The organism is Pseudomonas sp. BIGb0164 (assembly GCF_024810135.1).
In the GTDB taxonomy this organism is placed as follows: domain Bacteria; phylum Pseudomonadota; class Gammaproteobacteria; order Pseudomonadales; family Pseudomonadaceae; genus Aquipseudomonas.
Genome location: NZ_JANUEA010000004.1, coordinates 517,687 through 574,775 on the forward strand (window position 1 = coordinate 517,687; position 57,089 = coordinate 574,775).

51 protein-coding genes (2 of these 51 only partly in view) are annotated in these 57,089 nt (G+C 61.5%); 22 read left to right on the forward strand and 29 right to left on the reverse strand.

Annotation, left to right across the window (positions count from 1 at the left end):
* Together M2394_RS13665 and M2394_RS13670 are read left to right on the forward strand one after the other, a co-directional pair.
* Window positions 1-45: the 3' portion of an SDR family oxidoreductase gene (locus tag M2394_RS13665; protein ID WP_259172817.1), read on the forward strand. 858 nt of this gene lie to the left of the window's left edge; 45 of the gene's 903 nt are visible here — the last part of the coding sequence; its start codon lies off the left edge, out of view; its stop codon occupies window positions 43-45.
* A 117-nt stretch (window positions 46-162) separates the two neighbouring features.
* The gene (locus M2394_RS13670) at window positions 163-411 is read left to right on the forward strand and encodes a hypothetical protein (protein ID WP_259172818.1); all 249 of its coding nucleotides are present in this window, start codon (window positions 163-165) and stop codon (window positions 409-411) included.
* A 3-nt stretch (window positions 412-414) separates the two neighbouring features.
* Here M2394_RS13670 and betT read toward each other — a convergent pair whose 3' ends face one another.
* Together betT and epsC are read right to left on the reverse strand one after the other, a co-directional pair.
* A complete protein-coding gene (gene betT / locus M2394_RS13675; RefSeq protein ID WP_178918948.1) occupies window positions 415-2,376 on the reverse strand; it encodes a choline transporter BetT in 1,962 nt (653 codons plus the stop codon).
* A gap of 568 nt (window positions 2,377-2,944) precedes the next feature.
* Window positions 2,945-3,871 carry a serine O-acetyltransferase EpsC gene (gene epsC / locus M2394_RS13680; protein ID WP_178918938.1) on the reverse strand — a complete coding sequence of 309 codons (927 nt, stop codon included), beginning with the start codon at window positions 3,869-3,871 and terminating at the stop codon, window positions 2,945-2,947.
* Window positions 3,872-4,037: 166 nt separating this feature from the next.
* Between epsC and M2394_RS13685 the strand changes: the two genes are divergently transcribed.
* The 12 genes from M2394_RS13685 to M2394_RS13740 all read left to right on the forward strand — a co-directional run bounded on the left by M2394_RS13685 (window position 4,038) and on the right by M2394_RS13740 (window position 16,020).
* A complete protein-coding gene (locus tag M2394_RS13685; RefSeq protein WP_259172819.1) occupies window positions 4,038-5,033 on the forward strand; it encodes a D-cysteine desulfhydrase in 996 nt (331 codons plus the stop codon).
* A gap of 222 nt (window positions 5,034-5,255) precedes the next feature.
* Window positions 5,256-6,050, forward strand: coding sequence for a cystine ABC transporter substrate-binding protein (gene tcyJ / locus M2394_RS13690; protein WP_176997368.1), 795 nt, complete (start codon window positions 5,256-5,258; stop codon window positions 6,048-6,050).
* Entirely contained in the window at window positions 6,050-6,715 is a 666-nt protein-coding gene (tcyL, locus tag M2394_RS13695; protein ID WP_071482540.1) for a cystine ABC transporter permease, read from the forward strand. The genes tcyJ and tcyL overlap by 1 nt, the downstream gene beginning before the upstream one ends.
* Before the next feature lie 3 nt (window positions 6,716-6,718).
* Window positions 6,719-7,465, forward strand: coding sequence for an L-cystine ABC transporter ATP-binding protein TcyN (tcyN, locus tag M2394_RS13700; protein WP_259172821.1), 747 nt, complete (start codon window positions 6,719-6,721; stop codon window positions 7,463-7,465).
* 381 nt (window positions 7,466-7,846) lie between these two features.
* A complete protein-coding gene (locus M2394_RS13705; protein WP_259172823.1) occupies window positions 7,847-8,632 on the forward strand; it encodes a hypothetical protein in 786 nt (261 codons plus the stop codon).
* A 187-nt stretch (window positions 8,633-8,819) separates the two neighbouring features.
* Entirely contained in the window at window positions 8,820-10,061 is a 1,242-nt protein-coding gene (locus tag M2394_RS13710; protein WP_259172824.1) for an SfnB family sulfur acquisition oxidoreductase, read from the forward strand.
* Between the two features lie 26 nt (window positions 10,062-10,087).
* Window positions 10,088-11,281, forward strand: a complete 1,194-nt coding sequence (locus M2394_RS13715; protein WP_259172825.1) for an SfnB family sulfur acquisition oxidoreductase — start codon at window positions 10,088-10,090, stop codon at window positions 11,279-11,281.
* The gene (locus tag M2394_RS13720; protein WP_259172826.1) at window positions 11,281-12,633 is read left to right on the forward strand and encodes an LLM class flavin-dependent oxidoreductase; all 1,353 of its coding nucleotides are present in this window, start codon (window positions 11,281-11,283) and stop codon (window positions 12,631-12,633) included. The genes M2394_RS13715 and M2394_RS13720 overlap by 1 nt, the downstream gene beginning before the upstream one ends.
* Window positions 12,634-12,792: 159 nt before the next feature.
* A complete protein-coding gene (locus tag M2394_RS13725; RefSeq protein ID WP_259172827.1) occupies window positions 12,793-13,608 on the forward strand; it encodes a MetQ/NlpA family ABC transporter substrate-binding protein in 816 nt (271 codons plus the stop codon).
* Window positions 13,605-14,720 carry a methionine ABC transporter ATP-binding protein gene (locus tag M2394_RS13730; RefSeq protein ID WP_259172828.1) on the forward strand — a complete coding sequence of 372 codons (1,116 nt, stop codon included), beginning with the start codon at window positions 13,605-13,607 and terminating at the stop codon, window positions 14,718-14,720. Before M2394_RS13725 ends, M2394_RS13730 begins: the two co-directional genes overlap by 4 nt.
* Window positions 14,710-15,354, forward strand: coding sequence for a methionine ABC transporter permease (locus tag M2394_RS13735; protein WP_027607841.1), 645 nt, complete (start codon window positions 14,710-14,712; stop codon window positions 15,352-15,354). Before M2394_RS13730 ends, M2394_RS13735 begins: the two co-directional genes overlap by 11 nt.
* Window positions 15,355-15,393: 39 nt before the next feature.
* Entirely contained in the window at window positions 15,394-16,020 is a 627-nt protein-coding gene (locus tag M2394_RS13740) for a bifunctional 2-polyprenyl-6-hydroxyphenol methylase/3-demethylubiquinol 3-O-methyltransferase UbiG (RefSeq protein ID WP_259172829.1), read from the forward strand.
* Window positions 16,021-16,111: 91 nt separating this feature from the next.
* Here the strand turns inward: M2394_RS13740 and M2394_RS13745 are convergent, their stop codons facing one another.
* The 4 genes from M2394_RS13745 to M2394_RS13760 form a co-directional block, all read right to left on the reverse strand.
* Complete coding sequence (locus tag M2394_RS13745; RefSeq protein WP_259172830.1) at window positions 16,112-18,268, reverse strand: glycoside hydrolase; 2,157 nt, start codon at window positions 18,266-18,268, stop codon at window positions 16,112-16,114.
* Window positions 18,269-18,464: 196 nt separating this feature from the next.
* Window positions 18,465-21,530 (reverse strand): efflux RND transporter permease subunit, encoded by a 3,066-nt coding sequence (locus M2394_RS13750; RefSeq protein WP_178924372.1) that lies wholly within the window; start codon window positions 21,528-21,530, stop codon window positions 18,465-18,467.
* Window positions 21,527-22,597, reverse strand: coding sequence for an efflux RND transporter periplasmic adaptor subunit (locus M2394_RS13755; RefSeq protein WP_259172831.1), 1,071 nt, complete (start codon window positions 22,595-22,597; stop codon window positions 21,527-21,529). The genes M2394_RS13750 and M2394_RS13755 overlap by 4 nt, the downstream gene beginning before the upstream one ends.
* On the reverse strand, window positions 22,594-23,676 hold the full coding sequence (locus M2394_RS13760) for an efflux RND transporter periplasmic adaptor subunit (RefSeq protein WP_259172833.1): 1,083 nt from the start codon (window positions 23,674-23,676) through the stop codon (window positions 22,594-22,596). The genes M2394_RS13755 and M2394_RS13760 overlap by 4 nt, the downstream gene beginning before the upstream one ends.
* Window positions 23,677-23,846: 170 nt before the next feature.
* Between M2394_RS13760 and M2394_RS13765 the strand changes: the two genes are divergently transcribed.
* Complete coding sequence (locus tag M2394_RS13765) at window positions 23,847-25,007, forward strand: AAA family ATPase (RefSeq protein ID WP_259172834.1); 1,161 nt, start codon at window positions 23,847-23,849, stop codon at window positions 25,005-25,007.
* Window positions 25,008-25,171: 164 nt separating this feature from the next.
* Here the strand turns inward: M2394_RS13765 and M2394_RS13770 are convergent, their stop codons facing one another.
* The 12 genes from M2394_RS13770 to M2394_RS13825 form a co-directional block, all read right to left on the reverse strand.
* Window positions 25,172-26,026 (reverse strand): transporter substrate-binding domain-containing protein, encoded by an 855-nt coding sequence (locus M2394_RS13770; RefSeq protein ID WP_259172835.1) that lies wholly within the window; start codon window positions 26,024-26,026, stop codon window positions 25,172-25,174.
* On the reverse strand, window positions 26,023-26,799 hold the full coding sequence (locus M2394_RS13775) for an amino acid ABC transporter ATP-binding protein (protein WP_259172836.1): 777 nt from the start codon (window positions 26,797-26,799) through the stop codon (window positions 26,023-26,025). The genes M2394_RS13770 and M2394_RS13775 overlap by 4 nt, the downstream gene beginning before the upstream one ends.
* Complete coding sequence (locus tag M2394_RS13780) at window positions 26,796-27,455, reverse strand: amino acid ABC transporter permease (RefSeq protein WP_259172837.1); 660 nt, start codon at window positions 27,453-27,455, stop codon at window positions 26,796-26,798. The genes M2394_RS13775 and M2394_RS13780 overlap by 4 nt, the downstream gene beginning before the upstream one ends.
* Entirely contained in the window at window positions 27,436-28,101 is a 666-nt protein-coding gene (locus tag M2394_RS13785) for an amino acid ABC transporter permease (RefSeq protein ID WP_176997385.1), read from the reverse strand. The genes M2394_RS13780 and M2394_RS13785 overlap by 20 nt, the downstream gene beginning before the upstream one ends.
* Before the next feature lie 495 nt (window positions 28,102-28,596).
* Window positions 28,597-29,379: a MetQ/NlpA family ABC transporter substrate-binding protein gene (locus M2394_RS13790; protein ID WP_124384617.1), complete on the reverse strand. Its 783-nt coding sequence runs from the start codon at window positions 29,377-29,379 to the stop codon at window positions 28,597-28,599.
* Window positions 29,380-29,631: 252 nt separating this feature from the next.
* Entirely contained in the window at window positions 29,632-30,543 is a 912-nt protein-coding gene (locus M2394_RS13795; protein WP_259172839.1) for a sigma 54-interacting transcriptional regulator, read from the reverse strand.
* A 50-nt stretch (window positions 30,544-30,593) separates the two neighbouring features.
* Window positions 30,594-31,175, reverse strand: coding sequence for an alpha/beta hydrolase (locus M2394_RS13800; protein WP_178924357.1), 582 nt, complete (start codon window positions 31,173-31,175; stop codon window positions 30,594-30,596).
* Between the two features lie 187 nt (window positions 31,176-31,362).
* Complete coding sequence (locus tag M2394_RS13805) at window positions 31,363-34,197, reverse strand: glycosyltransferase family 32 protein (protein WP_259172841.1); 2,835 nt, start codon at window positions 34,195-34,197, stop codon at window positions 31,363-31,365.
* 210 nt (window positions 34,198-34,407) lie between these two features.
* A complete protein-coding gene (locus M2394_RS13810; protein ID WP_060755558.1) occupies window positions 34,408-34,809 on the reverse strand; it encodes a biopolymer transporter ExbD in 402 nt (133 codons plus the stop codon).
* Window position 34,810: 1 nt separating this feature from the next.
* Window positions 34,811-35,533, reverse strand: coding sequence for a MotA/TolQ/ExbB proton channel family protein (locus M2394_RS13815; RefSeq protein WP_178924397.1), 723 nt, complete (start codon window positions 35,531-35,533; stop codon window positions 34,811-34,813).
* A 51-nt stretch (window positions 35,534-35,584) separates the two neighbouring features.
* Window positions 35,585-36,406, reverse strand: coding sequence for an energy transducer TonB (locus tag M2394_RS13820; RefSeq protein WP_178924354.1), 822 nt, complete (start codon window positions 36,404-36,406; stop codon window positions 35,585-35,587).
* Window positions 36,407-36,646: 240 nt separating this feature from the next.
* Entirely contained in the window at window positions 36,647-37,498 is an 852-nt protein-coding gene (locus M2394_RS13825; RefSeq protein WP_259172842.1) for a LysR family transcriptional regulator, read from the reverse strand.
* 106 nt (window positions 37,499-37,604) lie between these two features.
* Here M2394_RS13825 and M2394_RS13830 point away from each other — a divergent pair, with 106 nt between their 5' ends.
* From M2394_RS13830 to M2394_RS13840, 3 genes are all read left to right on the forward strand, one after another.
* Window positions 37,605-38,066: a nucleoside deaminase gene (locus M2394_RS13830; protein WP_259172843.1), complete on the forward strand. Its 462-nt coding sequence runs from the start codon at window positions 37,605-37,607 to the stop codon at window positions 38,064-38,066.
* On the forward strand, window positions 38,053-39,222 hold the full coding sequence (locus M2394_RS13835) for a CynX/NimT family MFS transporter (protein ID WP_178924348.1): 1,170 nt from the start codon (window positions 38,053-38,055) through the stop codon (window positions 39,220-39,222). The genes M2394_RS13830 and M2394_RS13835 overlap by 14 nt, the downstream gene beginning before the upstream one ends.
* 97 nt (window positions 39,223-39,319) lie before the next feature.
* Window positions 39,320-40,255: a LysR family transcriptional regulator gene (locus M2394_RS13840; protein ID WP_259172844.1), complete on the forward strand. Its 936-nt coding sequence runs from the start codon at window positions 39,320-39,322 to the stop codon at window positions 40,253-40,255.
* On the opposite strand, the gene M2394_RS13845 is transcribed toward M2394_RS13840, so the two are convergent.
* A complete protein-coding gene (locus M2394_RS13845) occupies window positions 40,146-41,240 on the reverse strand; it encodes a fatty acid desaturase (RefSeq protein WP_178924344.1) in 1,095 nt (364 codons plus the stop codon). The genes M2394_RS13840 and M2394_RS13845 overlap by 110 nt on opposite strands.
* A gap of 101 nt (window positions 41,241-41,341) precedes the next feature.
* Between M2394_RS13845 and M2394_RS13850 the strand changes: the two genes are divergently transcribed.
* On the forward strand, window positions 41,342-42,346 hold the full coding sequence (locus M2394_RS13850) for an AraC family transcriptional regulator (RefSeq protein ID WP_178924342.1): 1,005 nt from the start codon (window positions 41,342-41,344) through the stop codon (window positions 42,344-42,346).
* 102 nt (window positions 42,347-42,448) lie between these two features.
* Here M2394_RS13850 and M2394_RS13855 read toward each other — a convergent pair whose 3' ends face one another.
* Entirely contained in the window at window positions 42,449-43,135 is a 687-nt protein-coding gene (locus tag M2394_RS13855) for a Crp/Fnr family transcriptional regulator (protein WP_178924340.1), read from the reverse strand.
* Between the two features lie 83 nt (window positions 43,136-43,218).
* On the opposite strand from M2394_RS13855, the gene M2394_RS13860 reads away from it, so the two are divergent.
* Window positions 43,219-43,746, forward strand: a complete 528-nt coding sequence (locus M2394_RS13860; protein WP_259172845.1) for a DUF962 domain-containing protein — start codon at window positions 43,219-43,221, stop codon at window positions 43,744-43,746.
* 123 nt (window positions 43,747-43,869) lie between these two features.
* Here the strand turns inward: M2394_RS13860 and M2394_RS13865 are convergent, their stop codons facing one another.
* From M2394_RS13865 to dibA, 6 genes are all read right to left on the reverse strand, one after another.
* Window positions 43,870-44,850, reverse strand: coding sequence for a sulfate/molybdate ABC transporter ATP-binding protein (locus M2394_RS13865; RefSeq protein WP_178924336.1), 981 nt, complete (start codon window positions 44,848-44,850; stop codon window positions 43,870-43,872).
* A gap of 3 nt (window positions 44,851-44,853) precedes the next feature.
* Window positions 44,854-45,726 carry a sulfate ABC transporter permease subunit CysW gene (gene cysW, locus M2394_RS13870; RefSeq protein ID WP_176997399.1) on the reverse strand — a complete coding sequence of 291 codons (873 nt, stop codon included), beginning with the start codon at window positions 45,724-45,726 and terminating at the stop codon, window positions 44,854-44,856.
* A 13-nt stretch (window positions 45,727-45,739) separates the two neighbouring features.
* Window positions 45,740-46,558 carry a sulfate ABC transporter permease subunit CysT gene (gene cysT, locus M2394_RS13875; protein WP_178924334.1) on the reverse strand — a complete coding sequence of 273 codons (819 nt, stop codon included), beginning with the start codon at window positions 46,556-46,558 and terminating at the stop codon, window positions 45,740-45,742.
* A 134-nt stretch (window positions 46,559-46,692) separates the two neighbouring features.
* Window positions 46,693-47,703 (reverse strand): sulfate ABC transporter substrate-binding protein, encoded by a 1,011-nt coding sequence (locus M2394_RS13880; protein ID WP_016975030.1) that lies wholly within the window; start codon window positions 47,701-47,703, stop codon window positions 46,693-46,695.
* A 74-nt stretch (window positions 47,704-47,777) separates the two neighbouring features.
* Window positions 47,778-47,960, reverse strand: coding sequence for a sulfur starvation response protein OscA (gene oscA, locus M2394_RS13885; protein ID WP_010565387.1), 183 nt, complete (start codon window positions 47,958-47,960; stop codon window positions 47,778-47,780).
* Between the two features lie 297 nt (window positions 47,961-48,257).
* Window positions 48,258-50,174: a phosphodiesterase DibA gene (gene dibA, locus M2394_RS13890; protein ID WP_259172849.1), complete on the reverse strand. Its 1,917-nt coding sequence runs from the start codon at window positions 50,172-50,174 to the stop codon at window positions 48,258-48,260.
* Between the two features lie 164 nt (window positions 50,175-50,338).
* On the opposite strand from dibA, the gene desA reads away from it, so the two are divergent.
* Window positions 50,339-51,523: a delta-9 fatty acid desaturase DesA gene (gene desA, locus M2394_RS13895; RefSeq protein WP_178924332.1), complete on the forward strand. Its 1,185-nt coding sequence runs from the start codon at window positions 50,339-50,341 to the stop codon at window positions 51,521-51,523.
* A 188-nt stretch (window positions 51,524-51,711) separates the two neighbouring features.
* Window positions 51,712-52,713, forward strand: a complete 1,002-nt coding sequence (locus M2394_RS13900) for a sensor domain-containing diguanylate cyclase (RefSeq protein WP_178924330.1) — start codon at window positions 51,712-51,714, stop codon at window positions 52,711-52,713.
* Window positions 52,714-52,977: 264 nt separating this feature from the next.
* Here M2394_RS13900 and M2394_RS13905 read toward each other — a convergent pair whose 3' ends face one another.
* The 3 genes from M2394_RS13905 to gabD all read right to left on the reverse strand — a co-directional run.
* Window positions 52,978-54,186, reverse strand: coding sequence for a response regulator (locus M2394_RS13905; protein WP_259172850.1), 1,209 nt, complete (start codon window positions 54,184-54,186; stop codon window positions 52,978-52,980).
* A gap of 138 nt (window positions 54,187-54,324) precedes the next feature.
* Complete coding sequence (gabT, locus tag M2394_RS13910; protein WP_259172851.1) at window positions 54,325-55,602, reverse strand: 4-aminobutyrate--2-oxoglutarate transaminase; 1,278 nt, start codon at window positions 55,600-55,602, stop codon at window positions 54,325-54,327.
* Between the two features lie 185 nt (window positions 55,603-55,787).
* Window positions 55,788-57,089: the 3' portion of an NADP-dependent succinate-semialdehyde dehydrogenase gene (gene gabD / locus M2394_RS13915; RefSeq protein WP_176997405.1), read on the reverse strand. 141 nt of this gene lie beyond the right edge of the window; only the last 1,302 of its 1,443 coding nucleotides appear in the window; its start codon lies beyond the right edge, outside the window — the gene reads right to left on this strand; the stop codon is at window positions 55,788-55,790.

Below are 57,089 nucleotides of genomic sequence, written 5' to 3' on the forward strand. Positions count from 1 at the left end.
GTGGGTTTGCAAGACTTGCTTAAACCCACTACACCTCTTCAGTAGGAATGCAGTGCCTCATGTGGGAGCGGGCTTGCTCGCGAAAGCGGTTCATCAGAAACATATTCAGTGGCTGACACTCCGCTTTCGCGAGCAAGCCCGCTCCCACAGGAGATCACCGTCATGCACACCCTCATCGTCATCAGTTGCGGCTTGATTCTGCTAGCGCTGACGCTGTTCATCGGTCAAAAACTCGGCATCAGCCGCACGGTGCTGGCCTACAGTTTTGTCGCCATCTGGTTGATCGCCGCAGTGGCCAACGGCGCCGTCGGCGTGCTCACTGCCGGCCAGCCCCTGGTATCGGAGCTGGTGATCGGCAGTGGCGTATTCGGCGCGCCGTTGGTGGCCCTGGCCCTCTACCTCAGGGCCTGAGGTTCAACGCACCAGGTGCAGGAACTGCAGGTGACGCTCGTACTGGTCAAGGATGTCGTTGATGATCTGCTCCTTGGTGTAGCCCACCAAGTCGTAGTCCTGGCTGCCTTCGGCCAGGTGCACTTCCGCCCGATAGTAGCGGCGGTTGTTGATCTCTTTCTTGCCCATGCCACCCCGGGCAAACGACGGCGTGAAGTAGCCGCGCATCTGCACCTGATACACGAATGGGCGCTCCTCGCCGTGACCGATTTCCAGACTGACGCTGTCGTTGGCCGGGTCCGGTTGGGTGACCACGTTCAGGCCCTTCTCGACAAACACCGCCGTCACTTCTTCGATCGCCGGGCGCACGGTGGTGTCGAGGAAGCGGTACACCTCATCCCGTGAAGGGAAGTGCACGGCCTGGCTCAGACGCTGGCGCCAGCCGCCCCTGCCCTTGCGTGCGGCCGAGATGGGGGCCAGCGAATGCAACTGGGCAATCTGCTTCTGCGACTCGAGGTAGAAGGCCTTGTGCAGCCCCCACATCATCAGCAGCAGGATCATCGAGAACGGCAGTGAGGTCAGCACCACCGCCGATTTGAGCGAATCGATACTGCCGGCAAACAGCAACGCACTGGTGACCAGCGCGGTCATGGCGCCCCAGAACACCCGCAGCCATTTCGGCCCGTCTTCATCCGCGTTGCCGCCCTTGGACGACAGGGTGGACAGCACCACGGTGCCCGAGTCGGCCGAGGTGACAAAGAACACGAAGCTGATGAACACCGTGACCGCGATGACGGTTTTGCTCCACGGATAGGTTTCCAGCAACAGGTAGAGGCTCATCGACGGGTTGTCGATGGCCGACTGACCGAGTGCGGTCAGCCCGTGATTGAGCACTTGGTCGATGGCGCTGTTGCCGAAGATCGACATCCACGCCAGGGTGAAACCCAGCGGGATCAGCAGCACGCCGAACACGAACTCGCGGATGGTACGGCCACGGGAAATCCGTGCGATGAACAGGCCTACGAACGGCGACCATGCGATCCACCAGGCCCAGTAGAACACCGTCCAACCGCCCAGCCAGTCGCTGGGTTTGTCGTAGGCGTATACGTCGAAGCTCTTGGTCGGCAAGGCGCCCAGGTAGTCGCCCAGGTTCTGGATCAGGGTGTTGAGCAGGTGCTGGGTGGGGCCGGCGAACAACACAAACAGCAGCAGCGCGCAGGCCAGCAGCATGTTGATGTCGGACATCACCCGCACGCCCTTGTCGACGCCGGAGACAGCCACCAGGATCGCGGCGCCCATCATCAGGGTGATCAGGCCAACCTGGACCCACTGGGTGTGAGCCACGCCGAACAGGTAATCGAGACCAGAATTGAGGTGCAACACCCCAAAGCCCATGTCGGCACCCAGGCCGAACACCGTGGCGATGATACCGAAACCATCCACGGCATAGCCGATGGGGCCATTGATGCGCTTGCCGATCAGCGGGTAAAGCGCCGAGCGCAGCGCCAGCGGCAGGTTATGCCGGTAGGCGAAGTACGCCAGGGCCATGCCGACAAAGGCGAACACACCCCAGCCATGCAGGCCCCAGTGCAGAAACAGGATCTGCATGGCCTGGCGCGCCGCGTCGGCGTTCATCGCTTCGCCCTGGGGCGGTTGCACCAGGTGCGTCAGCGGCTCAGAGACGCAGAAGAAGAACAGCGTGATGCTGATCCCGGCGGCGAACAGCATGCCAGCCCAGGACAGATAACTGAATTCGGGCTCGTCGTGGTCGGCACCGAGTTTTATCTTGCCGTAGCCCGATAACGCGGTGACCACCACGAAGACCAGATACAGGGTCATCGCCAGCATGTAGTACCAGCCGACCGTATTGGCCGCCCAGTTTTGCGCGGCCAGCAGCCAGGCACCGGCCTGTTGCGGGATCGCGATGACCGTGACGCCGAAGAGCAGGATGAACGTAGCGGCAAAGTAGAAAACTGGCGCGTTCATGCGCACCAGGCCGCTGGATGGGGTGGACGATGCACTCATGAACGATGCACCCCGAGGGAGTGGAATGTGGCTGTAAATAACGGACTCAGCAAAGGTAAGCCTCCTGTTGTGAGCGGGCAGCGAACCACCGGGTTTAACTTGAACGAGCATTCAAGTTAAACATGAATAGGCGGTCCGGGACTAATCGCAGGGCTGAGCGGTAGACAATTCCTACACTAGCTCAAGGACAGGTATGACGGGCGGGAATGACAAATCGTTCAGCGATTACGCGGGAAATCTGGAATACGGGTAACCCTGTGAGAGCTGGCTTGCCTGCGATGGCGGTGGGTCAGCTGTCCATTCGCGGCTGGCACACCGCCATCGCCGGCAAGCCGGCTCCTACAGGGGGTTCGTGTGCCAGGTTGGCCTGAGCGAAGGACGACAAATCGTTCAGCGATTACGCGGGAAATCTGGAATGGGGTTAACCCTGTGGGAGCTGGCTTGCCTGCGATGACGGCCTCAAAATCAGCGCAAGGTTAATGGCCTCATCACCGGCAAGCCGGCTCCTACAGAGGTTTGCGTAAGCTTCCTATTTTTGCGTGCCGTCATCGTGTTGCAGGTTGGCCTGGGTGATATTCGCCCCGGCCGGCACGCTGCGGGTGAGCCACACGTTGCCGCCGATGGTCGAGCCCTTGCCGATGGTGATGCGCCCCAGGATCGTCGCGCCGGCGTAGATCACCACGTCGTCCTCGACAATCGGGTGGCGTGGGTGGCCCTTCTGCAACTGCCCATCCTCATCGGCAGGGAAGCGCTTGGCGCCCAATGTCACGGCCTGGTAGATGCGCACGCGCTCACCAATGATCGCCGTCTCGCCAATCACCACGCCGGTCCCGTGGTCGATGAAGAAACTGGGGCCGATCTGCGCGCCGGGGTGGATATCGATGCCGGTGGCCGAGTGGGCAATCTCCGCGCTGATCCGCGCCAGCAGCGGCAGGCCGGCGCGGTACAAATGGTGGGCCAACCGATGGTGGATCACCGCCAGGATCCCCGGGTAGCACAGCAGCACTTCATCCACGCTGCGCGCGGCCGGATCGCCGTGGTAGGCGGCCAGCACGTCGGTGTCCAGCAGGCTGCGCAAGGACGGCAAGGCCAGGGCGAAATCCTGGATCAGGCGAATGGCGTGGGCATCGACCTCCCGGTCGTCCTTGCCGCCTTGGCGGGCGGCATAGCGCAATTCCAGGCGGGCCTGGGCGAGCAGCGCGTTCAGCGCGACATCGAGGGTGTGGCCAACGTAGAAATCTTCGCTCTCTTCACGCAAGTCCACCGGCCCCAGGCGCATCGGGAACAGCGCACCGCACAGCGATTCGAGAATCTGCGCCACCGCCTCGCGTGACGGCAGCTCACGTCCACCGTGTTCGCCGCTCAGGCGGCCATTGCGCGTTCGCCACTGGTCCCGGGCGCCGCGCAGTTGGCTAACGATGGTCTGCAATTGCCAATGACTGGAACGCTCACTCACGGTATTCACTCCTGACGAAATGGCCCTCACTTTACGGTATGCACCCGGGCGGCCCTTAAGAACCAATGGTGTGATACTAAGAACCATACGGCATAAGCGATTGGCGGTTGCCCGATGAAAAGTGCCTGCCTATAGTCGCCTCATCTCTTAGCCACCGTGCGTAGCCATGATCAAACAACAGCTCGACCGTTTTAACCGCCTGGAACTGCTGGGCGGCGCCACTGCCCTGGAAAAACTCGAGCGGCTGTCGGCCTGGCTGGGCAGGGACATCTACGTCAAACGCGATGACACCACGCCCCTGGCCATGGGCGGAAACAAGCTGCGCAAACTCGAATACCTGGCCGCCGATGCCCTCGCCCAGGGCGCTGACACGCTGGTGACCGCCGGGGCCCTGCAATCCAACCACGTGCGCCAGACCGCCGCACTCGCCGGCAAATTGGGCCTGGGCTGCGTGGCGCTGCTGGAGAACCCCACCGGCACCGAAGACCCCAACTACCTGGGCAACGGCAACCGCCTGCTGCTGGACCTGTTCGACGCCAAAGTCGAGCTGGTCGAGAACCTCGATAACGCCGACGAACAACTCAACGCCCTGGCCGACCGCTTGCGCAGCAACGGCAAGAAACCATACCTGGTGCCCATCGGTGGCTCCAACGCCCTGGGCGCGCTGGGCTACGTGCGCGCCGGGCTGGAACTGGCCGCACAGATCGAAGACAGCGGCATCGAGTTTGCCGCCGTGGTGCTGGCATCGGGCAGCGCGGGCACCCACAGTGGGTTGGCGCTGGCCTTGAGTGAAGTGCTGCCGGACCTGCCGGTCATTGGTGTGACCGTGTCACGTACCGACGAAGCCCAGCGCCCGAAGGTGCAGGGCCTGGCCGAGCGCACCGCCGAATTGTTGGGCGTGGCGATTCCCGAGGCGTTCAAAGTGATCCTGTGGGACGAATATTTCGGCCCGCGCTACGGCGAGCCGAACGCCGGCACCCTGGCGGCGGTCAAGTTGCTGGCGAGCCAGGAAGGGCTGCTGCTGGACCCGGTCTACACTGGCAAGGCCATGGCCGGTTTGCTGGACGGCATCGGACGTCAGCGATTCGAAGACGGGCCGATTATTTTCCTGCACACCGGCGGGGCGCCAGCGCTGTTTGCTTATGACTCGGCGTTCAACTGAATAAACGCAGGTTGCAAATGTGGGAGCTGGCTTGCCTGCTCCCACATTTAGACAGGCTTTATATTCTAAAATAGAATAACAGATTGAATTTATATTATTTTCAAGTCTTAAGAAGCGGCTTTATCATCACGCCGTAGGCGAAGACGCGCACCGCGCTTTAAGGCAGGATACGACTACTGCGTCACCTGCTTCGCTCAACATAAAAAAACACAGGGGCTCTTCATGACTATTTCTGCATTGCGTCGTACGTTGCTGGTTGGCACTTTGGGCCTGGCCCTCGGGGCTGGGTGGATGGGCCAGGCGGTTGCTGGCGAGCAGTTGAACACCATCAAGAAAGCAGGCGAGATCAAGATCGGCCTGGAAGGCACCTACCCACCGTTCAGCTTTGTCGACGAAAGCGGCAAGCTCAGCGGCTTTGAAGTGGAACTGTCCGAAGCGCTGGCCAAAGAGCTGGGCGTGAAGGTCAAGCTGCAGGCCACCCCTTGGGATGGCATCCTCGCCGCCCTGGAATCCAAGCGCCTGGACGCCGTGGTCAACCAGGTCACCATTTCTGAAGAGCGCAAGAAGAAGTACGACTTCTCCAAGCCTTACACCGTGTCCGGTATCCAGGCACTGGTCCTGAAAAAGAACGTCGACAGCATCAAGACCGCCGACGACCTGGCCGGCAAGAAAGTCGGTGTAGGCCTGGGCACCAACTACGAACAATGGCTCAAGGACAACCAGCCTAAAGCCATCATCAAGACCTATAACGATGACCCGACCAAGTTCCAGGACCTGCGTATCGGCCGTATCGACGCCATCCTGATCGACCGTCTGGCCGCCCTGGAATACGCCAAGAAAGCCCCGGACACCGCCACTGCCGGCGACGCCTTCTCCCGTCAGGAAGCCGGTATTGCCCTGCGCAAAGGCGAGCCTGAACTGCTCGACGCGGTGAACAAGGCCCTCGACAAACTGCGCGCCGACGGCACCTTGAAGAAGCTGTCCGAGAAATACTTCAACGCTGACGTCACTGAATAATGGAAGCAGGTTTCCAACTCGCGCTGGACTCCGCGCCCTTTCTGCTCAAGGGCGCGTACTACACGGTGATTCTTAGCCTCGGCGGAATGTTTTTCGGCTTGCTGCTGGGCTTCGGCCTGGCCTTGATGCGCCTGTCGCGCTTCAAGCTGGCAAGCTGGATCGCCCGGGTCTATGTGTCGTTCTTTCGCGGCACGCCCTTGCTGGTGCAGCTGTTCCTGATCTACTACGGCTTACCGCAAGTGGGCATCGAGCTGGATCCGATCCCGGCGGCCCTGATCGGCTTCTCGCTGAACATGGCCGCCTATGCCTGTGAAATCCTGCGGGCCGCCATTGCTTCCATCGAGCGTGGCCAGTGGGAAGCTGCGGCGAGTATCGGCATGACCCGCGCGCAGACCCTGCGCCGGGCCATCCTGCCGCAAGCCATGCGCACGGCGTTGCCGCCGTTGGGTAACAGCTTTATTTCGCTGGTCAAGGACACGGCGCTGGCCGCTACCATCCAGGTGCCCGAGCTGTTCCGCCAGGCCCAATTGGTGTCTGCGCGAACCTTCGAAATCTTCACCATGTACCTGTCCGCCGCCCTGATCTACTGGATTCTGGCGAGCATCCTGGCGCACTTCCAAAACCGCCTGGAAGACCGGGTCAACCGGCATGACCTGGAGTCTTGAAGCATGATCGTGGTTGAAAAACTGACCAAACAATTCAAGGGCCAGGTGGTGCTCAACGGCATCGACCTCGAGGTCAAGGAAGGCGAAGTCGTCGCCATCATCGGCCCCAGCGGTTCCGGCAAGACCACCTTGTTGCGCTGCCTGAATTTCCTCGAAGAACCCACCAGTGGTCGCATCAAGGTGGGAGACATCGAGGTCGACACAGGCAAGCCGCTCAACCAGCAACAAGGCCTGGTGCGACGCTTGCGCCAGCACGTGGGCTTTGTGTTCCAGAACTTCAACCTGTTCCCCCACCGCACCGCGCTGGAAAATGTCATCGAAGGCCCGATCGTGGTCAAGAAGATGCCCCGCGACGCAGCGGTCGCCCTCGGTCGCAAGCTGCTGGCCAGGGTTGGCCTGGCGGGCAAGGAAGCGTCATACCCACGGCGCCTTTCCGGCGGCCAGCAACAGCGCGTGGCGATTGCCCGTGCATTGGCCATGGAGCCGGAGGTGATCCTGTTCGACGAACCCACCTCGGCACTGGACCCGGAACTGGTGGGTGAAGTGCTGGCGACCATCCGCAGCCTCGCCGAAGAAAACCGCACCATGGTCATCGTCACCCACGAAATGAGTTTTGCCCGCGATGTCGCCAACCGGGTGATCTTCTTCGACAAGGGCGTGATCGTGGAGCAAGGCGAAGCCAAGGCGCTGTTCGCCAACCCCAAGGAAGAACGCACCAAGCAGTTTTTGAGCAAGTTCCTCGCCCACTGACTCCGCCCTGTAGTGAGCGGTCTCGCCCCGCGCCGGCTGCGCAGCTTTCCCAAAAATCTTGGGGCTGCTACGCAGCCCAGCGCGGGGCAAGCCCGCTCACTACAGGTCAGCTGGTCCCACAGGGAATGCTCCTTCCAGCCTGTAAAACACCCCGCCATCACCCTCCGAATATCCCCGCGCCAGTCAGACCTTTCTGAATCTCCCCCAACCTGCCGTTTAGCCCCGTGCCGCCATTGACGCTCCTCGATCAACCCTCTTATCTAGCGCCCAGAGGATTGGATCCTATCCCGGCTACTCACTGAATCGTTCCTTTCGGCCCCCTTGCGCACCCGCGCCAACGGTCCGGAACGGTTGCTGCTGGCTGCATCAAGGAGATTACTTATGACGCGCACCCCAACCCCGCCCCTGCTCACCGCCCCGACCCTGCCCCAGGCGCATCGGGAAGGCATCAACGCCCTGGCGGCCACCCAATTGCAAGTGGACATTGCGCCCTACCCCGGCATGGAGGAAGGCGACTTGATCGAACTGTTCTGGAACGACTGCTTTGCCGCCTCACGGCGGATCACGGCCTGCAAGGTCGGCATGTCGACCCACCTGCGCGTCCCGCAGAGTTTTGTGCAGGATGGCCGCGCTTGTGTGCACTATCAGGTGATGCAAGTGGGTTACGGCCCCGCGCGCTCGGCCCCGGCTCGGGTAAAGGTCAAGACCAATTACCCGGGCGGCGAACCTTCACCGCTGCTGGGTGACGAAAACCAGAACCTCGCCCCGGTGGACCTGCCCGAAACGATCCGCCGCCATGGGGTCAACGGCCGCCAGGTGCGACGTGGCATCCCCCTGGCCATCGAACCCTACCTGAACATGAGCTGCGGTGACGCCATCACCTTGCGCTGGGGAGACGTGCGCCTGGACCTGCCGAAAATAGCCGCCCGGGACGTCGGCCTGGCGGTACAGGTGTGGGTGCCCTCGGCGGTGATTGTCGAGGCGGGGGACGACTGTCGGCTGGACGTGACGTACTGCATCCTCGACCGGGTCGGCAATAATTCACGCTGGGCACCGGCCCGCATGCTGAGCATCGCCGCCTGTTCCCCACAGGTGCCAGCCCGGCCGGCCAGGGCCGCGTCGACCTACCAACCGCGTCACCCCGGCTCACCCTGCGAACCGGGGTGACAGCCCTTCTATGCATATTCCTAGAAGTTAGTTTATTTAAAGATTTAACACGCTTAGGGTATATGCACCGGACCACCGGACATCTCTGATTTTTCTGTTTTTATTTCATTGAATGCGAGGTCGGTATGGTCAGAATTACCCCGGTGCATAACGCCAGGGCATTACGTGCAGCCAAGGAGCGGCGCTGATGTCTAACTTAGCTCAAACACCCCCCCAGAGCGATCTGGATGTAGCCCCCCTGCTGTTGCCGGCCGCCGTGCTGCGCAACGACGCCGAGGCACTGGACGCTGCCCACGAGCTTGCCAAGGCTGCACGCCTGCAAGCCGCCAAGCGCGACAGCCAACGCAAGCTGCCGTGGGCACAGATCGAACAGTTCACCCGCAGCGGGTTGGGCAGTATTTCCATTCCCCGCGAATACGGCGGCCCGCAGGTGTCCTTCGTGACCCTGGCCGAGGTGTTCGCGATCATCAGTGCGGCCGACCCGGCCCTCGGGCAGATCCCGCAGAACCATTTCGGCATCCTGCACCTGCTGCAGGGCGCGGCCACCGAGCGCCAGAAAAAGCAGCTGTTCCAGAGCGTCCTCGACGGCTGGCGCATCGGCAATGGCGGTCCGGAACGCGGCACCAAGAACACCCTGGAACTCAAGGCACGTATCACCGCCAAGGGTGACGGGCATGTGATCAGCGGCCAGAAGTTCTACTCCACCGGCGCGCTGTTTGCCCATTGGGTCGCGGTCAAGGCGCTGAACGATGACGGCAAGCAGATCATGGCGTTCGTGCGCCGTGGCACCGAAGGGCTGCGCATCGTGGATGACTGGTCGGGCTTCGGCCAACGCACCACTGCCAGCGGCACGGTGCTGCTGGACCAGGTACCGGTGGACGCAGAGCTGGTGGTCGAAAACTGGCGCATCGGCGAATCCCCGAATATCCAGGGCGCTGTCTCGCAGTTGATCCAGGCTGCCATTGACGCGGGCATCGCACGCGGTGCGCTGGATGACACCATCGCCTTCGTGCGTGAACGTTCGCGCCCGTGGGTCGACGCCAACGTCGAACGCGCCAGCGATGACCTGTATGTGATCGCTGACATCGGCAAGCTCAAGATCGAGCTGCACGCCGCCGAAGCGCTGCTGCGCAAGGCCGGCCACGTGCTGGACCAGGTCAGCGCCGCGCCGATCACCGCACAGTCTGCCGCCCGCGCCTCGATTGCCGTGGCCGAGGCAAAGGTGCTGACCACCGAAGTGTCGCTGCTGGTCAGCGAAAAGCTCTTCGAACTGGCCGGCAGCCGCGCGACCCTCGCCGAGTTCAACCTAGACCGGCACTGGCGCAACGCCCGGGTGCACACCCTGCACGACCCGGTGCGCTGGAAGTATCACGCCATCGGCGCCTTTCGACTCAATGGCACCCTTCCGGCCCGCCATTCCTGGATTTGACCGACCAGACCTCTGGAGAAATACGCATGACCCTTTCTCATCACGTCGCGGTCATAACCAGCGACGAACAAGCCCTTATTGTCGCCAGCGACCTGGCCGAAGACTTCCGTCGCGACAGCGCCCAGCGTGACCGTGAGCGCCGCCTGCCACTGCCCGAACTGGACGTGTTCTCCCGCTCCGGCCTGTGGGGCATCAGCGTGCCCAAGGAATACGGCGGCGCCGGAGTGTCCAACGTCACCCTGGCCAAGGTCATTGCGCTGATCGCCCAGGCGGATGCCTCGCTGGGCCAGATCCCGCAGAACCATTTCTACGCCCTGGAAGTGCTGCGCGTGAACGGCGCCCCGGCACAGCAACAACGCCTGTATGCCGAAGTGCTCGCGGGCCAGCGCTTTGGTAACGCCCTGGCGGAACTGGGCACCAAGACGGCCCACGACCGCGTTACATCGATCACCCGCGACGGTGATGGCTTTCGCATCAGCGGCCGCAAGTTCTACGCCACCGGCGCGATCTACGCCCAGCGCATCCCCACCTCCGTGGTGGATGAGCACGGCGTGCAGCAACTGGCATTTGTCCCACGTGACAGCGAAGGGCTGACGGTAATCGACGACTGGAGCGGCTTTGGCCAGCGCACCACCGGCAGCGGTTCGGTGGTGTTCGACAACGTGTGGGTGGCGGCGCAGGACGTGATTGCATTCCAGAGCGCGTTCGAACGCCCGACCACCGTCGGCCCGCTGGCGCAGATTCTTCACGCGGCCATCGACACCGGCATCGCCCGTGCAGCCTTTGAAGACGCGTTGCATTTTGTGCGCACCAAGACCCGCCCGTGGATCGACTCAGGCAACGACAAAGCCACCGAAGACCCGCTGACACTAAAAAGTTTCGGCCATCTGAGCGTACGCCTGCATGCCGCAGAAGCATTGCTGGAACGCTCGGGCGAAATTCTTGACCGCGCCCAGGCCGACAGCAACGCCGAGACCGTCGCCGCCGCCTCGATTGCCGTCGCCGAAGTGCGCGCCCTGAGCACCGAGATTTCCCTGGCAGCCGGTAGCACGCTGTTCGAACTGGCCGGCAGCCAGGCGACCCTCGCCGAGCACGGTCTGGACCGTCACTGGCGCAACGCCCGCGTGCATACGCTGCACGACCCGGTGCGCTGGAAGTACCACGCGGTGGGCAATTACTACCTCAACGATGCAAACCCGCCACTGCGGGGGACCATTTGATGACCAAGAAAAAGATCCTGCTCAATGCCTTCAACATGAACTGCATCGGGCATATCAACCACGGCCTGTGGACGCACCCACGGGACACGTCCACCCAGTATAAAACCATCGAATACTGGACCGACCTGGCCAAGACCCTGGAGCGCGGACTGTTCGACGGGTTGTTCATCGCCGATATCGTCGGGGTGTATGACGTCTATCAGAACTCCATCGACGTGCCGCTCAAAGAGTCGATCCAGTTGCCGGTGAATGACCCGTTGCTGTTGGTCTCGGCCATGGCCGCCGTGACCCAGAACCTTGGCTTCGGCCTCACCGCCAACCTCACCTACGAACCGCCGTATCTGTTCGCCCGGCGCATGTCCACGCTCGACCACCTGAGCCGTGGCCGCGTGGGCTGGAATATCGTCACCGGCTACCTCGACAGCGCGGCCAAGGCCATGGGCCTGACCGAGCAGGTCGAGCACGACCGCCGTTATGACCAGGCCGATGAGTACCTGGAGGTGCTCTACAAACTCTGGGAAGGCAGCTGGGAAGACGACGCGGTGCTCAACGATCCGCAGGCGCGGGTGTATGCCCAGCCCGGCAAGGTGCACAAGGTCGAGCACCACGGCGAGTTCTACCAGGTGGAGGGTTATCACCTGTGCGAACCCTCGCCGCAGCGCACCCCGGTGCTGTTCCAGGCCGGCAGTTCGGATCGCGGTTTGCTGTTCGCCGGGCGTCATGCCGAGTGCGTGTTCATCAGCGGGCAGAACAAGGCCTCGACCAAAGTACAGGTGGACAAGGTACGCGCCAGCGCCGTCGAGGCGGGGCGTAACCCGGACGACATCAAGGTGTTCATGGGCCTCAATGTGATCGTGGGCGCCACCGAAGCGCTGGCCTGGGCCAAGCACGCCGAGTACCTGAGCTATGCCAGCGCGGAAGCCGGCGTGGCGCACTTCTCGGCCTCCACGGCCATCGACTTTTCTCAATACGAACTGGACGAACCGATCCAGTACGTGAAGAGCAACGCGATCCAGTCGGCCACCAAAAACCTGCAGAACAACGACTGGACCCGACGCAAGTTGCTCGAGCAGCACGCCCTGGGCGGCCGCTACATCACCCTGGTCGGCTCGCCCGAGCAGGTGGCGGATGAGCTGGAGTCGTGGATCGCCGAGACTGGGCTGGATGGTTTCAACCTGACGCGCATCGTCACGCCGGAAAGCTATGTGGACTTCATCGACCTGGTGGTGCCGGAGCTGCAGAAGCGCGGGTCGTACAAGACCGCCTACGAGGCCGGCACGCTGCGGGAAAAAGTCTTTCACAACGGCGCGCGCCTGCCCGAACAACACACCGGTTCTACCTACCGCCACTGAACCAAAACTGTGAACCACAAAAAATGTGGGAGCTGGCTTGCCTGCGATAGCGGTGTGTCAGCAAAAGCACCTGCAACTGATAGACCGCTATCGCAGGCAAGCCAGCTCCCACAGTGGACCGCATTGTTAATACCGACACCTTATGACTGGAAAATGATGATGAAAAAAACACTGCTCACCCACCCAGTCAAAGCACTGGCCCTGGCGTTTGGTTTGTTCAGCTCGGCCGTCTTCGCCGCCGATGCACCCCTGAAAATCGGCACCACCGCCGCCTTCGCAATCCCCCTGGAAGCCGCTGTGGCCGAGGCCGGCAAGCAGGGTTTGAAAGTCGAGCTGGTGGAGTTCACCGACTGGATCGCCCCCAACGTCAGCCTGGCGGCCGGCGATATCGATGTGAACTACTTCCAGCACATCCCATTCCTGGAAAACGCCAAGGCTGCCGCAGGCTTTGACCTGGTGCCCTACGCCCCGGGCATCATCAACAACGTCGGCCTGTATTCGAAGCAGTACAAAAGCATCAACGACCTGCCCCAGGGCGCCAGCGTGGCCATCGCCAACGACCCGATCAACAGCGGGCGTGGCTTGCAACTGCTGGCCAAGGCCGGGCTGATCACCCTCAAGCCGGGCGTGGGCTACAAGGCCACCGAAGAAGACATCGTTTCCAACCCGAAAAAGATCAAGATCCTGCAAGTCGAGGCCGTGCAACTGGTGCGTGCCTATGACGACGCCGACCTGGTGCAGGGCTACCCGGCGTACATCCGCCTGTCCAAGACCTTCGACGCGGAGTCGGCGCTGCTGTTCGACGGCCTCGACCACCCGGAATACGTGATCCAGTTCGTGATCCAGCCGAAAAGCAAAACCGACCCGCGCGTGATCAAGTTCGTCGACATCTACCAGCACTCGCCGGTGGTGCGTGCTGCGCTGGATAAATCCCTGGGCAAGCTCTACCAGGTCGGCTGGGAAGATAAAAAATGACCGCCGCCCATGCCCAACTGCGCGACCTGGGCTTGCCGCCCAGGGACGCCGAGCAGACTGAACTGCACCCCGACCTGAACCGTGCCCATGTACGCTTTATCAACCTGGGCAAGACCTACGACGGCGCCGTGCATGCCTTGCAAGGCATCGACCTGGCGATCCAGCGTGGTGAAGTGTTCGGCATCATCGGCCGCAGCGGCGCCGGTAAGTCGTCGCTGATCCGTACCATCAACCGCCTGGAGCAGCCCAGCAGCGGACGCGTGCTGATCGACCAAGTGGACATCGGCGACTTCGACGAAGACCGCTTGGTGGCGCTGCGCCGGCGCATCGGCATGATCTTCCAGCACTTCAACCTGATGTCGGCCAAGACGGTGTGGCAGAACGTCGAGCTACCGCTGAAAGTGGCCGGCATGCCGAAACTGCAACGCGAGCAGAAGGTACGCGAGCTGCTGGAACTGGTGGGCTTGCAGGATAAGCACACGTCTTACCCTGCGCAGCTGTCCGGTGGGCAGAAACAACGGGTGGGCATCGCCCGCTCGCTGGTACACGACCCTGAAATTTTGCTGTGCGACGAGGCCACCTCGGCCCTCGACCCGGAGACTACCCAGTCGATCCTCGGCCTGCTGCGTGAGATCAACAAACGCCTGGGTTTGACCATCGTGCTGATCACCCACGAAATGGCAGTGATCCGCGAGATTTGCGACCGCGTGGTGGTGCTCGAACACGGGCGTATCGTCGAGCAAGGCCCGGTGTGGCAAGTATTTGGCAACCCGCAGCACGAGGTCAGCAAGACCCTGCTGGCGCCGCTGCAACATGGGCTGCCGGAAGAACTGCAAAACCGTTTGCAAGCCAGCCCGACGTCGGCGGAGGCCGCGGTGGTACTGCGCTTGCAGTTCACCGGCAGCGACACCGATGAGCCGGACCTGGCTGCGCTGTTCAGCGCCCTCGGCGGGCGGGTGCGCTTGCTGCAAGGCGGCGTGGAACGCATCCAGGGCCACGCCCTCGGGCAACTGCTGCTGGCGGTGAGCGGCTCGCCCCACACGCCCGAAGAACTGTGCACCCGCGCCGGCAATTGGGCACAACACGCAGAGGTGCTGGGCTATGTGGTTTGATCGTTTAGTGCAGGGCGCCATCGACACCTTGCTGATGGTGGGCGTGTCGTCGCTGATAGCGTTGCTGGTGGGGATTCCGCTGGCGGTGTTCCTGGTGACCAGCGACAAGGGCGGTATTTACCAGGCCCCGACGCTTAACCGCGTGCTGGGGGCGTTCGTCAATCTGTTCCGCTCTATTCCGTTTTTGATCCTGATGGTGGCCTTGATCCCCTTCACGCGGCTGATCGTCGGCACCACCTATGGCGTATGGGCCGCCGTCGTGCCGCTGACCATCGCCGCCACACCGTTCTTTGCGCGGATCGCCGAGGTGAGCTTGCGCGAGGTCGACCATGGCCTGATCGAAGCCGCACAAGCCATGGGCTGCCGACGCTGGCACATCATCTGGCATGTGCTGTTGCCAGAAGCGCTGCCGGGGATTGTCGGCGGGTTCACCATCACGTTGGTGACCATGATCAACTCGTCGGCGATGGCGGGGGCGATTGGCGCAGGTGGGCTGGGTGATATCGCCTACCGCTATGGTTATCAGCGCTTTGATACGCAGATCATGCTCACGGTGATCGTGTTGTTGGTGATTCTGGTGGCGGTGATTCAGTTGGGGGGTGATCGGTTGGCGCGGGTGTTGAACAAGCGGTGAGGTATAGTCGGGACATCTCAGCGCCCGGTATCACTTGCCATGTCCCTCAAACCCGACGACCTCGACCAGATTACCTCCACCACCCTCGGCCACTACAACAAGGTGGCCGAGGACTTCCGTGAAGGCACCCGCGATCATGATGTGAGCCAGAACATCGACGCGCTGCTGCGGCATATCCAAGGCACGGCGCCCTTTACTGTGCTGGATTTCGGCTGCGGGCCGGGGCGGGATTTGCAGACGTTCACGCGCATGGGGCACATTGCCGTAGGGCTGGACGGCTCAGAGCGCTTTGCGCAGATGGCGCGTGAAGACAGTGGCTGTGAAGTGCTGCAACAGGACTTCCTCAAGCTGGACCTGCCGGCCGAACGCTTCGACGGGATCTTTGCCAACGCCGTGCTGTTTCATGTTCCCAAGCAGGAGTTGCCGCGCGTGCTCAAGCAGCTGCATGGGGCGTTGAAGCCTGGCGGCGTATTGTTCAGCTCCAATCCTCGGGGTGAGAACCAGGAAGGCTGGAATGGGCCACGGTATGGGTCTTATCACGACCTTGAAGCGTGGCGGGTGGTGTTGACCGAGGCCGGGTTTGAAGAGCTGGAGCATTACTACCGGCCGGCGGGGTTGCCTCGGGAGCAGCAGCCGTGGTTGGCGAGTGTGTGGCGAAAAATTTAGATTTTTTGCGTCTGGGCCGGCCTCATCGCAGGCACGCCAGCTCCCACAGTTGGAATGCGTTCCCCTGTAGGCGCTGGCTTGCCTGCGATAGCTATTTCACCTGGTACACCACTGGATCTTCGCCCACCACCAACGCCGTCACACTGCGCTCGGCAAAATTGGCGATCAACCGCGTGCCATCTGCAAAGGTGGTTTCCTGCACACGCCGATCGGCTGTCAGCCACCGAAAGCCCGTCATTTCCTGCGTGGCCAAGCGTTGATGCAACGGGCGGAAAAACGCGTCCTGGCGTTGAATGATGGGCAATCGCTGCTTAACCGTCCCGGCACTCAGGTGATACAGCGGCGGCACGTTGTAGAGCAGCTGGGTCAACTCGTTCTCTGCCCGCACATTGCTCAGCTTCAGGCTGTCGAACAGCCAGTGATGCGTGGTGATGACCGACCCGTGGAACACCGCCTGGTACAACGGCAGGCGCATACTCGGCTCGAAATACACCGTGCGAAACGGCTCCTTCAACGGCACTTGCTTGAAGAACACCGCAGGTTGCTCCGGCGGGTACCAGTTACCCACGTAATAGGGTGATTGCTTATCTTTGGTCATGTCCTGGTCACCCCAGCCCATCACCGGCGTCTGCATGCCATGGGCAAACAGGATGCCCTGGGCGGTGATGGCGTTGCCGTCTTCGGAACCGGCCGGCAGCTTGAGCACCGTATTGATCCACCGGGAGGCGTCGATATTGCCTTGGGCATTCTGTGCCTGGGACATCGGCGCGCTGTCGCGATAGCTGTCGAACACCATGCTTGTCGCGTACGCATCGAGGAACCAGGCGTTGAAACCGGACTTGGCCTGCACGGCCTTCACCCGGTCTTCCAGCAAGGGCCTTACGCAACGGGGGTCGGTGTAGTGGCCCGATTGCTGGAAGCCGGTTTTCAACGTGCCGCTCTTCAACACGATCGCGCAGTCGCGGTAGGCCTTACTGCCCAGGTGCGCGGTGGTCCAGTCCGGGTTTTCGGTGGCGGACAAGGCGGTTTCATAGGAGTCGTAGGGCGCCATGAGGTAACCGGCAGCGACACCTGAGCGAATCGCTTCGGGGTGCCAGAGGCCACCTTCCCAGCCTTCGCCAAGGGTCAGCAACAGGCGTTGCAGGCCGGATTGACGCAGCGCCTCAATCGTCTGGCCGCCCCAGGTTCCCGGCGTATCACTCAATGCTCCGGCAAACGCCACGGCCAATTCGGCGCGCAGCTCGCCGTAGCGGGCAGCGAGCTGCGTCATATCGGGTTCCTCGACCTGCCAGCGCTGCCGGGCTTTCTTGTTGATCGCGGCGTTAAGGCCCCGGAGCAACACGCCCTGCTCGTAGCGATTGAGCGCCGACGTCTGCGCCAGAACCTTTGCCGCCTCCTTGTCCAGCAAGCCTTTGAGTTCATGGCCACGCAAGCGCTTGAGCAACAGCGGCCAGTCACGCACGTCGCTCGATTCCAGCAGATCATTGCCCCACAGGTACACATGGCTGGCGCCCAGCAGTTTTTGCGCTTCGGGCGTTTGCCGAAACTTGTCTGCCAACAATTCATAGCGGCCCTGCTCCACCAACCATTGGCGATAGCGCTTGGCACCGGCCAACGGGTCGGCGTCGCCCAGGTGCAACAGCAGGGTCATCGGTGCAGAGGGATCGAGCGAGGTGAACTCATGGGCCAATGACAGGACCATGCCTTCCTGCCAGTGCAGGCGGTTGTTGTAGGGGTTGGTCAGCAGCCAATTCAGGGTGAAACCGCCATGGTCCAGGCCCCAGAGGGGCAGGCTGAGGTCCTGGGTGGTGTTGAGCTCGCCCTGGTCCAGCAGGAAGGCCTTCCACACCGGGTTATCGGCCGGCACGTAATGCCCTTCGGCCAATGGCCACATCACACCGCGTCCAATGGCACTGGCCGGTTGCTGGAGGATCGCCAGTGCGCCGGGCTCCCGTGCGTGGAGGGACAGCAGCAAGTCACGTTGCTCAAGGGTGGCAGTGATACGAAAGGCGCCCTCATCCCACTGCCAGCTGGCCTGCTGCTGATTATGTGAAAGTTGACTGACGACGTGCGCCTGCACGCCGCTTGAAGCCTGCACCGACGACTGGCCGCTGGGTGTGACGCGGATGCCCAGGGTGGCGGGGTCGAGCTCGACGCGCCACTGAGGGTTTTCCAGGACCGTGGCAGCAGAGACCAGTGGAGAGAGAAGGAGCGTGCAGGCCAGTAGGAAATGATGTTGCCAGTTCATGGTGCTCATCCTGTGCCGAAGGGGGGTCGAGGGTAAAACACCCGGGGGCTAGCAGGAGGAACGAAAGGTATTTCGAGATACTTCCTACAGCATAAATATCCAACTGTGGGAGCGGGCTTGCCTGCGATAGCGGTGCGTCAGCCACTCATTCGCTGACGGGTAGACCGCTATCGCAGGCAAGCCAGCTCCCACAGGTTTAACCACGTTTTTCCTGATGTTCCTGCTTCGGTTCGCGGATCTTGTACCAGGCCACATACAGCGCCGGCAGGAACAACAGGGTCAGCAACGTGGCAATGATGATGCCGCCAATCATCGCGTAGGCCATCGGCCCCCAGAACACTTCACGGGCGATGGGGATCATGCCCAGGCTCGCCGCCGCCGCGGTGAGCAAGATCGGTCGGCGCCGGTGCTCGGTGGCTTCCACCACCGCGTCCCACGGCGTGTAGCCAGCCAGTTCGTACTCGTGGATCTGCGTCACCAGAATCACCGAGTTGCGGATGATGATGCCGATCAGCGCCAGGATGCCCAGGATCGCCACAAAGCCCATGGGCGTGCCCGTGGGAATCAGCGCCAGCACCACGCCGATCAAGCCCAGCGGCGCGACGCTGGCCACCAGGAACATCTTCTGCACGCTGTGCAGCTGGATCATCAGGAAGGTCGCCATCAGGAACAGCATCAGCGGCACCACCTTGGCAATCGGCCCCTGGGCCTTGCCGCTTTCTTCCACGGTGCCACCGGTGGCGACCTTGTAGCCCACCGGCAAGCCGGCGCTGAATTGCTCGATGGTCGGCGCCAGCTGCTTCACCAGGTCGGTAGGCTGCATCTCGTCGCGCACCGAGGCCTTGATGGTGATGGTCGGCTTGCGGTCGCGACGCCACACCAGCGGTTGCTCCAGCTCGTAACGCACGGTGGCAAACGCCAGCAGCGGGATCGACGTGCCGTTGGGCGTGACAATCTGCAGGTTCTGCAAGGTTTCCGGGGTGCCGCGCTCGGCATCTTCGGCGCGGCCGACCACGTTGATCAGGTAGATGTCATCGTGCACCTGGGTCACCGAGGCGCCGCTGACCACGCTGTTCATCAACTGCGCCACGTCTTCCGACGACAGCCCCAATTGGCGCGCCTTGTCTTGCGCAATGTCCACGCGCAGCACTTTGCCCGGCTCGTTCCAGTCGTAGATGATCTCGCCCAGGTGGGTGTTTTTATCCAGCAAGGTCGCCAGCTCGATGGCGTGCTTGCGCACTTGGTCGATGTCTTTGCCCGACACGCGATACTGGATCGGCCGCCCCACAGGCGGGCCCATTTCCAGTGGCTGCACATAGCTGCCGATGCCGACGAAGTCATCACGCAGGCGTTTTTGCAGGCGCGCAATCAAGGCGCCGCGTTCTTCCAGGCCCTTGCTCACGATCACCAGCTGCGCGTAGTAAGGGTTTTCCAGTTGCTGGTCGAGGGGCAGGTAGAAACGAATCGCACCCTGGCCGATGTAGGTGCTCCAACGGGCGATGTCCGGGTCGTCCTTGATGATCGCTTCCAGGCGGTCGACGGCCTTGCGCGTCTCGTTGATCGAGGCGTTTTGCGGCAGGTTCAGGTCGACAAGGATTTCCGGGCGGTCGGATGACGGAAAGAACTGGTTCTGCACGAACTGCATCGAGAATACAGACGCCACGAACAGCGCCACGGTGATACCAATGGCCCACCAGCGGTTGCGCATCGCCCAGAGCATGCCGCCGTTGAACGCGCGGCCAATCCGCCCCGGTTCGGCATCGTGGGGTTTCACGTTGGCACTGAGAATGTGCACGCCGATCACCGGCGCGAACAACACCGCCACCACCCACGACACCAGCATCGCCACGGCAATCACCGCGAACAGGGTGAAGGTGTACTCGCCCGCCGAACTGGCGTTGAGGCCTATCGGCACAAAGCCGGCCACGGTCACCAGCGTACCGGTGAGCATCGGGAACGCCGTGGAGGTGTAGGCGTAGGTCGCCGCCTGTTCCTTGGTTTCGCCTTTTTCCAGCCGTGTGATCATCATCTCCACGGTGATCATCGCGTCGTCCACTAACAGGCCCAGGGCGATGATCAGCGCGCCGAGCGACACCCGCTGCATGGTGATGCCGCTGTACTCCATGAACACGAACACCAGCGCCAACACCAGTGGAATCGAGCAGGCCACCACCAACCCTGCGCGCATGCCCAGGCTGATGAAGCTCACCACCAGCACGATAATCACGGCTTCGAACAGCGCGCTGGTAAAGCCGCCGACGGCCTCTTCCACCACTTCGGCCTGGTCGGACACCTTGTGCACGCCCACGCCCACCGGCAGGTCGGCGGTCAGCTCGTCCATGCGCTCATGCAGGGCCTTGCCGAACGACTGGATATTGCCGCCCTTCTGCATGGCAATCGCCAAACCGATGGCTGGCTTGCCATTGAAACGGAACATCGGCCGCGCCGGGTCGACGTAGCCACGGCTGATCTCGGCAACATCCGCCAAGCGATAAAAGCGGTCGTTGAGCCGCAGGTTGACGTTGGCCAGGTCTTTCTCCGAGGCAAACTGCCCCGAGGTACGCACCGAAATCCGCTCCGGCCCGGCCTCGATCACCCCGGCTGGCGTGACCGCGTTCTGCGATTGCAGGCTCTGCACGACTTGGCGCTGGTCGATCCCCAAGGCGGCAAGTTTGCGTGTGGAGAAGTTCAGGTAAATCACTTCATCTTGCTGGCCGATCATCTCGACCTTGCCCAGCCCCGGCACCGAACGGATCTCGGCGCGCACCTGCTCCACGTAGTCGCGCAACTGGCGCATCGTCAGGCCGTCGCCAGTGAACGCGTACACCGAGCCGAATACGTCACCGAACTCATCGTTGAATGACGGCCCCTGCAAACCCTGGGGGAAGGTGCCGCGAATGTCGTCGATTTTCTTGTGCACCAGGTACCAGATATGGGGGATGTCCTTGGCGCTGGTGGTGTCCTTCAAGAACACGAACACCGTGGACTCACCCGGCCGGGTGTAGCTCTTCACGTAGTCGAGGGCGTCGAGCTCCTCGAGTTTTTTCTCGATGCGGTCAGTGACCTGCTTGAGGGTTTCTTCCTGGGTCGCGCCCGGCCAGCGGGTCTGGATCACCATGGTCTTGATGGTGAACGAGGGGTCTTCCTCGCGGCCCAGGTTCATGTACGAGAACACGCCCATCAGCAGCGCGACGAACATCAGGTACCAGACGAAGGACTGATGCTTGAGGGCCCAGTCGGATAAATTGAAGCTCCCTTTCATCGCGGGCTGTCCTCGTCGATTTTGACTTTTTGCCCAGGCTTCAGGCTGTTCACGCCAGCGGTGACAATGCGCTCACCGGGTTTGACGCCGCCGTTGAGCACGGCACTGGCGCCATCGCGGCTGACGACGGTGACGTCACGCGGTTGCACCGTTTGGCTTGCGGTGTCGAGCAGCCAGATACGCGTTTTGCCGTCGACCTCCTGCAAGGCGCTCAAGGGCAACTCGATACGCGGCGCGATGGCGGTGCTCAAGGTCACGCTGATCGCCGTGCCCAGGCGGAATGCGGGTGGTGTCTCGGCCAGGGTCAAGCGCGCGCGACGGGTGCGCGTGGCGCTTTGGGCCTGAGGCTCGATCTCGCGCACGATGGCGGTGGTGTGCACGTTGGGATCGAGCTGCTCGGCGACCAGGAACACCACGTCGGGCGGCAGGCGCTCAGCCAGCCCGGCCGGCAGATCAATCACCGCTTCCTTGATGTCCGGGCGGGCCAGGGTCACCACTTGCTGGCCGGCGCTGACCACCTGGCCAGCCTCGGCATTCCAGGTGGTGACGATGCCGGCGTGGTCGGTGCGCAGTTCGGCGTAGTTGAGCTGGTCCTTGGCCTGGTTGACCGAAGCCTGGGCCTGGTCAAGGGACGCCTGGGTGGTTTTCAGGTCGGTCTGGGCCACGTCCAACTGGGCCTGGGCACCGACGCCACGGTTAAACAGCTCTTGCTGACGACGGGCATTGGCCTGGGCATTGATGTACTGCGCCTGCACCCGGGCCAGGTCGCCCTGGGCGGCGCGCAACTGGTTCTGCTGGTCGGTAGGGTCGAGCACTGCGAGCAAGGCGCCCTTCTCCACTTCGGCGCCCACATCCACGGCGCGGCGGGCGATGCGGCCTGGCACACGGAAACCCAGGTTGCTCTCATAGCGCGCCTGGATGGTGCCCGCGAAGCGACCGAGGTTTTCCTGGTCTTCGGCTTTCACCTCCATGGACAGCACCGGGCGCACGGGCTCCGGTGGCGCCTCTTCCTTGGAGCACGCGACCAGCAACAGGCTGGCGGCGAGTACCGCCGTCAGGCGCTTCATGGCTGGACTCCTTGCTGCGCGATCTCGACCACCATGCCGGGGTGCAGCAACTGCCCGCCCGCCACCACGACCTTTTCGCCGCCTTTGAGTCCATCGCCAATGATCACTTTGCCCGTGAGGTACCGCGCCACCGTGACCTTGTGCAATTGCGCCTTGCCGTCACCGTCGATCAACCACACGGCCGGTTCGTTGAGGTCTTTGGTGAGCGCTGCCCAGGGCAGTTCGATGCTGGGTTTGGCCGGGCCATTGGCGGTGGCGCTGACCACCGAGCCCAGCTCCATGCCTTTAGGCAGCGCCTGCAGGGCAATCTTCACTTGCACGGTGCCGGTGTTGGCGGCCACGGCTGGCGTGACTTCGCGCACTTTGCCCACGGCCTTGATGCTGGGGTTCTCCAGCAGGCTGACGGTGATCGGCGCGTCGGGTGGTGGCTCCACCAGCAGCGACTCATACACGTTGAACACCGCATCGCGCTCGCCGTCTTGGGCCAGACTGAAAATCGGCACGGTGGCCTGCACCACCTGGCCCACTTCGGCCTGGCGCGCAGTGATCACACCCGGCGCGTCAGCAATCAACGCGGTGTAGCCCAGCTGTTCGCGGGCATTGGCCAATTGGGCCTGGGCGGCAGCCAGCGCGCTTTGGCTGCTGCGCAATGCAGCCTGGGCGGCGTCGTACTCGCTGCGGCTGGTGTAGCCCTTGGGCAGCAGCTTTTCCTGGCGCACAAAGGCGGCGGCAGTCTGTTTGACTCGCGCCTGCTCGGCCACGACCTGGGCCTGGGCGGAATCGACGTTGGTCTGCAGATCCTTGGGATCGAGCTTGGCCAGCACTTGCTTGGCGGTCACGCGGTCGCCGACGTCCACCATGCGCTGGATGATCTTGCCGCCGACGCGGAAGGACAGGTCGGTTTGCACCCGGGCCTGGACATCGCCCGTGAGGGTGACCGCCGCGGCAAAATCCGCCGACTGCACGGTTTGCACAAACACCCGGGAATGGGCCTTGGGTTCGGCCTTTTCCTGGCCGCAGCCGCTCAACAGCGTCAGTAGGCCAAGTCCGAAGATCAATGTGGAAGTACGACCGCCCATGCAGGCTCCTTATGCGTGATGCCGACGTGCCAGTGTGTATGCGACTGTGAGCTTAGATCAGGGTTCCACGTTGCAGGTGTACAACTGGCGAAGACTCAAGATATTTCCGACACTCATCCTCCGTGCTCTCACAGGTAACATGCAGTCTTCCTTCAATCGCGGCACCTCTCATGCTGAAAACCCTCGCGGTGGCCAATTACCGCTCGATCAATAAATTGGTGGTGCCCCTGGACCGGCTCAACCTGGTCACCGGCCCCAATGGCAGCGGCAAGTCCAACTTGTACCGCGCCCTGCGCCTGCTGGCCGAAACCGCCCAGGGCGGGGTGATCAATGCATTGGCCCGAGAGGGTGGGCTGGACTCCACCTTCTGGGCCGGGCCGGAAAACATCACCCGACGCATGCGCAACGGCGAGGTGCCCATCGAGTCCACCGTGCGCCAAGGCGTCAAGCGCCTGCGCCTGGGGTTTGCCGGGGACGATTTCAGCTACGCCATTTCACTGGGCTTGCCCGAGCCAAGCTTGTCCTTTTTCTCCCTCGACCCGGAAGTGAAGAAGGAATGCATCTGGGCCGGCCCTATCTACCGCCCAGCCAGTCTGCTGGTGCAGCGTTCGGGACCGATGGTGCGCGCGCGCGACGGTCGAAGCTGGGATGTGCTGGCCCAGCACACCCCCAACTATCACAGCCTGTTTGATCAGGTCGGTAGCCTGCGCGGCTCGCCGGAAGTGTTGCTGCTGCGCGAAAGCATCCGTGGCTGGCGTTTTTATGATCACTTTCGCAGCGATGTGGATGCTCCGGTGCGTCAGCCTCAGTTGGGCACACGCACGCCCGTGCTGCATCACGACGGGCGCGACCTGGCGGCCGCCTTGCAGACGATCCGGGAGATTGGCGACCCCGAGGCGTTGCAGCGGGCCGTCAGCGATGCATTCCCCGGCGCACGCTTGAATATCCAGCCGTTGCAGGGCGGGCGTTTTGCGATTGAGTTCTATCAGGAAGGCTTGCTGCGGCCGTTGTCGGCGGCGGAGTTGTCGGACGGGACCTTGCGCTACTTGCTGCTGATCGCGGCGCTGCTGACGCCACGGCCGCCGACCATGATGGTGCTGAACGAGCCGGAAACCAGCCTGCATCCGGACCTGCTGCCGGCGCTGGCGCGCTTGATCATGCAGGCGTCCCATCACTGCCAGGTGTGGGTGGTGTCCCATGCCAGCCGCCTGATTGCGGCGTTGCAGCAGGATGAGGGGTGCAATTCGATTGTGCTGGAGAAGGTGCTGGGAGAGACCCAGATCGTTGGGCAGGGGATTCTGGATGCGCCGGCGTGGCATTGGCCGGAATAGTCATCGCCTGCAAGGGCCTCTTCGCGGGCAAGTCGAATCGTCGCACCGCAGCTCCCACATTTGACCGAGTTCCACCTTTGGAATGCGGACAACTGTGGGAGCTGCGGTGCGACGATTCGACTTGCCTGCGATAGCGGTAGATCAGCCACTCAATAACTGACTGATCAACCCTGCCACTTACCGCCTTCAACAATCACGCTCTCAGGCTTGGTGTCATCGCTCAGCTCTTTGCGCACATATTGGTCGTACAGCTTGAGCAGGAACTTCTCCTCACCCAACTTGGCCAACTCGGCATTCACCCAGTCACGCAGTTCGGTGTTGCCTTTCTTCACGGCTGGCGCGATCGGCGCTTCATCGCCGAGTTTCTGTTCCAGCACGCGGTAGCCCGGGTTCTGCTTGGCCCAGCTGAACAGCACCAGGTTATCCTGGGCATAGGCATCGCCACGACCTGCCGACAGCGCTTGCAGCGATTCGGAGTTTTTCTCGAACTTGAGCAGTTTCCAGTCTGGGTGGTTCTTGGTCAGCCAGATATCGGCGGTGGTGCCAGTGGTGACGATGGTGGTGCGGGTGGCCAGGTCATCCAGGCTTTTCACCGCACTGTCGTTTGGCACCAGGGCCTGCACCGCGACTTTCAGGTTGGGGTTGGTGAAGTCCACCGCTTCCTTGCGCTCCGGGGTCACGGTCATGTTGGCGAGGATCAAATCGACCTTGTCGCTTTGCAGGAACGGGATTCGGCTGGCGGGCTCGACGGCAACGAACTCGACCTTGTTCTCATCGCCCAGCAGGTCCTTGGCGAATTGGCGGCCGATGTCGGTATCAAACCCGACGTAGCGGCCCGCTTCGTTCACAAAACCGAACGGCGGTTTGTCGGTGAACACGCCGACGATCAGTTTGTCGCGCGCCTTGATCTTATCGAGGTAGCTCGCCGCAGCGGCAGCCGGTTTGGCAGGCTCTTCGGCCTTTTTATCGCAGCCGGCCAGCAGTGCGACGGCCAACAGTGGCAGCAGTAACTTTTTCATATCAGCTCCAGTTCCTTGGGTTTCTTGGGCAGTGTTGAAACAAAGGAGAACTTCTCCAGGAACTGCTGCGCGCGTGCGGTTTGCGGGTTCGTAAAGAATGCCTCAGGGGTGTTGTGTTCGAGGATGCACCCGGCCTCCATAAACACCACGCGGTCGGCGACGGCGCGGGCAAAGGCCATTTCGTGGGTGACGATCAGCAGGGTCATGCCATCACGGGCCAGGCCTTGGATCACTTCCAGCACCTCCTTGACCATCTCCGGGTCGAGGGCGGCGGTGACCTCATCAAAGAGCATGACCTGGGGGTTCATGCACAACGAACGGACGATAGCGATGCGTTGCTGCTGGCCGCCGGAGAGCTGGCGCGGGAAGGCGTCGCGCTTGTCGGCCAGGCCCACGCGCTCCAGTAGTTTCTCGGCCTGCTCGCGGGCTTCGCGAGGGTCGCGCTTCTGCACTTTCAGCGGACCGAGCAGGATGTTGTCGAGCACGCTCATGTGCGGGAACAGGTGGTAGCTCTGGAACACCATGCCGATGTCCTGGCGCACCTGGCGCCAGTCGGTTTTTTTATCCAGCAGCTCATTGCCGGCAAAGCGCAGGCTGCCGCTGTGGGCCACTTCCAGCCCATTCAGGCAACGCAGCAGGGTGCTTTTGCCACAGCCGCTGGGGCCGAGGATCACCACCACTTCGCCGCTTTGCACGCGCAGGTCGATGCCCTTGAGCACCTGCGCTTCGCCGAAGTATTTGTTGAAACCCTGGAACTCGATCAATGCGCTCATGCTTGGGCCCAGCGCCGTTCCAGCACCTTGGAGGCAGCCGACAACGGGTAGCAGATAAAGAAGAAAAACAGGAACAGCACGCCGTAGATCAACACGGATTCATAGGTGCGCTCGATGATTTGCTGGCCAACCTTGATCACATCCACCACGCCAATTAGCACCGCCAGGGAGCTGGTCTTGATGATGCGCGTGTAGACGTTGATGGTCGGCGGGGTCATGCGCTTGAGGGCCTGGGGCAGCAGTACATAGCCGTAGAGTTGTGGGTCGGACAGGCCAATCGACAAGCCGGCTTCGCGCTGGCCACGGGGCAGCGAATGCAACGCACCACGCACCACCTCGCCCACTTCACTGGCGCCCCACAGCGACAGCACCAGCACTGCGCACCAGAAGCTCGGGAGGCTCAACCCGAAGAAAATCGGCAGGCCAAAAAACAGCAGGTACAACCACACCAGCACCGGGATTGCGCGGAACAGCTCCAGGTACACCCGCAGCACGACGTTGATCAGCCGGTTGTTCAAGGTGCGCAGCACGCCGTACAACACGCCGCCGACGGTGCTGAAGGCGATGCTCAGCAACGAAATCGACAGGGTTTGCGCGGCGCCCTTGGCTAGTTGCGGCAACGACACCCACAACAACTCAAGACCCGAACTGGCCATGCTGGAGCCTCCTTTCCAGGCGGCTGAGCAGCAGCGACAACGGCAAAAACAACAGCACGCAGATCAGCGTCAGCACGGCGAGCATTTCGTAGGTCTTGTAGTAGAGGGCGATGTAGCTCTTGGTGGTGTAGAGAATCTCCGGCACCGCCACGGCAGACACCACGGTGGTCTCCTTGAGCAGGAAGATGAAGTTGGCGAACAGCGCCGGCAGGCTGAGGATGCCGGCCTGGGGCAGGATCACGTGGCGCAGCAGTTGCCAGTCCGACAGGCCAATGGACTTGCCCGACTCGATCTGCGCCAGCGGCACCGCTTCCACGCCCGCGCGCAGCACTTCGGTGAGGTAGGCGCCACCGAGGAACGTCATGGTGATGATCGCCGCCCAGAACCCGGAGATATTGAAACCCAGGGCCGGCAGCGCGAAGTAGACGAAAAACAGTTGGATCAGCAGCGGCGTGTTACGCGCCAACTCTACGTACAGCGCCACCAGGCGCGACACGTAGGGCGTGCGAAACACCAGCAGCGCGGCGTTGATCAGCGCCACCAGCAGGGAGGTGGCAATGGCGATCAGGCCCACTTGCAGCGTCACCCCCACGGCTTTCAGAAACGCCGGCAAGGTGCTGAGGATAAAAGCGAAATCGAAGGTCATTGGCAATCCATGACGCCGCAGGGGTAATGCAGCGAGCGCAATCCAGACCGGCGTGGGTAACGTCGGGTAGCGCGAACTTTAAAGGTATAAAAATTAAAATTTAAATACCTAAATAGCATATTGATATCACCCAAAAAGATAACCCCCGGATTCGCGGGTTTGACAGGTGGCAGCTATGGTCTTGGGGTCGCAGGAAAGCCGTTTCGAGGGAATGAACCATGAACGAAGCGAAACCGATTGACCCGCAAGAACTGGTGAAGTGGTTGGTGGCGCTACGCAGGGCCATCAACAGCCGCGCTCTTTAATCCAATGAAGACCAAAATGTGGGAGCGGGCTTGCTCGCGAATACGGTGGATCAGTCAACACATCTGTTGCTGACAGACCGCTTTCGCGAGCAAGCCCGCTCCCACAGTTTTGATTGTGTTCCAGTCATAAAAAACGCCGACGCTAAGAAAGCCGTCGGCGTTGAAACCTTGAAGGGGGTTTTGGGTTACATCAGAACGCCGGCACGACTGCGCCGTTGTACTTCTTCTCGATGAAGGCTTTGACTTCCGGGCTGGTCAGGGCCTTGGACAGTTTCTGGATAGCGTCGCTGTCCTTGTTGTCCGGGCGAGCCACCAGGAAGTTCACGTACGGGGACTTGGCGTCTTCGATGATCAGCGCGTCCTTGGCCGGGTTCAGGCCGGCTTCCAGGGCGTAGTTGGTGTTGATCAGGTCCAGGTCAACCTGGTCCAGCACACGTGGCAGCAGGGCCGATTCCAGCTCCTTGAATTTCAGGTGTTTCGGGTTGCTGGCGATGTCTTTCGGGGTGGCCAGGGCGTTGGTCGGGTCTTTGAGGGTGATCACCCCGGCCTTCTGCAGCAGCAACAGGGCACGGCCGCTGTTGGAGCCTTCGTTAGGAATGGCAACGGTGGCGCCGTCTTTGAGTTCAGAGATGTTCTTGATCTTCTTCGAGTAGCCGCCGAACGGTTCAACGTGCACGCCGACCACGGTCACCAGGTTGGTACCCTTGCCCTTGTTGAAGTTTTCCAGGTACGGCAGGGTCTGGAAGTAGTTGGCGTCCAGGCGCTTCTCGGCCACTTGCACGTTAGGCTGCACGTAGTCGGTGAAGACTTTGATTTCCAGGTCCACGCCTTCTTTGGCCAGGGTTGGCTTGACCAGCTCGAGGATCTCCGCGTGCGGGATCGGGGTGGCAGCCACCACCAGCTTCTCGTTGGCCTGGGCGAAGCTTGCAGTCAGGGCAGCCGCCAGTGCGGTAAACAACAGAACCTTTTTCATGCAGTGTCCTTATCGACATTCCGGGGCGTCTCTGACGACCGTTTTTATAGGGTGTGCCAGCGAAATGCTATCGCGGCGTGGGAGTGACAATACCTAGATTTTTTATTCCCGAACAATATCTTTTATTCACGTTGATATTCCATTTTGTTCATACAGCTCCCTCTCCCCACCTACCTGTAGGAGCCCGGCTTGTCGAATCGTCGCACCGCGGCGATGGCGCCTTGAAGACCGCCATCGCCGGCAAGCCGGCTCCTACAGGGAGGCGAGGTAGGCTTTGAGGGCCAAGCGGTCAGAGGGGCTCGCTGCCTCGACAATCCGCTGCACCTGCTCCAAAGGCGAGCCCGCCGCCGGCAAGTTCAAATGCTCGGGCAAAATCTCGTCGCCACTGCTCACCAGCAACGCGAAGTGAATGACGTTTTCCAACTCGCGGGTATTGCCCGGCCAGCTGTGGTGTTCCAGCACGCGCTGGGCGGCTTCGCTGATCAGCGGCACCGGCAGGTCCAGGCGCTGGCTGTAGATGCCGAGGAAATATTCGGCCAGGGACAGGATGTCACCGATGCGCTCACGCAACGCCGGTAGCTCCAGCTGGCCCTCGCTCAGGTAATGGAACAACCGCTCATGAAATTTGCCCGCCGCCACGGCCTGGGCCAGGTCGATGCTGGTGGCAGCTACCAGGCGCACGTCCACGGGGCTGGGCTGATGGGCGCCGACGCGGGTGACTTCGTGGTTCTCAAGGGCGGCGAGTAATTTGACCTGGATCGGCAACGGCAAGTCGCCGATCTCATCCAGGTACAAGGTGCCGCCATTGGCTGAACCAAACCACCCGGCCCGGCTGCTGGCCGCGCCACTGTGGCTGCCGGCGGCATAGCCGAACAACTCGGCGTCCGCATAAGTGGGGCTGATCGCTCCGCAATTGACCGACACAAACAAACCGCCGCGATCACTGCCACGGTGGATATGCCGCGCCAACAGTTCTTTACCGCTACCGGTCTCGCCACGAATCAACACGGGCAAGGCACGGGGGGCGAGGCTTTCGAGGTCTTCGCGCAGTTGGCGCGAGCGTGGGTCGACGAATACCAAAGCCTTGGCGCGGATGCTCAGCGGGCTTTTTTCGGCGTCGGGGAAGGTCAGCAAAGGCTGGCCGTAGGTTTCATGCAGACTCATGGCAGGCTCCCGCCCCAGATCCACTCAAGGGACGGGGCGTTGAAAAATGTTCAGGCAGTACGCCGGGCGTGGTGCTCAAGGCGGTGTTGCAGGCGATAGAGGTAAGCGAAGCCCTGCTCCCAGCGCTGGTGGCCGGATTTCACATTGATATGGCCGGCGCCTGCGAGGATGCCGGCTTCGGCGCCCCAGTTACGCGCCAGCTCCAGGGCTCGGGGAGCGCTGACGGCGCTGTCGTTGTCGGAACTGACCACTTGGCTGGGGAACGGCAACAGGTCGGTGGGAATCGGCGCAAAGTTGCGCAGGGCGGGGGCACAGGCCGGGCGTTCGACATCGGCGGGCGCCACCAGCAAGGCGCCGCGCACCTGACGCAAAAACTGCACCGGCGCGGTGGCGGCCCAGTGCGCTACGGTGATGCAACCCAGGCTATGGGCGATGAGGATCACCGGCGTGCTGTCGGCCGCGATGGCCTCGGCCAGCGCCGCCACCCAGTCTTCGCGACGGGGTGTCAGCCAATCGGCCTGCTCCACACGCGCACTGTTGGGCAGGCTGTTCTGCCAATGACTTTGCCAATGATCTTCTGGCGATCCTTGCCAGCCCGGCACGATCAGGTAACGAATCAACTCGCTGTGCATGGGTGTGCCCTCCTGCAGCGTTTAACGTTGCTGACCAGTATAGGGACGAGGTTTATATTCGTTAAGGAATAAGAAGCTATTTATTAATAACCAAAAACCACTTTAGATCCAGCAACCGTTCAAGGGTGTGCATCAGGGAACCCGACACCTACGTGTCGGGATGAAACCGTCGCATACAAACATCGGCTCAACGGGAGTGGAGCATGGAATGTTCGCCTCCTATGTCGACCCCGAATTTCGAGTGCATGGACTGGTAGAAATCCAGGGCTTGCTGCAGCTCCCGACCATAGCCTTCGGGCATTATCAGGGCGTCGCCCATTATCTCGTGAAAATCGTCGAGAATTGGGAATAAACCATAGTTTTCTTGTTTAAGGACGTCGTTGAAAACGACAGGCCCTGTCACTCCAAAAATTTTCTTTTCATATACCTTGTACGACTCCAGCTCTGATTTAGTTGCACCTTCCCCTATAAAAGGTCGATTGGCGTCCAGCCAATTCTTGGTGTTTTTGAAGCGTCGATACATTTCTTCGAGAATTTTATCAAAGGTAGGATTACCCGCATGGCTGCCAAAATTACTATTGTTAAATCCGAAAAAATCCGCAGGCTCGTAGGTGACAGGTGAATTCAACAAAATATCATTGGGGGAGGCCATTAAAGAAACGTCACCTACGGAATGGGTTAGCGCATCATCGGTGTCCAAATATATGCCACCGTACCGTTTGATTAACACCGCCCGCATGACGTCTGAAGAAGCCGCAAAATTCTGTCCCTGTCCCGAGCGAAAGTATTTATACATCTCACCGTATTGCCCAGCATTGAGCTCATGAAAGCTTTCATCTGTTTTCAAGTCATGCACTTCAAGGCCGCCCACCTTATTATCCAGTGCATCTTTAATCATGGAAAAGGCACTCTGACTATTGGCATCAACGTGCACAATCGATTTATACCCTGGGCTTTTTCGAGCGTTTTCCATGATATTTTTGACAAGGTGCTCAGGCATTTCATTTCCGGCCCAGAAATAATGTATCACCTTGGGTATTTCTGTAGGGTTCAACGATATCGAGGGCAATACAGGCAATGTGAATGTTTTATTTTTAACCGACGCCAACTTCGCTTCAGCACGCGCCAACATCTGCTCGCGGGTGCCCGACAACCATTCGCCCGGAGTTTCACGCCAATAAAATATATTCCCAATGCGTCCCGCCAAATCGCGCCCCCGCCAAGCACCGACTTCCAAGTCATACATGACCGGCACATAGTACCCATTGACAGAAATGGCGTACGCTTTTTGAGCCGTAACCATTACGTCATCCAAGGGGATTTCGAACGATTTAATTAGCCTCGGCGCCGAAGTAGGCCCCATGGGGTATCCGATATGACCATTTATACGTTGTGGCGCCCTGAATAATGCTGGTCGCGGCTCAACCACCGAACTTGAAGGTATAACAGCCCCGCTTTCAGGCTTCAAAACCGAACTACTCCCATGTATCACCAGTGGTGGTAAAGCATTCAACGCACCAAATACAATTCGGTCGGTTCCAGTGGATTTGCCCTTGGTTAAATCGTCAATGCCAACTCCGGTCTCGGCGATACCCGCCCCCAAGTAAAATGCATCCAAAGCCAGCGCCACTTCTGGCATTACAATCGCCAAGGGCGTCATGAACAGTGCGACTTTGGCAGCCTCGTCCAAACCTTGGATTATCTTGCCCTTTGTATAATCACTGTCACTGACGATTGCATTGTCGGCATCCGAGAATGACCGCGCCTTTTGTCGAGTCATGACCTCCTGAAACGGATCGCCACTTACCTGGCCAATCTGGATGTAGCGTTCGGGTAACCAATCATTGATTTTGGAAAAGCCGAACCCTTCCTGCTCCTGCGCAGTCGACCAGGCACCCAAGCCTTGCAAAGCCTGATGTACACCATTGGAAAAAGTTTTGTCTGCCTGGTCTTCGAGGGAAAAGTGCGCCATGAGCGAAGCGAGCTTGACCGGATCGGCGGACTGCTTGGCCAGCCACACACCCATCTGCTGAGGGTTATCAAAACGGTGCAGTGGCGAAGAGTTACCAGGAACATACAGCAATGTCAGTTGGGTTTTCTTATCCGTCACACACAGCAAGTCTGTCGACTTTATACCGTTTACGCTAACCAGACCGATGTCCAGGCCCGGGTCCTGCAAGGTGCGCCTCTCAAAGTCTTGAACGCTCAGTTCAGACCATGGTTTCTGCGCAAAGGGCCCCATTGCACGCTGGGCCAGTTCTACCTCCTGCGGGCCCAGGCTCCCCTCAAGACTCTGAAACTTGATGGCCTTGACGAAAGCCATCCTGCTCAAGGTTGTATAGGAGTCGGATTGATTCTCCCAAAAAGTGGAAAGCGCATTTTTGTACAGCTGTGTTCGGTCTGTGTCCCAGACCAGGGCTTTAAAGTCGGCGACAGGTATGTCGACACGCGTGGATGCACTGTAGGGCGGAACCGCCGCAGATGCCGGATCATGATAGATACCTTGTTCCGCATGCAAATGTTCAACCACCTCCTCCCCTCTACTGTAAGCAAATATCAAGGGTGAAACGTATTGACCAAACTTCTGGAGCCAGTTCTTATTATCTTCAATCGGCACCCCTTGGAGATTTTTCAATGCCGCCTGAGTCAGCGTCACTTTTTCCACAACATCTTTTTCGGTGCGCCCTGAACGCTTGAATGTAACCAGGAATGTTTTATCCGGATCAACATGTATATGCCAGCGCTTATTAATTTTAGTTGTCAGAAGTTTTGACATTTCATTTTCTGGTGTCATCAGGCGGGAAGCATGCGACTTCAGATAAGCATTGACTTGATCATTTTCCTTCAACGGCGGTGGGTCGAATACTATCGGAAGGGATGTCTGAGAAATATCCGATAAAGGGGTGAGCGTTTTAGAAGGCGGGATCACATCTTCATGAATGCGGGATTGATCCGTTTTTTTAACTTCAGAGGCCGGTTGGGTCAATACGCTGACAAGATGAACAGGGAACCGAATACCCATTTATTTTTTGCTCCGACAAAATCACCATATATCACCCCAGTAAAATAATAAAACCTTCGACAAATCTCACGTTCGGAAACACTAGAAAACAACAGTGAATATTACAGAGACCACGACGGAGCACTACACACTCATATACATTTCCAGAATAAAAAAAAAAGGCCGCACCCTGCCAAGGAGACGGCCAAAAACTTGTCGAGGCTTTTGCAATTAACGCGCGGTAATCACCGACAGCTTGGTAATGCCCGCGCGTTCGATCGACGCCATGGCTCGCGCCACTTCGCCGTAGTTCACTCCATCGTCAGCCTGCAGTTGCACCCGCACATCGGGGTCCTTGGCCTTGGCCGCCTGCAGGTTGAATTCCAGCAGGTCCGGCTGGATTTCGTCCTTGTTGATAAACAGTTTGCCGGCGCCGTCGATGCTCACCACCAGCGGGTCTTTCTGCTCCACCGGGGCCACGGCCTGGGTCTTGGGCAGGTTGATCGGAATCGCGTTGGTCAAGAGCGGCGCGGTGACGATAAACACCACCAGCAGCACCAGCATCACGTCCACCAGGGGCGTCACGTTGATCTCGCTCAGCACCTCATCACTGTCTTGCGTGGAGAAAGCCATCTCAGGACGCCTCCTTCACTTTTTGCGGGTTGCCGGCAGCCGCTTTGTTCAGGGCTGGGTGCAGCAGCACGCGGAAGGAATTCTTCTGCGCCAGGCTGTAGAAGTCGTGGGCAAAGTCGTCCAGGTCGGCGGCGGTCAGCTTGAGGCGACGCAGGAAGTAGTTGTAGACCAGCACCGCAGGTACGGCGACGGCGATACCCACACCCGTTGCAACCAGTGCGGCACCAATCGGGCCAGCCACGGTTTCGAGGCTGGCGGAACCGGCGGCGCTGATCCCTTTCAACGCTTCCATGATGCCCCACACGGTGCCGAACAGACCGATGAACGGCGAGGTGCTGCCGATACTGGCGACCACGGCCAGGCCGGTTTCCAGGGAGCGGCGTTCACGCACGATCTGCTGGCGCAGGGCGCGTTCGAGGCGGTCCTGGTGGTTGATGGCCTGGCTCAAATCGGCGGCGTGTGGCGCATCGCCCACCTGGATCGCGGCATAACCGGCCTGGGCCACTCGAGCGGCCGCACCGGGCTGGGTTTCGGCCAGTTCTGCCGCAGAGTCGAGACTCGACGCCGCCCAGAACTGTTTATGGAACTTGCGATCCTGCGCCTTGAGGCGGCCGAACTGCACGCCCTTGAGCAGGGCCAAGCCCCAGGTGGCAACCGAAAAGACCACCAGCAGCCAGATCACCGCGCTTTCGATGGATTCAAGTGGAGATGCTAATGCCATGATGTTTTCCCTCTGTGCAGGTCGCGGCGTGTCCAACACACCGCAGCCGAATAGTTAGTGAATCTTGAAATCGATCGGTACGCTGACCCAGCCGTCCTGTGCCACGTCGCCCTGCTTGGCCGGCACGAAACTCCAGCGCTTCACGGCGGCCAGCGCGGCGTCGTCGAGTTGCTGGCGACCGCTGCTCTTCTGGACCTGGATCTCGCCCGGTTTGCCGCTGGCCAACACATGCACCCTGAGCAACACCGTGCCTTCCCAGCCCCGGCGCTGGGCCAACGAGGGGTATTCGGGCGCCGGGTTCTTCAAGTACGCGGCGTTGGCCGAAGCGGGTGTCACGGGTGCCGGCGACGGCGGTGCGGCCGGCGCAGGGGGAGCCGGTGGCGCGGGCGTCGGTGGCGCAGGTGGCTGCTCGACCGGTTTAGGCGCGGGCTTGGGCTCAGGTTTTGGCACTGGCTTGGGCTTGGGTTTTGGAATCGGTTTGGGTGGCGCCGGCTTGGCGGCCAATTCATCCACCACCGGTGGCGGTGGCTCGACCACAGGCGGCGGCGGGGGTGGCGGAACCGGTGGAGGCGGCTCGACCACAGGCGGCGCCGGCTGGGAAAACTCGATGGTCATCGGCGGAATTTCCGGCGGCACAATTGGCAACACCGGGGTCGGCTTCTGGCTCACCCAATAGATCACCGCGCCGTGCAGGGCCAGCACCAGCAAGCCCAGCAAAAGGCCTTCGCGGCGGCTCGAAAAGCGTTTCGGGGCTTGCTGCAAACGCTGCTGCCCCAACGGCGCACGGTGCGGCCGGCCAAGGTCAACCAACTCACCACCTGGTGCCTGGCGCCACAGCGCCTCGGGTGCACTGGCGGCGGTCTGGACATTGCCCATTGATTCACTCCCTACGGTTTTGAAACAAAAAAACCGACAGGCCTGCCTGGGAGGCCGTCGAGGGCTGAATCATCGGGGCCAGACGCTTATCTCTTAAAGTAATCTTTAAAGTTATACATAGATCTAAAGTGAATAAATGATACATCCCGAAACGCCAAAGCCACGTCCTGCGCGGCCTGGCGCGTAGGCCGTATTTTTCGATGCTTTTGAGGCATAAAAAATATTCGGCAAAGGCATGGCTCAGGCAGGGCTGTTTGCGCACAAATCGAGCAATTGGCGCTGCAAGGTCTGCCCTGCCGGGCCTAAACCACTGCGGGCATACAGGGCCAGCCGCACGCCCTGCACGGCGGGCAGACCACTGTCTGGTCCCAGCACCACGTGCCCTGCCTGCACGACGCGTTTGGGCAACAGGCTGATGCCCAACCCCGCCGCCACGGCTGAACACACGCTGGCCAGGCTGGCGCTGGAATAGCCGATGCGCCAACGCCAGCCGCCGACTTCCAGGTGCTGCAGCATTTCGTTGCGGTACAGGCCACCCACCGGAAACGCCACCAAGGGCAGCGGGTCGCGCCCCAGGGATGGCGTGCTGCGGCTGTCGACCCAGCACAAAGGCTCCGGCCAGGAAGCCAGGCAGTCATCGCTGTCGCCCATCTGCTTGACCAGCAGCACATCAAACTCACCGCTCCGGTATTGACGCTGCAGTTCCGGGCCGAGGCCGCTGGTGACCTCCAGACGCACCCGGGGGTAGGCCACCACAAACGCCGACAGCAACGGCATCAGGCGTTCGGCCGCAAAGTCTTCCGGCACGCCCAGGCGCAACACGCCGTCGCTTTGCTGGTTGATCAAGACGTCGGCGGCCTCTTCATGCAGCGCGAGGATGCGCCGCGCGTAGGCCAGCAAACGCTCGCCTTCGGCAGTGGCGACAACCCGGCGCTGGTCGCGGTCGAGCAGTTGGCACGCCACGGCGTCCTCCAGGCGGCGGATCTGCTGGCTGACGGTGGACTGGGTCACATGCAGGCGCTCGGCGGCGCGGGTGAAATTGCCGCAATCCACCACGGCGACAAAGCTGCGCAGCAACACGGGGTCGAACATGGGCCTCACCATTCTCTTTGCCACTGGTTGGCATGGTTATATTTAATTTCAGAATACCAAGGCCGCTGCCCATACTTCACCCTCCATTCCTCCCCGAGGTAGCGCCATGAGCGATGACCACCCGCACCTGCAACGCGCCATCGCCCTGGCCCGGGCCAATGTGAGTCAAGGCGGCCGGCCGTTTGGCGCGGTCCTGACGCACAACGGTGAGCTACTGGCGGAAGCGGTGAACGAGATCCATCTGACCCAGGACCCCACCGCCCACGCCGAGCTGCTGGCGATCCGCGCGGCCAGCCGCCTACTCGGTGCGCGCCTGGAAGGCTGCGTGATCTACGCCAGCGGCCAGCCCTGCCCGATGTGCCTGAGCGCCATGTACCTGTGCGGCGTGGAACGGGTGGTGTTTGCGGCCAGCAACGCAATGGCCGAGCCCTTCGGCTTGTCGACGGCGGTGATTGGGCAACAGGTCGGCTTACCCCTGGACGAGCAGCGCCTGCCGATCCAGCACCTGCCCGACGCGGCCATGACCACTCTGTACCAGCAATGGAAAACCCTGCATGACCCTCAATAAATCCCTCGCCGGCTGGGGGCTGCTGGTGGTACTGGGCCTGAACCTGCGGCCGATCCTCAGTTCCATCAGCCCGCTGTTGGGCGAGATCCGCCAGGCCACCGGCCTGAGCTTCCAGAGCAGTGCCCTGCTCACCAGCTTGCCCGTGGTGTGCATGGGCCTGGTGGCCCTGGTCGGCGTGCGGGTGGAGGCACGGCTGGGCGAGCGGCGCGGCATCGCCTTGGGCTTGATGATGATTCTGTTGGCGTGCCTGGCGCGCTGGCTGATGGGCCAGGCCTCGGCGCTGCTGGTCACAGCCTTGCTCGGCGGCGCCGGGGTGGCGCTGATCCAGGCGTTGGTGCCGGCAATGATCAAGCGCGAGTTCCATCACCGCGTGCCGGTGGCGATGGGCGTGTATTCGGCCTCGCTGATGGCCGGTGGCGGGCTGGCCGCGTTGCTCAGCCCGGTGGTGGCCACGCACTTCCAGCAGTGGCAGGCGGGGCTCGGGATCTGGCTGTTGCCGGCGTTGGCCGCGTTGTTGCTGTGGGCATTTGTGCCGCTGGGAGCGCCCAGAAGCGCCCTGGTGATTCCCGCCTTCAAAGGCCTGCGCAACCGCCGTGCCTGGTTGCTGGCGCTGTATTTCGGCCTGGTGAACTGCGGCTACATGAGCATGGTGGCGTGGCTGCCGGCGTACTACCAGCAACTGGGCTGGGGCGTGTTGCCGAGTGGTTCGCTGCTGGCGTTCATGACCATCTTCCAGGTGATCGCGGCGTTGCTGATGCCGGTACTGGCCCAACGCGGGATCGACCGTCGGCCCTTGCTCGGCATCAGCCTGTTGGCGCAGACCGTGGGTTACCTCGGGTTGCTGATGGCGCCGCAGCAGTTTCCCCACCTGTGGGTCGCGCTGATCGGCTTTGGTCTGGGCGCCTGTTTCGCCTTGAGCCTGTTGCTGACCCTCGACCATCATCGCGACCCGCGCCAAGCTGGGCAGCTGGCAGCCTTCGTGCAGGGCGTGGGCTTCTTGATCAATGCAATTTCGCCCTGGTTGACCGGCTGGCTGCGTGAGCTGACCGGCACCTTTGTCAGCGCCTGGGTAGTACTCACGGTGACCGTGGTGGCGATGCTGGTGGTGACGCGGGTGTTCAGCCCGGCTACCTACCGCACGGTGCCTGCTCTATAGATATGCATTTAAGATCTAGATAAAACAAACATGCTTCATTGACGGAATAAGCAAGCCCCTTAAAATCCCGGTTCCCCTCTTGGACGCCGGGCGCCCCATGGATCTTCGTCAGCTGCGCTACTTCATCGCGCTCAACGAGCACCGCAGTTTTGTGCGCGCCGCCGACGCCATGGGCATCACGCAGCCAGCGTTCAGCCGCAGCATCCAGGGTCTGGAACAGGAGTTCGGCTGTGTGCTGGTGGACCGCGCCCACAAGGACCTGCGCCCCACACCCGAAGGCCAGGTGGTGCTGCAACATGCCCTGAGCCTGGTCCAGGGCGCCGCACTGCTTAGCCATGAAGTCACGCGCATGACCAAGCTCGACGCCGGTGAAGTGCGCCTGGGCAGCGATGCCGTCGCAGCCGTCAACCTGGTGCCCCAGGCCATGGCGCGGTTTATCACCACCTACCCCAAGGTGCGCACCGCGTTGCAGGTGGATAACTGGGAAAAACTCGGGCGCAGCCTGAGCCGCGAGGAGATCGAATTCTTTATCGCCGATGTGCGCCACTTCGAGGCTGACCCCAACTTCCAGATCCAGGCCCTCACGCCCCGGCGCAGCGTATTTTTCTGCCGCGCCGGTCACCCGCTGCTGGCGAAGGACAGCCTTTCCACCAACGACCTGTTCGGTTTCCCGCTGGCCACGCCGTTGATTGCACCGGGCATTCGCAAGTTGCTCGCCAACCTCAGCGGGCGCATCGATTTTGCACCCGCCATTGAGCTTGAACAGTTCGCGGCGCTGGCCACCATCGTGCGTCAGTCCGACGCCATTGGCCTAGGCGCCGAAGAGGCGTTTGTCGATGAATTGGCCAGCGGCGCATTGAAGGTCCTGCACTGGCGCAACCTGCCTCACAACCTCGACAGCCTGAATAACCGTTGCGGCGTGATCAGCCGCGCTGGGGTGCGCTTGTCGCCTGCGGCGAAGGCGCTGATCGAAACCCTGCTGGCGGTGGAAAGCCAAGCCGATTGGCCCGGGCAAACGTCCCGAAATCATTGAAGCGCACGCCCATCTCGGCCATCACTTTATGCGCCACCTTGGCGGTCATCTGGCGGATGTAGAACGGCTCCTTCACTACAAAATGATGGATGCCATGGGTGCTGCCGAAGTTGAAGCAGAACGCCTGCAACGGCCACATCCACCAGGGGTTGAGCACCTGGGTCTGCTGGATCACGTTGCCCAGCTCCACATCGCCGTAGTAGTGCATGTTGGAGCTGACAAAGTGCAGGCAGAAGGTGCGCAGCACGTTGGGGCCGATGATCACGACGGCGGCGATGTCGATCACCTGCATCACTTGCAGGGTGGTGGCTGACCATTCGATGGGCGCGCCCAACAGGCTGGCGATCCCGTTCGCCGTGTGAAAACCGAGGAACACGTACCACGCGCCCCAATGCAGCAGCGCCAGCGGTGCGTACACCAGCAGCGAGCGCTTGAGGATGCTGAGTTTGTGCTTCCAGGTCTTGGCCCGCAGGATGCGGATAAACGCTGACATCACGTTATCGCCCACCATCAGCAACCGCGCCACGCCCCAGGGTTCGCCGTTGGTGATGGCGCGCTCTTCCATGTCAGTCTCGGTGCCGGAAACCTTGTGGTGGTTGAGGTGCAGATGCCGGCGCACCCACGGGTTGATCGTGCTCGGTCGCGCCAGCCAGACCAGGCCCATCATCAGGTTGTGGGGCAGGCGCTGCTTGCGAAAGTACATGCTGTGGATCAGGTCGTGCTCCAGCTCGTGGGTCAGCGAGGCGAGGAACGCATTGAGCAGCAGGCACGACCACCAGGCCATGTGGCCGGTGATGTAGAGCGCCGCCGAGCCCACCATGCCCACCAACGCAAACGCCAGGATGCCCGCGCCCAGCGCGTCCTGATGCAGCAGCCAGGGGTGTTGTTGGCGCAAGCGCACGCCTTCGGCCAGCACCACGTCACGGATATGCGCCGAACGCTGTTGCGCGTTCATCTGCTGGGGACTTGCAGAAGTACCGTCCATGCTTCCATCCTCTTGCTTATTGATGCGCCCATCCTGCCCCAAGCGATCTCGCAGGACGCTAGCCCCGGACGCCAACCTGTTGACCGCAAGCGCCAATCGCCATGACCGAACCCACTTCACTCGCCAGCTGGACCCGCGCCCTGCGCAAGCAGCTCGATGCCTTGGGCCTCGACAGCGCCGCGCTGTGCGCCCAGGCCGGGCTCGACCCGCAGCACATGGACGACCCGAATGCGCGCTACCCGCTGTCGGCCACCACACGCTTGTGGGAACTGGCCGTGCAGGCCAGCGGGGACCCGGCGATCGGCTTGCGGGTGTCGCGGTTTGTCAGCCCCACCACCTTTCATGCGCTGGGCTATGCGCTGGTGGCCAGCGGCAGCCTGCGCGAGGTGTTCGAGCGCATCGTGCGCTATCACCAGGTGGTCAGCGATGCCCTGGCCCTGGAGCTTAGCCGAGACGGCGAGCGTTACCGCTTCCGCCTGCTGCAGCCTGAGGGTAGCCCGGCCCCGGCGTTCGAGGCCATCGATGCGTTTGCGGCGATTTACGTGCGCACCTGCCGCAACCGGCTGGGCCGTGAGTACGCACCGCTGGCGGTGTACCTGCGCCGGCCTGAACCGGCCGATCCCCAGCCGTGGCACACGGTATTTCGCGCCCCGGTATTTTTTGCTGCCGAGGAAGATCGCCTGGAATTCGCCGCCCACGACTTCGACAGCCACCTGGACGATGCCAACCCGGAGCTGGCCGAGCACAACGAGACCGTGCTCAAACGCACCCTCGCCCAACTGCAGCCCCTGACCTGGGAGCGCAAGGTGCGCCGGGTGATCGAGGCGCAACTACCCGATGGCGAGCCGAGTGCCGAACGCGTCGCCCAAGCGCTGCACCTGAGCTTGCGCAGCCTGCAACGGCACCTGGCGGACGAAGGCTGCCGCTTTGATGCGTTGCTCAATGAGTGCCGGGAGAACCTCGCGTTGCTGCATTTGCGCGACCCGCAGTGCTCATTGGCGGAGATCAGTCATTTGTTGGGGTTTGCCGACACCAGCAGTTTCAACCGCGCATTCAAGCGCTGGACGGGGCTGACGCCGGGGCAGTTTCGGGATGGGTTGCGGTAGACCGTTTTGTGGCGATGGTGAGGGCCCTATCGCCGGCAAGCCGGCGCCTACAGGGGTATGCATTCCAACTGTGGGAGCGGGCTTGCCCGCGATGGGGCCCCCTCAGGTATGCGCAACCTCCCGCAGCCGCTGCACATCCAGCACTTCAATTTCGCCATAGCCCAAACGCACCACGCCCTGGGCCTGCAGACCCTTGAGCAACGCATTGGTGGTCTGGCGCGACAGGCTCAACATCGCCGCCAAGTCTTCCTGGGGCAGTTGCAGCACGCGCCTGGAGTGTTCGATGTCGCCGTACCCTTCGACGATCATCAATAACCGATGGGCCAGGCGCACCGGGGCCGGCATCAGGCTGAGCTGTTCCAGGCCGATAAAACTCAGGCGCAGTTTCTGGCTCATCAACAGCGCCAGGTTGCGCCAGTAGTGCGGGGCTTCGTCGAGGATATTCAACAACGCCTGCTGCGGCACCTGCAACAAGGTGCACGGCCCGACGGCGCAGGCGTCGTGGGTGCGTGGCAAACCGTCGAACAGGCAAATCTCACCGAACCAGTAAGGCGGCTCCACCAGGCTCAATATCGCTTCCTTGCCCTGCTCATTCACTGCACTGATGCGCAAGGTGCCGTCGAGCACCGCATACAAGCCGCACGGTGGGTCGCCGCGCTTGAACAGGGTTTGCCCCGCCGCCAGCTGCCGTAACCGGGCCTGGGCCAGCAGGCTATGCTGAAAGGACTCGGGCAGGTGGCTGAACCAGTGACCGATGGCCAGTCGCGAACGCCATTTCTCTGTGTCCATGAGCACTCCGAAGATTGTCGCCCAGCTGACAGTCAGGCAAAGGCTGACAGGGCATGATCAAACATCCTACAGGAGGAACAACAATGAAAAGCCTCGTCGACCATCTCAGTCAATACGCTGCCTACCACCGCGACCCGCGCAATATCGCCAGCCACTTTATCGGCATCCCGCTGATTGTCGTGGCCGTGGCGGTGCTGCTGTCGCGCCCCGAATGGGCAGTGGGCGGGCTCTGGCTCTCACCCGCCGTTCTGCTCGCGCTGTTTTCCGCGTGGTTTTACCTGCGCCTGGAGTTGGCGCTGGGCGTGCTGATGACGCTGCTGATGGGCTTGTCGGTGTGGGCCGGGCACGTGCTGGCCGCGCAGAGCACCCTGGTGTGGCTGAGCAGCGGCATCGGGATGTTTGTGGTGGGCTGGGTAATCCAGTTTGTCGGGCACTACTACGAAGGGCGCAAGCCGGCGTTCGTGGACGATGTGTCGGGACTGATCGTCGGGCCGCTGTTTGTGGTGGCGGAGCTGGCGTTTCTGGTGGGGTTGCGGGGTGACCTCAAGCAGCAGATCGAAGAGCGGTCGGGGCCGGTGGAGCGCCGTGATCTAAAGCCGAGCAAAGTCTAAATGTGGGAGCGGGCTTGCTCGCGAAGGCGGTGATTCAGTCACAACATCTTTGACTGACACGCCGCCTTCGCGAGCAAGCCCGCTCCCACACAAGCCCCGTTCCCACAGGGGTATGTGCTGGGCTTAGGCTTTTTGCCAGACCTTGGGCTTGAAGAACAGGGTCTCGCCACGGGCCAAACCGGTGAGGCTGTCGTGGTCTTTCACCACTTCGGCTTCGATCAGTTCGCTCTGGCCTTCCACTTTCAAGGTCACACGGGTGGTCGCGCCCAGCGGGCGGATGTCGCGCACTTCGGCCGCGTGGTGGTCTTCCAGCTCATGGCGCGACAGCGACACTTCATGCGGGCGGAACAGCACGTGCTGGTCTTCACCCAGGTGCAGGCGGTTGGAGTCGCCGAGGAAGTGGTAGACGAAATCGCTGGCCGGGTTTTCGTAGACTTCGCCTGGTGAGCCGATCTGCTCGATCACGCCCTTGTTCATCACCACGATGCGGTCGGCGACTTCCATGGCCTCTTCCTGGTCGTGGGTCACGAACACCGAGGTCAGGTTGATGTCTTCGTGCAGGCGCGCCAGCCAGCGGCGCAGCTCCTTACGCACCTTGGCGTCAAGGGCGCCGAAGGGTTCGTCCAGCAGCAGCACTTTCGGTTCGACCGCCAGGGCGCGGGCCAGGGCGATACGTTGGCGCTGGCCACCGGAGAGTTGTTCCGGGTAGCGATCCGACAACCAGTCGAGCTGCACCATGTTCAGCAGTTCGTGCACTTTGCTGGCGATCTGGCTTTCGCTCGGGCGCTGGTTCTTGGGCTTCATGCGCAGGCCGAAGGCGACGTTGTCGAACACGGTCATGTGGCGGAACAACGCATAGTGCTGGAACACAAACCCGACGTTGCGATCACGCACATCGTGGCCGGACACGTCTTCACCGTGGAACACGATGTTGCCGTCATCCGGGGTTTCCAGGCCGGCGATGATGCGCAGCAAGGTGGTCTTGCCGCAGCCGGACGGGCCCAGCAACGCCACCAGCTCGCCACTCTGGATGTCCAGATTGATGCTGTTCAGGGCCTTGAAGGCGTTGAAATTCTTGCTGACATTACGGACTTCGATCGACATGACTTATTCCTCACCGGCGCTTTTGCGCAGGCGGTTGATACGGTTCTCGCTCCACTGCTTGAGCAGCAGGATGAAGAGCGCCAGGATCAGCAGCAGGCTGGCCACCGCAAACGCGGCGACGTGGTTGTATTCGTTGTAGAGAATCTCGACGTGCAGCGGCAGGGTGTTGGTGACGCCACGGATGTGGCCGGACACCACCGACACCGCGCCGAACTCACCCATGGCCCGTGCGGTACACAGCACCACGCCGTAGATCAGGCCCCACTTGATGTTCGGCACGGTCACATGCCAGAACATCTGCCAGCCGTTGGCGCCCAGCAGCCGCGCGGCTTCCTCTTCCTGGGTGCCCTGCTCTTGCATCAGCGGGATCAGTTCACGGGCCACGAATGGCACGGTGACGAAGATGGTCGCCAACACGATGCCGGGCAAGGCGAACACGATCTGGATGTCGTGGTCGGCCAGCCACGGGCCGAAAAAGCCCTGGGCGCCGAACATCAGCACGTAGACCAGGCCCGCGATCACCGGCGACACCGAGAACGGCAGGTCGATCAGCGTGACCAGGATACTTTTGCCACGGAACGAGTACTTGCTCACGCACCAGGCGGCGCTGACACCGAATACCACGTTGAGCGGTACTGAGATCACCACGGCAATCACCGTGAGTTTCAGTGCCGACAGCGCGTCGGGTTCCAGGATCGCGGTGAAGAATGCGCCGAGGCCGTTCTTCAAGCCTTGAGTCACCACGATCAGCAATGGCAACAGCAAGAACAACGCGAACACCAGCCAGCCAAGGCTGATCAGAATGCGTCGGGACGCCGCGCTGCCACGACGGGCAGCGTTGGCCGAGGACGCAGCGGAAATAGACGATTGGGACATGTTCCGCGCCTCCTTATGGACGTTCGATGCGCCGCTGCAACAAGTTGATCAGCAGCAGCAGGACAAAGGAAACCACCAGCATCAGCACACCGATGGAGGTAGCGCCGCGGTAGTCGTATTGGTCGAGCTTGACCATGATCAGCAACGGCAGGATCTCGGTCTTCATCGGCATGTTGCCGGCGATGAAGATCACCGAGCCGTACTCGCCAACGCCACGGGCAAACGCCAGGGCAAAGCCGGTGAGCCAAGCAGGCAGCAGCGCGGGCACGAGGATATAGCGGAACACCTGCAACGGCTTGGCGCCCAGGCAGGCCGCGGCTTCTTCGACTTCCCGAGGAATGTCGGCCAGCACTGGTTGCACGGTACGCACCACGAACGGCAGTGTGACGAAGGTCAGCGCCAGGGTGATGCCCAGCGGGGTGTAAGCGATTTTGAAGCCCAGATCAGCCGCGAACTGGCCGACGAAACCATTGGGTGTGTACAACGCGGTCAGCGCGATACCCGCCACGGCAGTGGGCAGTGCGAACGGCAGGTCGATCATCGCGTCGATGATCTTGCGGCCGGGGAAGGTGTAGCGCACCAGCACCCAGGCCAGCAGCGTGCCGATCACACCGTTGATCAGCGCGGCGTATAGCGCGGTGCTGAAGCTCAGTTTCAACGCCGCCAGCACACGCGGTGCGGAGATGATGTTCCAGAACTGATCCCAGGTGAGTTGAGCGGCGTGTACAAACATCGCCGCAAGCGGGATGAGTACGATCAGGCTGAGGTACACCACGGTGTAGCCCAGCGTCAGCCCGAAGCCGGGTATGACGGGGGAGATACGACGCGACATAAGAGTCCTTGAGTAAGGGGACAAACATACAAAACCCGCAAATGAATGCGGGCTCTAACTGTAGGAGCCGGCTTTGTGTGGCGAGGGAGCTTGCTCCCTCGCCACAACAAGCCAGCGCCTACAGGGGCATGCGTTTACTGTGCGGTGTAGATCTGGTCGAACACGCCGCCGTCGTTAAAGAATTTCGGTTGGGCAGTCTTCCAGCCGCCGAAGTCTTTGTCGATAGTCACCAGGTCCAGTTTCGGGAACTGCTGGGCGTATTTGGCGGCTACTTTCGCATCGCGTGGGCGGTAGAAGTTCTTCGCCGCGATCTCCTGGCCAGCCGGGCTGTACAGGTGCTTCAGGTATTCAGTGGCGATCTCGGTGTTGCCCTTTTTCTCGGCGTTCTTGTCGACCACGGCAACCGGTGGCTCCGCGAGGATCGACAGGGAAGGCACGACGATGTCGAACTTGTCGGCGCCGCCGTCTTCTTTCAAGGCCAGGAAGGCTTCGTTTTCCCAAGCCAGCAACACGTCGCCCTGACCGTTGTTGACGAAGGTGATGGTCGAACCACGAGCGCCGGTGTCCAGCACAGGCACGTGCTTGAACAGCTCTTTCACGTACTCTTGGGCCTTGGCTTCGCTGCCACCGGCTTTCAGGCCGTAGGCCCAGGCGGCGAGGAAGTTCCAGCGCGCACCGCCGGAGGTTTTCGGGTTCGGGGTGATCACCGAGACGTCTTTCTTGATCAGGTCGCCCCAATCCTTGATGCCTTTAGGGTTGCCCTTGCGTACCAGGAACACGATGGTCGAGGTGTACGGGGTGCTGGCGTCCGGCAAGCGAGTCTGCCAGTTCTCCGGCAGGGTCTTGCCCAGCTTGGCGATTTCGTCGATGTCGCCGGCCAGGGCCAGGGTCACGACGTCGGCGCGCAGGCCGTCGATCACGGCACGGCCTTGTTTGCCCGAGCCACCGTGGGATTGCTGAATCTTGACGTTGTCACCGGGGTGGGACTGTTTCCAGAAGTTGGTGAACTCAGCGTTGTAGTCCTGGTACAGCTCACGGGTAGGGTCGTACGAGACGTTGAGCAACTCGTAGTCCTTGGCAACGGCGGAACCTGCAAACACGGCGCTGGCCAGGGCGGCCAGGGCGTAACGGCGAATCGACGACATAGAAGCTCCTGAAAATTCTGGGTGTTGGCTTTTTCTTATAGTTGCGGGTCTAGCATGCGAATCGCCGTGGCTGCTTACGCCGGTTTGTTGCCCGGGTTCTGCAGACGGAATTTTTCTTTGCGTTCGATCTGTACCACTTGGGCGTTGTGCACCGTGATTTCCACCGCGCCAAACCGCAGGTCGCGCAACGCGCTCTGGATCTCACGCAAAATGGCTGCTTCGTCCTGGCCGTCGACGCTACGTAGAGATGCGCTCATGGTCTCGCTCCTGAAATGAATAGTGCCTCGCAGTGGCGGCACTGCTTGTGGCGTGAGGGCGATAGTAGATAAGCGCGGATATTCTTAAAAATACTATTTAAGAATGTTTATATAACCAGAAAGAATTTTCTGGCGGGACGTGGGGTTGCGAGAGTTTTCGGCTTCGAAATACTGCTGCAAGGGCGCTACGAAACCCTGTGGGAGCCGGGCTTGCCCGCGATGACGGCGTGTCAGCCACCCACTATTTTGAATGTAAGACCGCCATCGCGGGCAAGCCCGGCTCCCACATTGACGGCGTTATGCCTGTCGGATCGGGGGCGCCCTGTCCCAATCCATTTCACCTGCCGGCACCGGCCTTCCAAACCAATACCCCTGCCCCATGTCGCAATCATGGTCCAGCAGAAACTGCGCCTGCTCCCGTTGCTCGATGCCTTCGGCATGCACCTGCATGCCCATGCTTTTAGCCAGGGCGATGACCACGCGCACGATCGCGGCGTCGTCTTCGTCCCACGGCAACCCGGCGACGAAACCCTGGTCGATCTTGAGCTTCTGCACGGGCAGGCGCTTGAGGCGCAACAGCGAGGAGTAGCCGGTGCCAAAGTCGTCGATGGCCAGGCGCAGGCCCAGTTCACGCAAACGGTGCAATTGCTCAAGGGCCACTTCCGGGTCGTCCATGACGGCGCTTTCGGTCACCTCCAGCTCCAGGAAGGCAGGGTCCAGCCCCGTGTCGTGCAACACCTGGGCGACCTGCTCATACAGCTCGCGCCGGGCAAACAGGCGGCTGGAGACATTCACGGCAATGAAGCTCAACGGCACGCCCTCCGCCAGCCATTGGCACATCTGGCGACAGGCCTGGTCCATCACCCAGGCATCGATGTCGGCGATCAGCCCGGTGCGCTCGGCAATCGGGATGAACTCGCCCGGGGGCACCAGGCCGCGCTCCGGGTGTTGCCAACGCACCAGCGCTTCCACGCCGATCAGGCGACTGCCGTGCAAGTCATGCACAGGTTGGTAATAGACGCGCAACTCCTGCTGGTCGAGGGCGCGGCGCAATTCGCTGGCGATTTCCACGCGGTGCTGGGCGTGAGCCGTCAGCTCTTCGGTGTACAAGGCATAGCCTTCGCGTCCCGCGCTCTTGGCCTTGAACAGCGCCGAGTCGGCATTACGCAGCAATTGTTCGGCGCTCAGGGCATCACTGGGGAACAGGCTGATGCCAATACTGGCGCTGATAAACAGTTGGTGCCCGTCGAAGATGAACGGCTGCTTCATCGCATCCAGCATGCGCTGGGCCAGTGCCGCCGCCTGCACCACCTGTGGACAACTTTCGGCAAGCACCGCGAACTCATCGCCGCCCAGGCGCGCCAGGGTCACGCCGGGGCCGAACAGCCCCTTGAGGCGCTCACCTACCACTTTGAGCAACTGGTCGCCGACGTTGTGGCCAAGGCTGTCGTTGATGATCTTGAAGTGGTCCAGGTCCAGCAGCAGCAGGGCGCAGCCGCGCTTGTGAGCCTGAGCGGAGGCCAGCGCCTGTTCGGCGCGGTCGGTGAACAGCAGGCGGTTGGGCAGGTCGGTGAGCGGGTCGTGGTGGGCCAGGTGAGCCAGTTCGTGCTCGGAGTCCTTGATGGCGCTGATGTCAGAAAACACCGCGACATAGTGGCTGACCTGGCCCTGATCGTCGTGGATCACGCGAATGGTCTGCCACTGTGGATAAATCTCGCCGCTTTTGCGCCGGTTCCAGATTTCGCCGCTCCACTCGCCGTTGCGCGCCAGGGTCTGGAACATCTGTTGATAAAAATTCGACGAATGGCGCCCCGACTTGAACAGGCTTGGCTGCTGGCCCATGACATCTTCGCGGCTGTAGCCGGTGATCTCCATGAACGCCCGGTTGACGTGCACGATCTGTCCCTTGGCATCGGTGACCAGCACACCTTCACGGGTGCAGTCGAACACGGCGGCCGCCTGGCGCAAGCGCTCGCGGTTCTCTTTCAAGGGCTGCTGCAACTGGTGGGTGCGGGCAAATCGCAAGCAAATCAGGTAGATAGCCAGCGCGCTGAAGGCCACCCACACATAGCCGCGCACCTGCAGCCAGCGCCCCAACTCCCCAGGCTCATCGAGAAAGTTGATCAATAGGTGGTTGCTGAGCTGGAGCCATGCAATGGACACCAACAGGTATACCAGCCCCGCACGCAGGGCACCTCGGTATGAAAACAGCATATGGTCAGTAATCCTTACCAAAAACAGAATCGCCCTACAAAGGCTGCGGATTATAGAATAAGAAACATCCAGTCACTCCTATCTGAAAGGGCGGCTGGTTTTCTCTGTAGGCTTAGTGATAATGCGTGAGCTGTTTTTTTCTTTATCTGAGGGCCATACAGCCTATGTGGTACAACGGTTTTCTTGACCTGTCAGCCTGGCAACTGGTGGCAGTCACGCTGTTGATGACCCACGTGACCATTGTTGGGGTCACGGTCTATCTGCACCGTTATTCAGCGCACCGCTCCCTGGAGCTCAATGGTGGGCTGAAACACTTCTTCCGCTTCTGGCTGTGGCTGACCACGGCGCAGAACACCCGCGAGTGGACCGCCATCCACCGCAAGCACCACGCCAAATGCGAAACCGTCGATGACCCGCACAGCCCGGTCATCAAGGGCCTGTCGACGGTGTTGCGCAAAGGCGCCGAGCTGTACCGCGCCGAAGCCGAGAACCCCGAGACCCTGCGCATCTATGGCAAGAACTGCCCGGACGACTGGATCGAACGCAACCTCTACACGCCCTACCCGCTGCTGGGCGTGGCGATCATGGCCGTGATCGACCTGCTGCTGTTCGGCACCATCGGTATCACCATCTGGGCGATCCAGATGATGTGGATCCCGTTCTGGGCCGCCGGCGTGATCAACGGCCTGGGCCATGCCGTGGGTTACCGCAACTTCGAATGCCGTGATGCCGCCACCAACCTGGTGCCGTGGGGCATCATCGTCGGCGGCGAAGAGCTGCACAATAACCACCACACCTACCCCAACTCCGCCAAGCTGTCGGTGAAGAAATGGGAGTTCGACCTGGGCTGGGCGTGGATCAAGGTGTTCAGCTTCCTGCGCTTGGCCAAGGTGCAGCGTGTTGCTCCCATTGCCCACCGCGTGGAAGGCAAGGGCCACCTGGACATGGACACTGCCATGGCGATCCTCAACAACCGCTTCCAGATCATGGCCCAGTACCGCAAGTTGGTGATCGGACCGCTGGTCAAGCAGGAGCTGGAGAAAGTCGATCATTCGGTACGCCACCAGTTCCACCGGGCCAAGCGATTGCTGTCGCGTGAAACCAGCCTGCTGGATGACCGCCATCACGTGCGCATCCAGAGCCTGCTAGAACACAGCCATGCCCTGACGGTGATCTACGAGAAGCGCCTGGCGCTGCAACAGATCTGGCTCAAGACCAGCACCAACGGCCACGACATGCTGGCCGCGATCAAGGAATGGGTACACGAGGCCGAGGCCAGCGGCATCCAATCCTTGCGCGATTTTGCTCATCAGTTGAAGACCTACTCCCTGCGTCCAGCAGCAGTGTAAGCGTGATGTGGGAGGGCTCGCCCTCCCACACATCCTCTTTTTGGCGTCATTTTCCGGGCACGGGCAATCCATGCCAATCACGGAACTTCACCGCAATTCCCCTCTCTCAAAGAACACTTCGCCATCATGGTGGCCCCTTGTAGTGACCGCTGTTCATTCCTGCGGCGCGCCCAGAGAGAGTTGTGCCGATGGTCCCCGAAAAGCCTTACCTGCCCGACACCCCCACCGCCGAGCCCCCTCGCCCGGCAGCGGCGGCCACCCTGCTGGCATTGATGCATGCCCAAGGCGAGGTCGAGCGCCTGAGCGAGCGCGAACAACTGCTCAGTTCGCTGCTGGTCAGTGTGAACGCGGTACTGTGGGCCATCGATTGGGCGACGCGCCGGGTGCTGTATGTGAGCCCGGCCTATGAACGGGTATTTGGCCGTTCAGCAGGCCTGCTGCTGGCCGACCATCGGGAATGGCGCAACAGCATCCACCCTGAAGACCTCGATTACGCCGAACACAGCCTGGCCCGCGTGCTCGAACACGGCAGTGTGGAAGACCGCGAGTACCGCATCATCACCGCCGACGGGCAGATCCGCTGGTTGAGCGACAAGTGCTACATCAACCAGCAGGTAGAACCCGGCGAACCGGTGATCGTGGTGGGGATGGCCGAAGACATCACCGAAAAGAAACAGCTTGAGCTTGAATTGCACCGCCTGGCCACCACCGATGTACTGACACAAAGCAGCAACCGCCGGCACTTCTTCGAATGTGCCAACCAGGCGTTCGACAGCGCCTGCGCCCAGGGCGCCCCGCTGGCCTTCCTGTTGCTGGACATTGATGACTTCAAGGACATCAACGACTCCTACGGCCATCTGGAGGGCGATCAGGTGTTGCGCCGTATCGCCGAGAGCGGCCGGGGCGTTTTACGTCGTGGCGATCTGTTCGGGCGCATTGGTGGCGAAGAGTTCGCGGCCGTGCTGCCCGGTTGTGCGCCGGACATGGCGTTGCAGGTGGCAGAGCGGCTGGGCAACGAGATCCAGGCGCTGACCTTCAGCTACGAGGGACAGGCGTTTACCGTGACCGTCAGCCAGGGTCTGGCCAGCCTCAGCGAAGAGGACTCGACCCTCGACAGCCTGTTCGCACGAGCCGATGCGGCCATGTACGAGGCCAAGCGCCTAGGCAAGAATCGCGTAGTCGCGGGCTAAAGCCGGACACGGTAAGCGCCAGCACTGAGTATCCAATGTGGGAGCGGGCTTGCTCGCGAAGGCGGTGGGTCAGCGACACAAGTCGCAGCTGACACGACGCCTTCGCGAGCAAGCCCGCTCCCACATTTGGATTTTGTCGTCCTCCAGGCCCTTGTATATCCGTAGGGGCCGGCTTGCCGGCGATAGCGGTGGGTCAGTACGCAATGTTTTGTCTGATTGATTGCTATCGCTGGCAAGCCAGCGCCTACAAAGGCTGTGTGTTTTTCAGGAATTACGTACGCGGGTGAGTTCCGATAGACCCACCTTGAGCAATCGTGCGGTCTTACTCTTGGCCAGCTCTTCCAGCCCCTCATGCTCGGTCAAGCGCGCCATCTGCGCCGCCAGGTTCACCACCAGCGCATCCCGGGCGTACACGCCGCCTTCCAATGAGTAAATCGCCGCGATCAGCTGGCGCAGCTCCAACGGCAGGCGCCAACGCGCTCGCAACGCCGAGCCGTAGGCCGCGCCAAAGGTGTAGAGGGATTCACCAATCATCTCGTCATCCAACACGCCGCCACCCTGGCGCCAATCTTCCAGGCAACGCAGCAACGCCAAGTCGCCCAGCCGGTGCAGGATACCCGCGCTGTAGCAGCGCTCATGGTCCAGCTCCAGCATGCGCGCCAGACGACGGGCGTAGTCGGCGGTGTCCTGGGACAATTGCCAGTGACGCTCGGCATAGGCCACCAAAGCCGGATCACCCAGCACCACGTTGTGCTTGAGCGCCAGGCCGAGGATCAGGTTCATGCTCTGCCCCGCCACCAGTTTGTGCAGCGCAGCAGGCAAGGTCTGCACCGGTGTGCCGTGATGACCGGCGCTGTTGGCGGCGGCGATCAGTACGGCGGTGATTTGCGGGTCCATGCGCACCCGATCTTCCAGGCGCTTGAGGTCCAGGCCATCAGCGCCCAGGCTGTGCTGCACGGCGGCTTTCACGTCGACCCGCAAGGGCGCGCCGTCGCAGGTTTCGCGGCGGCGCTCCAGGAACACTGGCAAGGTCATGCCCGGCGCCAGCGGCGGAATCTCGCAGTACACGCTCTCGCCTTCATTGAGCAGCAGGTCCTGCAGGCGCTGGGTCAGGCCTTCCATGTTGAGGGGTTTGGTCAGGTAGGCGGTCGGCGCCAGGGGCAGGGCTTCCCGTACGCTGGCACTGTCGTTGCGACTGCTCAGCAGAATGAACGGCAGGGCCGGCGAGCGGCGCTTCTGGCGCACGTTGCGCAGCAGACTCAGGCCATCGATGCCCGGCAATTCCCAATCCGCCATGATCAGATCGTAGGGTTTGTCTCGCAACAACGTGGCGGCCTCGTGCCCATCGGCACACACATCCAGCCGCGCGTCGCAGCGCACATTCAATAACACTTGCTTGAGCAGATCCCGCGACCAAGGGTCCGCCTCGGCAATCAACACTCGGGGTACAGCTGGCAAATCAACAGCAGTCATCCGCACGCTCCATCGGCAATGCTTGCACCTTAGACAATCAAGGCGCCTACGTACAATGAACACGGCCTGAATGTGCGGCAATGGGCATAAAAAAACCCGCCGAAGCGGGTTTTTTCTGTCGATCAGGTCAACTTCGGCTTACAGCTCGGAGAAGCACTCTTCGATGATCGCCAAGCCTTTGTCCAGTTGCTCGTCCGGCGAGGTCAGCGGAACCAGGACGCGCAATACGTTGCCGTAGGTGCCGCAGCTCAGCAGGATCAGGCCCTTGTCACGCGCCTTGGCCACCACGGAGGCAACGGCGGCAGCGTTTGGCTTGTGGGTGTCGCCATCGTCGAACAGCTCGACCGCGATCATCGCGCCCAGGGCACGCACTTCACCGATGACCGGGTACTTGGCCTGGATCGCTTTCAGACCGGTGACCAGGCGCTCGCCGACAGCCTTGCAGCGGTCCAGCAGGTGCTCTTCTTCGAACACTTCCATCACGGCCAGGGCCGCGGCGCAAGCGATCGGGCTACCGGCGTAGGTGCCACCCAGGCCGCCGGGTGCGATGGCGTCCATGTACTCAGCCTTGCCGCACACACCAGCCAACGGGAAGCCGCCCGCGATGGATTTGGCGAAGGTGGTCAGGTCGGCAGCAACGCCCATCTGCTCCATGGCGAAGAAGGTGCCAGTGCGGCCGGCACCGGTTTGCACTTCGTCGGCGATCAGCAGGATGCCGTGCTTGTCGCACAGTTCACGCAGGCGCTTCATGAAGGATTTTGGCGCGACGTAGAAACCGCCTTCGCCCTGCACGGGCTCGATGATGATGGCAGCGATATCACGCGGCTCGGCATCGTTCTTGAAGATGCGCTCGATGCTGGCGATAGCGTCGTCGTCGCTCACACCGTGCAGTTCGTTCGGGTACAGCGCGCGGAACACGCCGCCGGGCATCAGGCCCATGCCGGCCGAGTAAGGCACGACTTTACCGGTGAGGCCCAGGGTCATCATGGTGCGGCCGTGGTAAGCGCCGGTGAACGCGATCACGCCAGCACGGCCGGTGGCAGCGCGGGCGATTTTCACGGCGTTTTCAACGGCTTCAGAACCGGTGGTGACCAGCAGGGTTTTCTTGGCGAAATCACCTGGGACCTTGGCGTTCACTTTTTCGCACAGTTCCACGTAAGGCTCGTAGGCCAGTACCTGGAAGCAGGTGTGAGTCAGCTTGTTCAGTTGCTCGGTCACGGCCGCGATGATTTTCGGGTGCACGTGGCCAGTGTTCAGCACGGCGATACCGCCGGCGAAGTCGATGAACTCGCGACCTTCAACGTCGGTCACGGTGGCGTTCTTCGCGGATTCGGCGAAGATCGGGTGAATCTGGCCAACACCGCGTGGTACAGCAGCTTCGCGGCGTTTCATCAGGGATGCGTTGGTCTTGCTCATAAAGTCCTCATTCGCCACTCATCGGGTGGCGTGGTCCAAGGAATACGTGGCGGGGAGGAAACTGCGGCAGCATGCGATGATCGACTGCCACAGCTTTCCCGGCCACTACGAATAACGTCTTGAAACACGCAAAGGGTCAGCGCTCTCGTGCCCTCTGCGTTTACTGCAAGCTCTTGCCGGGGCGATCAGATGCCCAGGCAGAGGTATTTGATTTCCAGGTAGTCCTCGATCCCGTACTTGGAGCCTTCACGGCCCAGGCCCGAAGCCTTGATGCCGCCGAACGGCGCCACTTCGTTGGAGATCAACCCGGTATTCACGCCGACCATGCCGTATTCCAGGGCTTCAGCCACGCGGAACACACGGCCCAGGTCGCGGGCATAGAAGTAGGAAGCCAGGCCGAACTCGGTGTCATTGGACATCGCGATCACTTCGGCTTCGTCTTTGAAACGGAACAGCGGTGCCAACGGGCCGAAGGTTTCTTCCTTGGCAACGGCGGCGTCTTTCGGCACGTTGGTGAGGATGGTCGGCTCGAAGAAGTTGCCTTCCATCACCTTGCCACCGGCCAGCAGCGTGGCGCCTTTTTTCAGGGCGTCGGCGATGTGTTCCTGCACCTTGGCCACGGCTTTTTCGTCGATCAGCGGGCCAGTGGTGGTGCCTTCTTCCAGACCGTTGCCGATCTTGAGCTTGGCCACCGCCACCTTGAGTTTTTCAGCGAACGCGTCGTACACCGAGTCCTGGATGTACAGGCGGTTGGCGCAGACGCAGGTCTGGCCGTTGTTGCGGTACTTGGAGATGATCGCGCCTTCGACGGCCTTATCCAGGTCGGCGTCGTCGAACACGATGAACGGTGCGTTACCGCCCAGCTCCAGGGAGACTTTCTTGATGTCCTTGGCGCATTCGGCCATCAACTGGCGGCCAATTTCGGTCGAGCCGGTGAAGGACAACTTACGCACGATCGGGTTGCCTGTCAGCTCGCCGCCGATGTCGCCGGCGCTGCCGGTCACCACGCTCAGCACGCCTTTCGGGATACCGGCACGGTGCGCCAGTTCAACCAGGGCCAGGGCCGAGAACGGGGTTTGCGAGGCGGGCTTGATGACCATGGTGCAACCGGCGGCCAGGGCCGGGCCGGCTTTACGGGTGATCATCGCGGCCGGGAAGTTCCACGGGGTGATCGCTGCGGTCACGCCGATCGGCTGCTTGATCACGATCAGGCGCTTGTCAGGCTGGTGGCCGGGAATCACGTCACCGTAGATGCGCTTGGCTTCTTCGGCGAACCACTCGATGAAAGAAGCCGCGTAGGCGATTTCGCCCTTGGCTTCGGCCAGCGGCTTGCCTTGCTCGAGGGTCATCAGGCGACCGAGGTCGTCCTGGTTTTCGATCAGCAGTTCGAACCAACGGCGCAGCTTGTTGGCGCGCTCCTTGGCGGTCAGTGCGCGCCAGGCCGGCAGGGCCTTGTCGGCGGCTTCGATGGCGCGGCGGGTTTCAGC

What these genes read in the sequence shown, in the direction of transcription:
- M2394_RS13670 (WP_259172818.1), top strand. Translation starts at nt 163, where the DNA reads ATGCACACCCTCATCGTCATCAGTTGCGGCTTGATTCTGCTAGCGCTG.
- betT (WP_178918948.1), bottom strand. Translation starts at nt 2,376, where the DNA reads ATGAACGCGCCAGTTTTCTACTTTGCCGCTACGTTCATCCTGCTCTTC.
- M2394_RS13685 (WP_259172819.1), top strand. Translation starts at nt 4,038, where the DNA reads ATGATCAAACAACAGCTCGACCGTTTTAACCGCCTGGAACTGCTGGGC.
- tcyJ (WP_176997368.1), top strand. Translation starts at nt 5,256, where the DNA reads ATGACTATTTCTGCATTGCGTCGTACGTTGCTGGTTGGCACTTTGGGC.
- tcyL (WP_071482540.1), top strand. Translation starts at nt 6,050, where the DNA reads ATGGAAGCAGGTTTCCAACTCGCGCTGGACTCCGCGCCCTTTCTGCTC.
- tcyN (WP_259172821.1), top strand. Translation starts at nt 6,719, where the DNA reads ATGATCGTGGTTGAAAAACTGACCAAACAATTCAAGGGCCAGGTGGTG.
- M2394_RS13705 (WP_259172823.1), top strand. Translation starts at nt 7,847, where the DNA reads ATGACGCGCACCCCAACCCCGCCCCTGCTCACCGCCCCGACCCTGCCC.
- M2394_RS13710 (WP_259172824.1), top strand. Translation starts at nt 8,820, where the DNA reads ATGTCTAACTTAGCTCAAACACCCCCCCAGAGCGATCTGGATGTAGCC.
- M2394_RS13715 (WP_259172825.1), top strand. Translation starts at nt 10,088, where the DNA reads ATGACCCTTTCTCATCACGTCGCGGTCATAACCAGCGACGAACAAGCC.
- M2394_RS13720 (WP_259172826.1), top strand. Translation starts at nt 11,281, where the DNA reads ATGACCAAGAAAAAGATCCTGCTCAATGCCTTCAACATGAACTGCATC.
- M2394_RS13725 (WP_259172827.1), top strand. Translation starts at nt 12,793, where the DNA reads ATGAAAAAAACACTGCTCACCCACCCAGTCAAAGCACTGGCCCTGGCG.
- M2394_RS13730 (WP_259172828.1), top strand. Translation starts at nt 13,605, where the DNA reads ATGACCGCCGCCCATGCCCAACTGCGCGACCTGGGCTTGCCGCCCAGG.
- M2394_RS13735 (WP_027607841.1), top strand. Translation starts at nt 14,710, where the DNA reads ATGTGGTTTGATCGTTTAGTGCAGGGCGCCATCGACACCTTGCTGATG.
- M2394_RS13740 (WP_259172829.1), top strand. Translation starts at nt 15,394, where the DNA reads ATGTCCCTCAAACCCGACGACCTCGACCAGATTACCTCCACCACCCTC.
- M2394_RS13745 (WP_259172830.1), bottom strand. Translation starts at nt 18,268, where the DNA reads ATGAACTGGCAACATCATTTCCTACTGGCCTGCACGCTCCTTCTCTCT.
- M2394_RS13750 (WP_178924372.1), bottom strand. Translation starts at nt 21,530, where the DNA reads ATGAAAGGGAGCTTCAATTTATCCGACTGGGCCCTCAAGCATCAGTCC.
- M2394_RS13755 (WP_259172831.1), bottom strand. Translation starts at nt 22,597, where the DNA reads ATGAAGCGCCTGACGGCGGTACTCGCCGCCAGCCTGTTGCTGGTCGCG.
- M2394_RS13760 (WP_259172833.1), bottom strand. Translation starts at nt 23,676, where the DNA reads ATGGGCGGTCGTACTTCCACATTGATCTTCGGACTTGGCCTACTGACG.
- M2394_RS13765 (WP_259172834.1), top strand. Translation starts at nt 23,847, where the DNA reads ATGCTGAAAACCCTCGCGGTGGCCAATTACCGCTCGATCAATAAATTG.
- M2394_RS13770 (WP_259172835.1), bottom strand. Translation starts at nt 26,026, where the DNA reads ATGAAAAAGTTACTGCTGCCACTGTTGGCCGTCGCACTGCTGGCCGGC.
- M2394_RS13775 (WP_259172836.1), bottom strand. Translation starts at nt 26,799, where the DNA reads ATGAGCGCATTGATCGAGTTCCAGGGTTTCAACAAATACTTCGGCGAA.
- M2394_RS13780 (WP_259172837.1), bottom strand. Translation starts at nt 27,455, where the DNA reads ATGGCCAGTTCGGGTCTTGAGTTGTTGTGGGTGTCGTTGCCGCAACTA.
- M2394_RS13785 (WP_176997385.1), bottom strand. Translation starts at nt 28,101, where the DNA reads ATGACCTTCGATTTCGCTTTTATCCTCAGCACCTTGCCGGCGTTTCTG.
- M2394_RS13790 (WP_124384617.1), bottom strand. Translation starts at nt 29,379, where the DNA reads ATGAAAAAGGTTCTGTTGTTTACCGCACTGGCGGCTGCCCTGACTGCA.
- M2394_RS13795 (WP_259172839.1), bottom strand. Translation starts at nt 30,543, where the DNA reads ATGAGTCTGCATGAAACCTACGGCCAGCCTTTGCTGACCTTCCCCGAC.
- M2394_RS13800 (WP_178924357.1), bottom strand. Translation starts at nt 31,175, where the DNA reads ATGCACAGCGAGTTGATTCGTTACCTGATCGTGCCGGGCTGGCAAGGA.
- M2394_RS13805 (WP_259172841.1), bottom strand. Translation starts at nt 34,197, where the DNA reads ATGGGTATTCGGTTCCCTGTTCATCTTGTCAGCGTATTGACCCAACCG.
- M2394_RS13810 (WP_060755558.1), bottom strand. Translation starts at nt 34,809, where the DNA reads ATGGCTTTCTCCACGCAAGACAGTGATGAGGTGCTGAGCGAGATCAAC.
- M2394_RS13820 (WP_178924354.1), bottom strand. Translation starts at nt 36,406, where the DNA reads ATGGGCAATGTCCAGACCGCCGCCAGTGCACCCGAGGCGCTGTGGCGC.
- M2394_RS13825 (WP_259172842.1), bottom strand. Translation starts at nt 37,498, where the DNA reads ATGTTCGACCCCGTGTTGCTGCGCAGCTTTGTCGCCGTGGTGGATTGC.
- M2394_RS13830 (WP_259172843.1), top strand. Translation starts at nt 37,605, where the DNA reads ATGAGCGATGACCACCCGCACCTGCAACGCGCCATCGCCCTGGCCCGG.
- M2394_RS13835 (WP_178924348.1), top strand. Translation starts at nt 38,053, where the DNA reads ATGACCCTCAATAAATCCCTCGCCGGCTGGGGGCTGCTGGTGGTACTG.
- M2394_RS13840 (WP_259172844.1), top strand. Translation starts at nt 39,320, where the DNA reads ATGGATCTTCGTCAGCTGCGCTACTTCATCGCGCTCAACGAGCACCGC.
- M2394_RS13845 (WP_178924344.1), bottom strand. Translation starts at nt 41,240, where the DNA reads ATGGACGGTACTTCTGCAAGTCCCCAGCAGATGAACGCGCAACAGCGT.
- M2394_RS13850 (WP_178924342.1), top strand. Translation starts at nt 41,342, where the DNA reads ATGACCGAACCCACTTCACTCGCCAGCTGGACCCGCGCCCTGCGCAAG.
- M2394_RS13855 (WP_178924340.1), bottom strand. Translation starts at nt 43,135, where the DNA reads ATGGACACAGAGAAATGGCGTTCGCGACTGGCCATCGGTCACTGGTTC.
- M2394_RS13860 (WP_259172845.1), top strand. Translation starts at nt 43,219, where the DNA reads ATGAAAAGCCTCGTCGACCATCTCAGTCAATACGCTGCCTACCACCGC.
- M2394_RS13865 (WP_178924336.1), bottom strand. Translation starts at nt 44,850, where the DNA reads ATGTCGATCGAAGTCCGTAATGTCAGCAAGAATTTCAACGCCTTCAAG.
- cysW (WP_176997399.1), bottom strand. Translation starts at nt 45,726, where the DNA reads ATGTCCCAATCGTCTATTTCCGCTGCGTCCTCGGCCAACGCTGCCCGT.
- cysT (WP_178924334.1), bottom strand. Translation starts at nt 46,558, where the DNA reads ATGTCGCGTCGTATCTCCCCCGTCATACCCGGCTTCGGGCTGACGCTG.
- M2394_RS13880 (WP_016975030.1), bottom strand. Translation starts at nt 47,703, where the DNA reads ATGTCGTCGATTCGCCGTTACGCCCTGGCCGCCCTGGCCAGCGCCGTG.
- oscA (WP_010565387.1), bottom strand. Translation starts at nt 47,960, where the DNA reads ATGAGCGCATCTCTACGTAGCGTCGACGGCCAGGACGAAGCAGCCATT.
- dibA (WP_259172849.1), bottom strand. Translation starts at nt 50,174, where the DNA reads ATGCTGTTTTCATACCGAGGTGCCCTGCGTGCGGGGCTGGTATACCTG.
- desA (WP_178924332.1), top strand. Translation starts at nt 50,339, where the DNA reads ATGTGGTACAACGGTTTTCTTGACCTGTCAGCCTGGCAACTGGTGGCA.
- M2394_RS13900 (WP_178924330.1), top strand. Translation starts at nt 51,712, where the DNA reads ATGGTCCCCGAAAAGCCTTACCTGCCCGACACCCCCACCGCCGAGCCC.
- M2394_RS13905 (WP_259172850.1), bottom strand. Translation starts at nt 54,186, where the DNA reads ATGACTGCTGTTGATTTGCCAGCTGTACCCCGAGTGTTGATTGCCGAG.
- gabT (WP_259172851.1), bottom strand. Translation starts at nt 55,602, where the DNA reads ATGAGCAAGACCAACGCATCCCTGATGAAACGCCGCGAAGCTGCTGTA.